The sequence below is a fragment of the Microbispora sp. CL1-1 genome, from assembly GCF_012034195.1.
In the GTDB taxonomy this organism is placed as follows: Bacteria; Actinomycetota; Actinomycetes; order Streptosporangiales; family Streptosporangiaceae; genus Microbispora.
Genome location: NZ_JAATEK010000006.1, coordinates 162444 through 220114 on the forward strand (window position 1 = coordinate 162444; position 57671 = coordinate 220114).

General features: G+C 72.0%; 43 protein-coding genes (2 of these 43 cut by a window edge). 25 read left to right on the forward strand and 18 right to left on the reverse strand.

Annotated elements, in window-relative coordinates:
* Together hutU and HCK04_RS10235 are read left to right on the forward strand one after the other, a co-directional pair.
* Positions 1-68, forward strand: the 3' portion of a protein-coding gene (hutU, locus tag HCK04_RS10230; protein WP_221889896.1) for a urocanate hydratase. Its footprint begins 1606 nt before the window's first position; the window shows 68 of its 1674 coding nt (coding positions 1607-1674); its start codon lies off the left edge, out of view; the stop codon is at positions 66-68.
* On the forward strand, positions 61-1308 hold the full coding sequence (locus HCK04_RS10235) for an allantoate amidohydrolase (RefSeq protein WP_142646928.1): 1248 nt from the start codon (positions 61-63) through the stop codon (positions 1306-1308). Before hutU ends, HCK04_RS10235 begins: the two co-directional genes overlap by 8 nt.
* Positions 1309-1672: 364 nt before the next feature.
* On the opposite strand, the gene HCK04_RS10240 is transcribed toward HCK04_RS10235, so the two are convergent.
* The 4 genes from HCK04_RS10240 to HCK04_RS10255 all read right to left on the reverse strand — a co-directional run bounded on the left by HCK04_RS10240 (position 1673) and on the right by HCK04_RS10255 (position 7965).
* Entirely contained in the window at positions 1673-2221 is a 549-nt protein-coding gene (locus tag HCK04_RS10240) for a hypothetical protein (protein WP_168065796.1), read from the reverse strand.
* A 463-nt stretch (positions 2222-2684) separates the two neighbouring features.
* Complete coding sequence (locus HCK04_RS10245) at positions 2685-5084, reverse strand: Tex family protein (RefSeq protein WP_142646930.1); 2400 nt, start codon at positions 5082-5084, stop codon at positions 2685-2687.
* Positions 5085-5707: 623 nt separating this feature from the next.
* Positions 5708-6112 carry a hypothetical protein gene (locus HCK04_RS10250; RefSeq protein ID WP_142646931.1) on the reverse strand — a complete coding sequence of 135 codons (405 nt, stop codon included), beginning with the start codon at positions 6110-6112 and terminating at the stop codon, positions 5708-5710.
* Positions 6113-6216: 104 nt separating this feature from the next.
* Positions 6217-7965, reverse strand: a complete 1749-nt coding sequence (locus HCK04_RS10255; RefSeq protein ID WP_142646932.1) for an ATP-dependent DNA helicase RecQ — start codon at positions 7963-7965, stop codon at positions 6217-6219.
* A 94-nt stretch (positions 7966-8059) separates the two neighbouring features.
* Between HCK04_RS10255 and HCK04_RS10260 the strand changes: the two genes are divergently transcribed.
* The 3 genes from HCK04_RS10260 (at position 8060) to HCK04_RS10270 (ending at position 10741) form a co-directional block, all read left to right on the forward strand.
* Complete coding sequence (locus tag HCK04_RS10260; RefSeq protein ID WP_142646933.1) at positions 8060-9073, forward strand: NADPH:quinone reductase; 1014 nt, start codon at positions 8060-8062, stop codon at positions 9071-9073.
* Between the two features lie 87 nt (positions 9074-9160).
* Positions 9161-10114, forward strand: a complete 954-nt coding sequence (locus HCK04_RS10265) for a Ppx/GppA phosphatase family protein (protein WP_142646934.1) — start codon at positions 9161-9163, stop codon at positions 10112-10114.
* A gap of 126 nt (positions 10115-10240) precedes the next feature.
* Positions 10241-10741 (forward strand): hypothetical protein, encoded by a 501-nt coding sequence (locus HCK04_RS10270; RefSeq protein WP_142646935.1) that lies wholly within the window; start codon positions 10241-10243, stop codon positions 10739-10741.
* Between the two features lie 136 nt (positions 10742-10877).
* On the opposite strand, the gene HCK04_RS10275 is transcribed toward HCK04_RS10270, so the two are convergent.
* Entirely contained in the window at positions 10878-11018 is a 141-nt protein-coding gene (locus HCK04_RS10275; protein WP_168065798.1) for a hypothetical protein, read from the reverse strand.
* A gap of 130 nt (positions 11019-11148) precedes the next feature.
* Here HCK04_RS10275 and HCK04_RS10280 point away from each other — a divergent pair, with 130 nt between their 5' ends.
* The gene (locus HCK04_RS10280; RefSeq protein WP_142646936.1) at positions 11149-11640 is read left to right on the forward strand and encodes a metallophosphoesterase family protein; all 492 of its coding nucleotides are present in this window, start codon (positions 11149-11151) and stop codon (positions 11638-11640) included.
* A gap of 37 nt (positions 11641-11677) precedes the next feature.
* Positions 11678-12109 carry a DUF5709 domain-containing protein gene (locus HCK04_RS10285; protein WP_142646937.1) on the forward strand — a complete coding sequence of 144 codons (432 nt, stop codon included), beginning with the start codon at positions 11678-11680 and terminating at the stop codon, positions 12107-12109.
* 105 nt (positions 12110-12214) lie between these two features.
* Here HCK04_RS10285 and HCK04_RS10290 read toward each other — a convergent pair whose 3' ends face one another.
* Complete coding sequence (locus tag HCK04_RS10290) at positions 12215-12874, reverse strand: dihydrofolate reductase family protein (protein ID WP_142646938.1); 660 nt, start codon at positions 12872-12874, stop codon at positions 12215-12217.
* A 416-nt stretch (positions 12875-13290) separates the two neighbouring features.
* Here HCK04_RS10290 and HCK04_RS10295 point away from each other — a divergent pair, with 416 nt between their 5' ends.
* Entirely contained in the window at positions 13291-13704 is a 414-nt protein-coding gene (locus HCK04_RS10295; RefSeq protein ID WP_142646939.1) for a PH domain-containing protein, read from the forward strand.
* Between the two features lie 73 nt (positions 13705-13777).
* Positions 13778-14194 carry a DUF3592 domain-containing protein gene (locus HCK04_RS10300; protein WP_168065800.1) on the forward strand — a complete coding sequence of 139 codons (417 nt, stop codon included), beginning with the start codon at positions 13778-13780 and terminating at the stop codon, positions 14192-14194.
* A 111-nt stretch (positions 14195-14305) separates the two neighbouring features.
* Here HCK04_RS10300 and HCK04_RS10305 read toward each other — a convergent pair whose 3' ends face one another.
* Positions 14306-16633 (reverse strand): glycoside hydrolase family 3 N-terminal domain-containing protein, encoded by a 2328-nt coding sequence (locus tag HCK04_RS10305; RefSeq protein WP_142646941.1) that lies wholly within the window; start codon positions 16631-16633, stop codon positions 14306-14308.
* 192 nt (positions 16634-16825) lie between these two features.
* Here HCK04_RS10305 and HCK04_RS10310 point away from each other — a divergent pair, with 192 nt between their 5' ends.
* The 4 genes from HCK04_RS10310 to HCK04_RS10325 all read left to right on the forward strand — a co-directional run bounded on the left by HCK04_RS10310 (position 16826) and on the right by HCK04_RS10325 (position 25070).
* Positions 16826-17533, forward strand: a complete 708-nt coding sequence (locus HCK04_RS10310; protein ID WP_142646942.1) for an MBL fold metallo-hydrolase — start codon at positions 16826-16828, stop codon at positions 17531-17533.
* Between the two features lie 123 nt (positions 17534-17656).
* Complete coding sequence (locus HCK04_RS10315; RefSeq protein WP_142646943.1) at positions 17657-22033, forward strand: NEW3 domain-containing protein; 4377 nt, start codon at positions 17657-17659, stop codon at positions 22031-22033.
* A gap of 122 nt (positions 22034-22155) precedes the next feature.
* Entirely contained in the window at positions 22156-23121 is a 966-nt protein-coding gene (locus HCK04_RS10320) for a peptidylprolyl isomerase (RefSeq protein WP_142646944.1), read from the forward strand.
* Between the two features lie 101 nt (positions 23122-23222).
* Positions 23223-25070, forward strand: a complete 1848-nt coding sequence (locus HCK04_RS10325; protein ID WP_205830061.1) for a wax ester/triacylglycerol synthase family O-acyltransferase — start codon at positions 23223-23225, stop codon at positions 25068-25070.
* Positions 25071-25241: 171 nt separating this feature from the next.
* Here the strand turns inward: HCK04_RS10325 and HCK04_RS40985 are convergent, their stop codons facing one another.
* The gene (locus tag HCK04_RS40985) at positions 25242-26735 is read right to left on the reverse strand and encodes a serine/threonine protein kinase (RefSeq protein WP_205830062.1); all 1494 of its coding nucleotides are present in this window, start codon (positions 26733-26735) and stop codon (positions 25242-25244) included.
* Positions 26736-26891: 156 nt separating this feature from the next.
* Here HCK04_RS40985 and HCK04_RS10335 point away from each other — a divergent pair, with 156 nt between their 5' ends.
* Both HCK04_RS10335 and HCK04_RS10340 read left to right on the forward strand, forming a co-directional pair.
* The gene (locus HCK04_RS10335) at positions 26892-27566 is read left to right on the forward strand and encodes a TetR family transcriptional regulator (RefSeq protein ID WP_142646945.1); all 675 of its coding nucleotides are present in this window, start codon (positions 26892-26894) and stop codon (positions 27564-27566) included.
* Positions 27567-27777: 211 nt separating this feature from the next.
* A complete protein-coding gene (locus HCK04_RS10340) occupies positions 27778-29598 on the forward strand; it encodes an MFS transporter (protein ID WP_260617185.1) in 1821 nt (606 codons plus the stop codon).
* A gap of 249 nt (positions 29599-29847) precedes the next feature.
* On the opposite strand, the gene HCK04_RS10345 is transcribed toward HCK04_RS10340, so the two are convergent.
* Entirely contained in the window at positions 29848-30459 is a 612-nt protein-coding gene (locus HCK04_RS10345) for a TetR/AcrR family transcriptional regulator (RefSeq protein WP_142646946.1), read from the reverse strand.
* Between the two features lie 69 nt (positions 30460-30528).
* On the opposite strand from HCK04_RS10345, the gene HCK04_RS10350 reads away from it, so the two are divergent.
* A complete protein-coding gene (locus HCK04_RS10350; RefSeq protein WP_142646947.1) occupies positions 30529-30969 on the forward strand; it encodes a DoxX family protein in 441 nt (146 codons plus the stop codon).
* 155 nt (positions 30970-31124) lie between these two features.
* On the opposite strand, the gene HCK04_RS10355 is transcribed toward HCK04_RS10350, so the two are convergent.
* Positions 31125-31772: a hemerythrin domain-containing protein gene (locus HCK04_RS10355; RefSeq protein WP_142646948.1), complete on the reverse strand. Its 648-nt coding sequence runs from the start codon at positions 31770-31772 to the stop codon at positions 31125-31127.
* Positions 31773-32293: 521 nt separating this feature from the next.
* Between HCK04_RS10355 and HCK04_RS10360 the strand changes: the two genes are divergently transcribed.
* Positions 32294-36121 (forward strand): CHAT domain-containing protein, encoded by a 3828-nt coding sequence (locus HCK04_RS10360; protein WP_168065803.1) that lies wholly within the window; start codon positions 32294-32296, stop codon positions 36119-36121.
* Here the strand turns inward: HCK04_RS10360 and HCK04_RS10365 are convergent.
* The 6 genes from HCK04_RS10365 to HCK04_RS10390 all read right to left on the reverse strand — a co-directional run bounded on the left by HCK04_RS10365 (position 36059) and on the right by HCK04_RS10390 (position 44535).
* Positions 36059-36724: a hypothetical protein gene (locus tag HCK04_RS10365; protein ID WP_142646950.1), complete on the reverse strand. Its 666-nt coding sequence runs from the start codon at positions 36722-36724 to the stop codon at positions 36059-36061. The two genes, HCK04_RS10360 and HCK04_RS10365, sit on opposite strands and share 63 nt — an antisense overlap.
* Positions 36721-36888 carry a hypothetical protein gene (locus tag HCK04_RS10370; RefSeq protein ID WP_168065806.1) on the reverse strand — a complete coding sequence of 56 codons (168 nt, stop codon included), beginning with the start codon at positions 36886-36888 and terminating at the stop codon, positions 36721-36723. Before HCK04_RS10370 ends, HCK04_RS10365 begins: the two co-directional genes overlap by 4 nt.
* A 745-nt stretch (positions 36889-37633) precedes the next feature.
* Positions 37634-40966, reverse strand: coding sequence for a BTAD domain-containing putative transcriptional regulator (locus HCK04_RS10375; protein ID WP_142646951.1), 3333 nt, complete (start codon positions 40964-40966; stop codon positions 37634-37636).
* 274 nt (positions 40967-41240) lie between these two features.
* Positions 41241-42560 carry an amidohydrolase family protein gene (locus HCK04_RS10380; RefSeq protein ID WP_168065817.1) on the reverse strand — a complete coding sequence of 440 codons (1320 nt, stop codon included), beginning with the start codon at positions 42558-42560 and terminating at the stop codon, positions 41241-41243.
* A gap of 170 nt (positions 42561-42730) precedes the next feature.
* Positions 42731-44317, reverse strand: coding sequence for a sodium:solute symporter family protein (locus tag HCK04_RS10385; RefSeq protein WP_312845725.1), 1587 nt, complete (start codon positions 44315-44317; stop codon positions 42731-42733).
* Complete coding sequence (locus tag HCK04_RS10390; protein WP_221889894.1) at positions 44314-44535, reverse strand: DUF3311 domain-containing protein; 222 nt, start codon at positions 44533-44535, stop codon at positions 44314-44316. Before HCK04_RS10390 ends, HCK04_RS10385 begins: the two co-directional genes overlap by 4 nt.
* A gap of 231 nt (positions 44536-44766) precedes the next feature.
* Here HCK04_RS10390 and HCK04_RS10395 point away from each other — a divergent pair, with 231 nt between their 5' ends.
* The 3 genes from HCK04_RS10395 (at position 44767) to HCK04_RS10405 (ending at position 49281) form a co-directional block, all read left to right on the forward strand.
* Positions 44767-45345 carry a hypothetical protein gene (locus HCK04_RS10395; protein ID WP_142646954.1) on the forward strand — a complete coding sequence of 193 codons (579 nt, stop codon included), beginning with the start codon at positions 44767-44769 and terminating at the stop codon, positions 45343-45345.
* Positions 45346-45358: 13 nt separating this feature from the next.
* Positions 45359-46987: an ABC-F family ATP-binding cassette domain-containing protein gene (locus tag HCK04_RS10400; RefSeq protein WP_142646955.1), complete on the forward strand. Its 1629-nt coding sequence runs from the start codon at positions 45359-45361 to the stop codon at positions 46985-46987.
* 83 nt (positions 46988-47070) lie between these two features.
* The gene (locus HCK04_RS10405; protein ID WP_142646956.1) at positions 47071-49281 is read left to right on the forward strand and encodes an NACHT domain-containing protein; all 2211 of its coding nucleotides are present in this window, start codon (positions 47071-47073) and stop codon (positions 49279-49281) included.
* On the opposite strand, the gene HCK04_RS10410 is transcribed toward HCK04_RS10405, so the two are convergent.
* Positions 49254-49751 carry an NUDIX domain-containing protein gene (locus HCK04_RS10410; RefSeq protein WP_142646957.1) on the reverse strand — a complete coding sequence of 166 codons (498 nt, stop codon included), beginning with the start codon at positions 49749-49751 and terminating at the stop codon, positions 49254-49256. The genes HCK04_RS10405 and HCK04_RS10410 overlap by 28 nt on opposite strands.
* A gap of 144 nt (positions 49752-49895) precedes the next feature.
* Positions 49896-51527 (reverse strand): CocE/NonD family hydrolase, encoded by a 1632-nt coding sequence (locus HCK04_RS10415; RefSeq protein WP_168065819.1) that lies wholly within the window; start codon positions 51525-51527, stop codon positions 49896-49898.
* Positions 51528-51809: 282 nt separating this feature from the next.
* Here HCK04_RS10415 and HCK04_RS10420 point away from each other — a divergent pair, with 282 nt between their 5' ends.
* The 5 genes from HCK04_RS10420 to thyX form a co-directional block, all read left to right on the forward strand.
* Positions 51810-53945, forward strand: a complete 2136-nt coding sequence (locus tag HCK04_RS10420; protein WP_142646958.1) for an anthranilate synthase component I — start codon at positions 51810-51812, stop codon at positions 53943-53945.
* A 58-nt stretch (positions 53946-54003) separates the two neighbouring features.
* Positions 54004-55230 (forward strand): amidohydrolase family protein, encoded by a 1227-nt coding sequence (locus HCK04_RS10425; RefSeq protein WP_260617186.1) that lies wholly within the window; start codon positions 54004-54006, stop codon positions 55228-55230.
* Positions 55231-55311: 81 nt separating this feature from the next.
* Entirely contained in the window at positions 55312-56202 is an 891-nt protein-coding gene (locus tag HCK04_RS10430; protein WP_142646959.1) for an ATP-binding cassette domain-containing protein, read from the forward strand.
* Positions 56199-56978, forward strand: coding sequence for an ABC transporter permease (locus HCK04_RS10435; protein WP_142646960.1), 780 nt, complete (start codon positions 56199-56201; stop codon positions 56976-56978). Before HCK04_RS10430 ends, HCK04_RS10435 begins: the two co-directional genes overlap by 4 nt.
* Before the next feature lie 133 nt (positions 56979-57111).
* Positions 57112-57671, forward strand: the 5' portion of a protein-coding gene (gene thyX / locus HCK04_RS10440) for an FAD-dependent thymidylate synthase (RefSeq protein WP_142646961.1). It continues 223 nt past the right edge of the window; 560 of the gene's 783 nt are visible here — the first part of the coding sequence; it begins with the start codon at positions 57112-57114; the stop codon falls past the right edge of the window.

Genomic DNA, 57671 nt, shown 5'->3' on the forward strand with positions numbered 1-57671 from the left:
GCGGCGTACGCGTCCCGATGGCCGAGGCGGGGGCGGGGGCGGGGGCGGGGGCGGACCACGATGCGTGAGGGCGCGGCCCTGGTCCTGCCGGAGGAGGTCGAGTACGGCTTCCGCCGGCTGTGGCGCGACCTGCTCCCCGTGGGCCGGTGCGACGCGACGGGCGGATATCGGCGGCACGCCTGGACGGCGGCCGACGCGGAGTGCCGGGCCTGGTTCGAGGAGCAGGCACTCAGCCGAGGCCTCGCGTACGAGACAGACCGCAACGGCAACCAGTGGGCCTGGCTGGGCGATTCCACGGCGGGCGACGCCGTGGTGACCGGTTCCCACCTTGACTCCGTGCCCGATGGCGGGGCGTACGACGGCCCGCTGGGGGTCGTGGGGGCGTTCGCCGCGCTCGACGCCCTGCGGGCGCGCGGGTTCCGGCCGGAGCGGCCGCTGGCGGTGGTGAACTTCACCGAGGAGGAGGGCGCAAGATTCGGCCTGGCCTGCCTGGGATCGCGGCTGATGACCGGCGCCGTCCGTCCCGAGACGGCAGGGGCGCTGCGCGACGCGGACGGCGTCACGCTGGCAGCGGCGATGGAGCGGGCGGGACGCGACCCGGCGGCCGCCGGCCGTGACGACGCGCGCCTGACCCGCGTCGGGGCCTTCGTGGAGCTGCACGTCGAGCAGGGCCGCCACCTTGCCGCCACACCGCATCCGGTCGGCGTCGCCTCCGCGATCTGGCCGCACGGCCGGTGGCGTTTCGACTTCCGGGGGGAGGCCAACCACGCCGGGACCACCCGCCTGGAGGACCGGCGCGATCCCATGCCGGCGTACGCGGCGGCGGTGCTGGCCGCCCGGGCGAACGCCGAACGCCTGGGGGCCCTGGCCACCTTCGGCAGGATCAAAGTCGAGCCCAACGGCACCAACGCCATCGCGTCGCTGGTCAGCGCCTGGCTCGACTGCCGGGCGCCGGACGCCGCCCTGCTCGACAGGCTCGTCGAGGAGACGACCCGAGCTGCCGAGGGGGCCGAGGTGACCCGGGAGTCCTACACGCCGGTCGTGAACTTCGACGTGGGGCTGCGCGACCGTGTCGCGGGCGTCCTCGGCGGCGCGCCGGTGCTGCCCACGGGGGCAGGGCACGACGCCGGCATCCTCGCCGGTGAGGTCCCGGCGGCCATGCTGTTCGTGCGCAATCCCACGGGTGTCTCGCACTCGCCGTACGAGCACGCCGACGAGGCCGACTGCCTCGCCGGGGTCGCCGCACTCGCCGCCGTTCTGGAGGATCTGCTCACACCGGCCGCCGCCAGCCCCGGCGGGGCTCTCTGAGGGCGCGGATGGGCCGCGGCGGCGCGGCCTGTTCAGTGCCCGGATGGGCTGTGACGGCGGGGTTCTGACGGCGGGGTGTGCTGAGCGGGCGGATGGGCCGCGGCGGCGCGGCCTGTTCAGTGCCCGGATGGGCTGTGACGGCGGGGCTTTGACGACGGGGCTCGCTGCGCACGTGAGCGGCCCCGCCGCCGGGGAGGCCGGGGAGGGGCGTGAAGACGTCCATTACCCAGGAAGCGGCAAGTGAAATTCCACATCAAGGGGAATCGGCTCCAGGTCTTCGCAAAGTAGTGATCGCCGACCTGTTCGAATCAGGGCCGGATAGCCCCGTATTTCCAGGCTGCATGCGTTTTGTTGCTAAAAATGCTTATTTGCCCCACGATGGGTGACTGCGGCGTTTGCTGCCTTTAGCGTGAGAATCAGGGTCCGGATCCAGGTTCGATGGATCGATTCGAGCTCCGTGAATTCGGATGTTCATCCGCCTTCTCGTCACGGAGCCGACGGAGGGATACCCATGTTCAAAGAAGCACTGGCTGCTGCCGTCATGACGGCTTCGGCTCTCGTGGTCCCTGTCGCGATTCAGACGCAGTCGGCCAACGCCGCCGGCACGACCGAGCAGGTCGTCCGGCCGTCGGTCACGGGGGACTGCCCGGGAGGCAGATGCCGTGACAGGCACCGCTATCGCCACCACTTCCGCCACCATCACGACCGTTGGGACCGTTGGGACGGTCGCGATCGCCCCCGCCGCCACCATCGCGAGCGACTGCAGCAGCAGCAACAGCAGCAGCAACAGCAGGGGGCGGGCGGTCAGCAACAGCAGCAGCAACAGCAACAGCAGCGCGGCCGCGCTCAGCAACAGCAACAGCAGCAGCAACAGCAGGGGGCGGGCGGTCAGCAACAGCAGCAGCAACAGCAACAGCAGTGACCGGATGACCGTTCATCGCACCTGATCGACCCTGTGGTCATCAGGTCCGATCGACTTCACGCTCGTCGGGCCTGATCGACACCGTGCCCCGCGTCCACCGTTCGCGGGGCATTCTCCTGTGGCCGCTGACAGCGGTCCCGGCGCTCGGAAGGCGAGCGCCGGGTGCGCGAGACCGATGGGTCGGGCGAATGCGTCAGCGTGAACAGCGGTGCCGCCGCACCGAAGCCGGGCGTGAGTGGTCGTCTGGTGGGGGCCTTGGCCAACCCGGGGTGCCTTCAGCGGTGGCGGCGGTCCCGTCACCCCGGAGGCAGGGTGCCGGGTGCGGGCGGCTGTCGGGCCGGACCTTGGCCGGCCCCCGGGGTGCCGTCGGCGGGAACGGTGGTCCCGGCGCTCAGAAGGCGAGCGCCGGGCACGACAGCCGTCGAATCGGGGGCGTGGCCGGACCGGGGGTGCGTCAGCGGGAACGGCGGTCGCTGGAGCCGGGGTCGGTCAGACCGGCCCGGCGCAGCGCCTCGGCCATGGCTCCGCCGAGCGGCGCGCCGCCCGAGCCCCGGCCGTTGCCGCGGCCGGACCCGCCCCTGCCGTTCTGGCCCTGGCGGGCGGGGTTCTGGCGGGACTGGTTCTGCCGCGGCTGGCCGCGCCGGCCGTCCTGCCGGTCGTCGCGGGCCTCGCCGTTCGGCCCGCCCCGGCGGCCACCGCCGGCCGTCTCGTCGTCCAGGCGCAGCGTGAGCGAGATGCGCTTGCGCTGGAGGTCCACGTCGAGCACCTTGACCCGCACGATGTCGCCGGGCTTGACCACGTCGCGGGGGTCCTTCACGAAGGAGTTGGACATCGCGGACACGTGGACCAGGCCGTCCTGGTGCACGCCGATGTCGACGAACGCCCCGAACGCGGCGACGTTGGTGACGACGCCCTCCAGGATCATGCCGGGCGACAGGTCGGACGGCTTCTCGACGCCGTCCTTGAACGTGGCGGTCTTGAACGCCGGACGGGGGTCGCGGCCCGGCTTCTCCAGTTCCTTGAGGATGTCGGTCACGGTCGGCAGGCCGAAGGTGTCGTCGACGAACTGCGACGGCTTGAGCGAGCGCAGCGCCGAGGTGTTGCCGATCAGCGTGCGCAGGTCGCTCTTGGTGAAGTCGAGGATGCGGCGCACCACCGGGTAGGCCTCCGGGTGCACGCTGGAGGCGTCGAGGGGGTCGTCGCCGCCCGGGATGCGCAGGAAGCCCGCGCACTGCTCGAACGCCTTCGGGCCGAGCCGCGGCACCTCCTTCAGCCCGGTCCGGGAGCGGAACGGCCCGTTGGCGTCGCGGTGCGCGACGATGTTCTCCGCCAGCCCGGCGCTGATGCCGGAGACGCGGGTCAGCAGCGGGGCGGACGCGGTGTTGACGTCCACGCCCACCGCGTTCACGCAGTCTTCCACCACCGCGTCGAGCGAGCGCGACAGCTTCACCTCGGACACGTCGTGCTGGTATTGGCCGACGCCGATGGACTTGGGGTCGATCTTGACCAGCTCGGCCAGGGGGTCCTGCAGCCGCCTGGCGATCGAGACCGCGCCGCGCAGCGAGACGTCGAGACCGGGCAGCTCCTGGGAGGCGTACGCCGACGCGGAGTAGACGGAGGCTCCGGCCTCCGACACCACGATCTTGGTGAGGTGCGGCATGTGCTTGACCAGCTCACCGGCGAGCTTGTCGGTCTCCCGCGACGCGGTGCCGTTGCCGATGGCGATCAGCTCCACCTTGTGCTCTGTCGCGAGCCGGGCCAGCACCGCGAGCGACTGGTCCCACTGCCGCTTGGGCTCGTGCGGATAGATCGTCTCGGTGGCGACGACCTTGCCGGTGCCGTCCACGACCGCGACCTTCACGCCGGTGCGCAGGCCCGGGTCGAGGCCCATGGTCGGCCGTGCCCCCGCGGGAGCGGCGAGCAGCAGGTCGCGCAGGTTGGCCGCGAACACGCGCACGGCCTCCTCCTCGGCCGCCTGCCACAACCGGGTCCGCAGGTCGATGCCCAGGTGCACGAGGACGCGGGTCCGCCAGGCCCAGCGCACGGTGTCGAGCAGCCACTTGTCGGCCGTGCGGCCGAGGTCGGCGATGCCGAAGTGCCGGGCGATCCGCGCCTCGTAGTCGTTCGGCTCCTCGGCCTCCGGGTCGAGGGTGAGCGTGAGCACTTCTTCCTTCTCACCCCGGAACATCGCGAGGATGCGGTGCGAGGGCAGGCGGGTGAAGGGCTCGGAGAAGTCGAAGTAGTCGGAGAACTTGGCCCCGGACTCCTGCTTGTCCTCCCGCACCTGGGAGATCAGACGCCCGCGGGACCACATGCGCTCCCGCAGGTCGCCGATGAGGTCGGCGTCTTCGGCGAAGCGCTCGACCAGGATGGCCCGGGCGCCCTCCAGCGCGGCGGCGGCGTCGGCCACGCCCTCGCGCACGTACGCCTCCGCGGTCGCCTGGGGGTCCAGCGACGGGTCGCCGAGCAGCGCGTCCGCCAGCGGCTCCAGCCCCAGCTCCCTGGCGATCTGCGCCTTGGTGCGGCGCTTGGGCTTGTAGGGCAGGTAGATGTCCTCCAGGCGGGCCTTCGAGTCGGCCTCCATGATGCGCGCTTCGAGGGCCTCGTCGAGCTTGCCCTGCGACCGGATCGAGTCGAGGATGGCGGCCCGCCGCTCCTCCAGCTCGCGCAGGTAGCGCAGCCGCTCCTCCAGCGTGCGCAACTGGGCGTCGTCGAGCGCGCCCGTGGCCTCCTTGCGATAGCGGGCGATGAACGGCACCGTCGCCCCGCCGTCGAGCAGGTCGACGGCCGCGGTGACCTGACTCTCGCGCACGCCGAGCTCTTCGGCGATCCGCTGCTGAATGGACGTCGTCACGATCCTGATCCGCCTTCTTCCGGGTCCGCCCTCTCCGAGGGGCTCTCATTCTGCCGGATTCGCCGGGCCCCCTCAGTCAACCTGTGGACAACCCGAGCACCCCGATGCAGGCCGGGCACACGCGACCCGAGATGTCAGGTGATCGGCTCTGCCGGTGTCTCCTGCTTCTCCGCGCTCGTTTATCGGCCGGGCGTCCCCCGCAAAATCAATTTCCGCGCGGGAAATCCTCCGTCCGGCCGATCAGTGAGAAAGGACGCCGGGCTTGTCGTCGTACATACAGGTCTCGGTACGCCGCCCGGCGTGGACGTGCGGCGATCACGGCCCACGACGCGGCGGGAACCGCGCGACGTCGACCCGGTGGGCGGCTCGACGCATTTCCCGGTCCCACGCATTTTCACGGTGAGATCCTGCGGCGGTCGAGCCGTGCTGCTATATCTGCTAATATCCGGCCATATTTGGGAGCGGAGCGCCGGGCCATAGGGAATTCGCGCCGGAGGCCCCCCGTGGCTTCGAAGCGTGCCCGGTGAACGCGTACGGACCGGCGCGTGCTCAGCCGGTGTTGAGCCGCTCGTATGGACCGGCGTGCTCAGCGGACGTGGAGCCGCCCGTACGGACCGGCGTGCTCAGCCCGCGTTGAGCCGCTCGTACAGACCGGCACCCGCCAGCAGCAGGAGCGCGAGGGTGAGCAGCGCCTGCGACGCCAGCGGCACGCCCCTGGCGGGCGTCCCGCCGGCCGGGGCCTGCGCCGCGGGCTCGCGGCCCGGTGCGCTCTCCGGATGGTGAGCCAGGTAGCCCGTGGGGAACGAGGTCACGATCTCACGGCCGCATCCGGGGCAGGTCGTCCCGGACCAGGGTGGCGGGACGACGACCTCGTCCCGGGTCCATATCACGACGTCGACGCCCTGCTCGTCGCGCGTGCGGTGGACGACGTACTCCTCCTCCCAGACACGCAGGCAGCGCAGGCACTCGAACGGCCACGTCTCCCTGGCGCTGATCGCCTCGCGCACCGGTACCACCCCCGATCTCACGACCTCCGCCTTTGAGTCTCAACACAGGGTGAAACCACTGCAAGTGGTGATATGGACACGATGGGTAATGATTGCCCAGGCCGTTCGTGGCTTCTCCCGCTCCGTCAGACCACTTCGAGCAGCTCGCCGACCAGGCCGAGGGCCAGCGTCTTGTAGCCCACGGAGTCGAACAGCACCGTGATCCGGTCCTGCTCGCGGCTCATCACGATCCCGTGCCCCCACTCGGCGTGCCGGACGTCCGCGTGCATGGGGAACCGCCCGTCGCCGGTCTCCGGCGGGGTCGCCGTACCGGAGCGGCAGGTGTCGCAGTCGCCGCAGGACCGTTCGTACGGCTCGCCGAAATACTCCAGCAGGAAGCGGCGCCGGCAGCCGGTCGTCTCCGCGTAGCCGCGCATCATCTCCAGCCGGGAGTCCCCCATCCGGTGCCGGAGATCGTCGATCTCCACCGCGTGGGCGGCGGCCTCGTCCGGAGGCGGGCCGTCCGGGGTGTAGCGCAGGGCGCCACCGTGGGTCACCTCGACCGCGCCCGCCCGTTCGAGCAGGTTGACGTGCGAGGCCAGCCTGGCCGCCCCGACGCCGAGGAGCTCGCGCAGGTCGGCGGCGGCGACCTCCCCGCCGTGCTCGTGGACCAGCGTCGCGACGCGCCGCATCATGGCCTCGTCCGCGTGGCCCCCGGCGAAGAACCTGCGCAGCCCCAGGTCCTCGGGCCGGTAGAACAGCACGGCATCGGCCGGGTTGCCGTCCCGGCCCGCCCGGCCGATCTCCTGGTAGTACGCGTCGAGCGACTCCGGAGGCGCGGCGTGCAGCACGTAGCGCACGTCGGGCTTGTCGATGCCCATCCCGAAGGCCGAGGTCGCCACGACGGTGTCGAGGTCGTCGTCCTGGAACCGCTCGTGGATGCGGCGGCGTTCCTTCGCCTTCATCCCCGCGTGGTACGCCTCGGCCCGGCGGCCGCGCTCCCTCAGCAGGCCGGCGTACTCCTCGGCCTGGCGCCGCGTCGCCACGTAGAGCAGTCCCACGCCTTCGAGCCCGGCGGTGTGGTCGGCGAGGGCCCTGCGCTTGTCGTCGTCGCTCGTGAACCGGTGGACGTCGAGACGGAGGTTGGGCCGGTCGAACCCCCGCACGATCTGCTGCGCGCCGGTCAGGCCGAGGGACTCGACGATCTCCTCGCGCACGGTCGGCGCGGCCGTGGCGGTCATCGCGATCACCGGGGGATGGCCCAGACGCTCGATCACCTTGCCGAGCCGCAGATACTCGGGCCGGAAGTCGTGGCCCCAGGCGGACACGCAGTGCGCCTCGTCCACCGCGATCAGGGAGGGCCGGGCCTCGGCCAGCCGCTCGACCACCTCGGGCTTGGCGAGCTGCTCCGGGGACAGGAACACATATTCGGCGTCGCCCGCCGTGACCTGGTCGAGGCCCGCCTCGACCGAGCCGGCCGAGTTGACCGCCACCGCGCCCGCTGCGCCCGCCTTGAGCAGGCCCATGACCTGGTCGCGCTGCAGAGCGATGAGCGGCGAGACGATGACCGTCGGGCCGTCCAGGAGCAGGCCGGGCACCTGATAGACGGCCGACTTGCCGCCGCCGGTCGGCATCACCAGCAGCACGTCGCGCCCCGCGAGCAGGTGCTCCATCGCCTCCTGCTGGCCGGGGCGCAGCTGCTGCCAGCCGAACGCGTCCCTCGCGGTGGCCCGCAGCCGCCTGCCCCTGCGTCCGAAACGCCGGCCGAAGCGGCCTCCCGCCCAGCCGCCGGCCCAGCTTCCCGACCAGTCCCTCGACCAGCCGCCCGCCGTGCCGCCGAGCCGGTCACCGGCCCTTCCGCCGGACAGGCCGCCGTACCTCTGCCTGACGCTCATGCCGCCGCACCCCCTCGCCCGATCGGGCTGCAACTACCCGAGCGGAAAGGGCCGAACCGGAATAGCCGTACGGACCCGGCCGCTGAGAGCGGTTATGAGAGCGATCGTGTATTCCGAGACCGGGGACAGCGACGTCCTGCGCCTGACCGAACGGCCGGTGCCCGAGCCGGGGCCCGGAGAGGTACGCGTACGGGTGGTGCGTTCGGGCGTCAACCCGACCGACTGGAAGTCGCGGCGCGGCACGCTGAGCCATCCGGAGGCCGTGCCCAACCAGGACGGCGCCGGGATCGTGGACGTCACCGGGCCGGGAGTGACGGGGGTGGCCCCGGGAGATCGCGTGTGGGTGTGGGAGGCCGCCTGGGGGCGTCCGGACGGCACCGCACAGGAGTATGTCGTGCTGCCCGAGCGGCAGGTCGTGCCGCTGCCGGACGGAGCCTCCCTCGACCTCGGTGCGAGCCTCGGCATCCCCGCGCTGACCGCGCATCGCTGCCTGACCGTGGCGGACGGCGGACCGGACCGCCTCGCCCCCGGAGCGCTCGACGGCAGGACCGTCCTCGTCGCGGGCGGGGCCGGGGCCGTGGGCAACGCCGCGATCCAGCTCGCCCGCTGGGCCGGGGCGACCGTGGTGACCACTGTCAGCGGGCCGGAGAAGGCGGCGCTGGCCCGGGCCGCGGGGGCGCATCACGTGGTCGACTACCGCGTCGGCGATCCGGCGGCGGAGATCCGCCGCGTCGCCCCGGGCGGCGCCGACATCGTGGTGGAGGTCGCGCCCGCGCCCAACGCCGCCCTCGACGCGGCGGTCACCGCTCCCGGTGGGGTCGTCGCGGTGTACGCGAACAACGGCGGAGACGCGGTCACGTTGTCGGTGCGCGACCTGTTCACCCGCAACATCCGCTATCAGTTCGTGCTGGTCTACACGGTCCCCGAGGCGGTCAAGGACGCGGCCGTTGCCGACGTGCGCGCGGCGGTCGAGGCGGGCGCGCTACGGGTGGGCGAGGAGGCCGGGCTGCCCCTGCACCACTTCCCGCTGGAGCGTACGGCCGACGCCCACGACGCGGTCGAGTCGGGCGCGGTCGGCAAGGTGCTGGTCGACGTCGCCCCGGAGTGAGCCTCGTGGTGAAACCCGGGCGAGCTCGGCGAATCCGGATGCCGGGAGGGGCGATGGATCTTCCCGTACGGGCGGTAGCGTCGGGGCATGCGACTAGGAGTGCTGGACGTGGGTTCCAACACGGTGCACCTGCTGGTGATGGACGCGCATCAGGGGGCCCGTCCGCTGCCCGCGTTCTCCCACAAGGACGAGCTGCGGCTCGCCGAGCATCTCGTCGGCGGCGACCGGCTCAGCGACGAGGGCGCGGCGCGGCTCGGGGCCTTCGTACGCGAAGCGGTCCGCATCGCCGAGGACAAGGGAGTGGAGGACCTGGTCGCCTTCGCCACCTCGGCGGTCCGCGACGCGGTCAACGGCGAGGACGTGCTGGCCCAGATCAAGGCGGACACCCGGGTGGACATCCAGGTCCTGTCGGGGGACGACGAGGCCAGGCTCACGTTCCTGGCCGTCCGCCGCTGGTTCGGGTGGTCCTCCGGGCGGCTGCTGGTGACCGACATCGGGGGCGGGTCGCTGGAGATCGCGTCCGGCATCGACGAGGAGCCCGACGTCGCGGTCTCCCTTCCGCTCGGCGCGGGGCGGCTCACCCGCGACTGGTTCACCGCCGACCCGCCCGATCCGGAGGAGCTCCGCGCGCTGCGGCGGCACGTACGCGCCGAGATCGCGCGGACGGTCGGGGCGGTCGCCAAGTACGGCAGGCCCGACCACGCGGTCGCCACGTCCAAGACCTTCCGCCAGCTCGCGCGTATCGCGGGGGCCGCGTCGTCCGGCGAGGGCACGTACGTCAAGCGGACGCTGACGCACGACGACCTGGTCGAGTGGACGGGCAGGCTGGCCACGATGCCGGCCGCCCGCCGGGCGGAGCTTCCCGGGGTGTCCGCCGGGCGGGCCGCGCAGCTTCTCGCCGGCGCGGTCGTCGCGGACGCCGCGATGGACCTGTTCGAACTGCCGGTGCTGGAGATCTGCCCGTGGGCGCTGCGGGAGGGTGTGATCCTGCGCAGGCTCGACGGCCTTCCCATGGGTCGGCCCTCGGTGGCCGATCAGTAAGGTATGAGGGTCATCCAAACAGGGCAAGGCACCAACAACCGGCAATTTTCGTTCCTCTACGTGGCGGGTGATCTTCCGCCGGCCACCGGAGTGCCGTAATCGGGGTCGACCTCTGGAGGAATCTCAATGGTGGAGCTGCTGGGAGCCGTGGTCTCCCTGGCGGCGGTGGCGGTGCTGGTGCTCGGAGCCGTGCTGGTGATCGCGATCGCGACCCTCATATGGCTGGGTGCGATGGCGATGACCACCGGGCGCGAGTCCTACGGGCGGGCGATCCCCGGCCTGGAGGGCACGGGCCCGGGCGAGCGCGCGTGGAACCCCCGGCCCGAGGCCGGGGCGACCGGCGCGTCCGCCGACGGATCCGGCAAAGCACCCGCGCTCGGATCCGGCAGAGCGCCTGTGCTCGGGTCGGGCGGAGCGCCTGCGGTCGGGTCGGGCGGAGCGCCTGTGCTCGAGTCCGGCCAGGCATCCGCGGCCGGGCCCGGCCAAGGAGCTGTGGCCGGATCCGGTCAAGCGCCTGTGGCCGGATCCGGAAAGGCGCCCGTCGGCGCGTCCGGCAACGGACACGTGAACGGGCGGGCCACGGGCCGGAAGGTCCATACCGTCGCCGCCTCCGTGCGTCGCGCATAGCGAGGCCCACGCCGGCGTCCGCGTCCCCGTCAGGTCCTCCCTGGCGGGGACGCCGTCGTGTCCAAGGCTTCTCCGCGGGACTCTCCGGCGGGGACGCCGTCGTCCGGGGTGCCTCGCGGCCGGGCCGGGGCGGCCGTCAGCGGCCCTCCCTGCCCTGCCCGGACAGCGTCTTGACCAGCTCGGTGAGGTGGGCGACCTGAGCCTCCAGCCCGCGTACGCGCGCCTCGAGCTCGAACAGGGTGGGGGCCTGGTAGCCGTCGGCGATCTGCCTGCTCATCGTTCCTCCCGAGCGGGACCGGCCGGGGAGACCGGTGTAGGGGTGCAGGGCATGGGGGTCGTGCTGATCCTGAATCCCTATTCCCCGAATATGCGATTTGGCACCTCTTCTTCACGGGCAAGATGGAACGGTGAAGGTCGTCGTGCTCGCGGACACCCACGCTCCCCGGCGCTGGAAGTCCTGCCCGCCCGCGGTCGCCGCGCACCTGCGGGGAGCCGACCTGATCCTGCACGCCGGTGACGTCTGTACCGCGGACGTCCTGGTGGAGCTGTCCGCGTACGCTCCGGTCCACGCGGTGCTCGGCAACAACGACGGCCCGGACGTCGCGGCCTGGGGCGCCCCCGAGACGCTCGGCCTCGACCTCGGCGGGCTCCGGGTGGCGATGATCCACGACAGCGGGCAGGCCGCCGGGCGGACCGCGCGGATGCGGCGCCGCTTCCCCGAGGCCGACCTGGTCGTCTTCGGCCACTCGCACATCCCCATGGACCTCACCGGCGACGGGGTGCGGGTGTTCAACCCCGGCTCGCCCACCGACCGCCGCCGCCAGCCGTACGGCACCATCGGAATCCTCGACGTCGATGGCGGCGTGCTGCGGCGGGCCGAGATCGTGCCCGTCACCTGACCTGCCTAAGGGCCGTACGGCGGGGCAGGGGACCGGTATGAGAGAGAACAGACCACAGCCCGACCCGCGTTCGCGGTTCGAGGATGAAGGCATTCCGGACCTGCAGGAGGGCACGCCCGGGCAGCAGTGGGCCGAGGACCCGCAGGAGATGCCGCTGCCCGGCGACAGGCCCCTGGGCCTCGACGAGTACGGCACCACGCCCAGCGAGATGCGCGAGGGCGAGCCCCTGGACTTGCGCCTGTCCCGCGAGGTGCCCGATGTGGACGTCCCGTCCGGCACGGAGCCGGGCACGGGCGATCCGGACGGCTACGCGACCGCCGACCCCGCCCAGCCCGTCCGCCTCGTCGATCCGGACGGCGGCATGGGCGTGGACACGGAGAAGGACATGATCGCCGAGGATGTGGGGCCGGACCTCGGCGGCTACTCGCCGGAGGAGCAGGCGGTGCGCGTGGAGGACGAGACCCCCTAGGACGACCCTCTTTGATCACACCTGACCCGCCGGGGCCCCGCTGTACGGCGGAGCCCCTTCGCTCCGGCCGGCCGTCAACGTCCCGAAGGCGGTCGGACGCCGGTGTCAGCCGAGGACCGTCGCCGAGCGGCCCTCGTCCACGGTGTACGCACCCGCGGAGATCGCGCCGAGACTCGCAGGGGTGAGCGTCAGCGAGACGACGCCGCCGGGCAGTACGCGAGAGTTCTCGTCCACGGTCGTGAACGTCGCGGGCGTCGATCCGTCCGGGAACAGGCGCTTCCCCGCCCCGACGACGACTGGGTACTGGAGCAGCCGGTAGAGGTCGACGAGTCCCGCCTGATGCAGCGTCTGCACCAGCTTCCAGCTTCCGTGAACCTGGAGTTCCCTTCCGGGAAGCTCCTTGAGCCGGCGTACCTCGTCGACCAGTTCACCGCGCAGGACGGTCGCCGGGCTCCAGTCGGCTTCCTCGTCGGTCAGCGTCGAGCTGACGACATACTTCGGCAGCGTGTTGAGCTTGATGGCGATCAGATTGTTCGGTTCGGTGACCTTCGGCCAATACCCACCGAGCAGATTGAAGCTCGTGCGGCCGAAGAGGAAGGCGTCGGCCTCACGGAACCAGCTCTCGACAACCTCGTTGGTGTGCGCCGAGGCGTGCGGAACGAGCCACCCGCCGCGGTCGAAGCCGTCGGAGCGGTCCTCGTCCGGGGCTCCCGGCCCTTGCATGACGCCGTCGAGGCTGATGAAGGTGTTGACGCTGAGCAGCACGATTCTTCCCCCGGAAATCGGGTGGCGGACAGCCGGCCAGGGCTGACCGGCACGCAGACGCTAGCTTCCCGGCCCGGGGCGGGTCTTGTACGGAAACGACATCGAGGCTTGGCCGCCCTCCCGCAGTTCGCGCGCGGTGCGCCCTATGCAGCGACGTAGCGAACGTGCGAGGTGGGCCTGGCGAAACAGCCGAGCCCCCCGAAGAAAGCGCCGATCGTGGCCGTCGCGCAGCATCGTGGCCGCGGCGTTCGCGCGGTCGATCCGCATCACGGCGGTCTGCGAGAGTCCGGTGGATCGAGGGCCTTTCGGGGATCGACCGGGCCCACGGCGCGTGCGGCCGGCGGCCGGGCCGCCGCGCGGCGCAGGCGGCCGGGAAAGGAGCCGCGAGAGGTCCTCGCATTCGTTACGCTGCCCCGATGGCGGGAGTTGAGGAGCCGCGGCACGAATGGCGGGTGCCGCGCGGGATCGTTGCGCTGAAGGGCACCGGCATGGTGCTGTGCGGTGTGCTGGCGCTCGTCGGCGACGGCGCGCAGCTCTTCCTCGCGGGCGTCGCGACCCTGGGTTTCGGCCTGCTGACCGGCCGGGACCTGGTCGCGCCGGTACGGCTCGCGGCGGGGGAGGACGGGCTGGTCGTCACCGGGCTGTCCGGGCGGGAACGCATCTCCTGGAACGACGTGGACCGCATCCGGGTGGACTCCCACCGCCGTTACGGCCTGACGTTCGAGCTGCTGGAGATCGACGCCGGCGAGCAGATCCACCTGTTCAGCCGGTTCGACCTCGGAGAGCCGGTCGTCGACGTGGCCGAGACGCTCATGCGGATGCGCCCCTGACCCGTCCCGTACGATCATCGCGGTTCGGGAACGATGCAAGCGGATCGCAAGCGCCGGGCCCTAAGGTCCGATCGTGTCACAAACCGCTCTCACCACATTGATCCTCGCGGGCCTCGGGCTCGTCTTCGGCCTCATCGGCGGCGCCATCACCAGGAACGCGCGGGAGTTCCGCCGCCGGGCGCAGCGCGCCAGCGGCCTGGTCGTCGGGCTGCGGGCGAGCAGGGCCACCGACGGCACCGTCTACTACCCGGCCATCCGGTTCACGACGATCTACGGCCAGCAGGTCGAGGCCGAGACCTCCTTCGGGAGCAACCCGCCGCCCGCGCGGCCGGGCCAGGAGGTCACGGTGCTGTACGACCCGGCCAGGCCGACGCGGATCCGCATCGACAGCGCGGCGGGGAACGGCATGCTCCTCGGCGGCATCTTCCTCGCGGTGGGCATCGTGTTGTTCACCGCGGGGGCGGGGGTTGCGCTGACCCAGACGATCTGAGCCAGACGATCTGAGCCAGCGCTTCGAGCACGGACGCTTTCGAGCACGGACGCTCTGAACCGGCGCGCTACGAGCCCGCAGGCTCGGTCCCCGCCCCCCGCGGCGCGTGGATCATCCGGTCGCGCAGGCCGTCCCGTTCAGGGTGAAGGCGGCGGGGGCGGGGTTGGAGCCGCTGTAGGTCCCCTGGAAGCCGAAGTTCGCCGTGCCGCCGTTCGCGCCGATGGTTCCGTTCCAGTCGGCGTTCGTCGCGGTGACCTGCTGGCCCGACTGCGTGATCGTCGAGTTCCAGGAGTTGGTGATCCTCTGGTTGCCGGCGTACGTCCACTGGAGCCGCCAGCCGTTGACCGGGCTCGACGACCTGTTGGTGATCGTCACGTCCGCGGTGAACCCGCTGCCCCAGTCGTTCGGCTTGTACGTCACCACGCAGCCGCCCGCCGATGCCGACGGGCTGGCGCTGGGCGACGGGCTGGGCGACCGTGACGGCGACGGAGACGGGGACGGGGACGGGGACGGCGAGGCCGACGGCGACGGAGACGGCGACGGAGACGGCGAAGGTGAGGGGGAAGGCGACGGGGAGGGAGACGGCGACGGGCTGGCGCCCGTGTAGGTCAGCCCGAAGCCATACTCGAACAGCCCCTGCTTGCCGTCACCGACGTTGATCGGCTCCTGGTCGGCGCTGCGCGGCCACGTCATCGGCAGCTTCCCGGTCGGGGCGTAGTCGCCGAACAGCACGTCGGTCACGCCACGTCCCTCGGTGCCCGGCAGCCAGGCCGCGACCAGGGCGTTCCACTGGTCGAGCTGGCCTGCGATGTCCATCGGCCGCCCGGAGACGAGCACCACGACCAGCGGCACGCCGGACGCCTTGAGCCGCTGCAGCGTGGCCAGATCGGTCGAGTCCAGGCCCATCGAGCCCGTGCGGTCGCCCTGGCCCTCGGCGTACGGCGTCTCGCCGACGACGGCGATCGCCGCGCGGTAGGAGGAGTCGATGCCGCTGCCGTCGCGGTTGTAGGTGATCTGGGTGCCGGAGCCGACGGCGTCGCGGATGCCCTGCAGGATCGTGGTGCCGGTGGTGATGTTGCCTGACGAGCCCTGCCAGCTGATCGTCCAGCCGCCGCTCTGGTTGCCGATGTCGTCGGCGCTCTTGCCCGCCACGAAGATCTTGCCGCCGCTCTTGCTCAGCGGCAGCACGTTGCCCGCGTTCTTGAGCAGCACCAGCGACTCGCGTACGGCCTCGCGGGCCAGGGCGCGGTGCGCCGAGCTGCCGATCGTGGAGGTGTAGGAGCGGTCGGTCAGCGGCTTCTCGAACAGCCCGAGCTCGAACTTCTTGGTCAGGATGCGGCGGTTGGCGTCGTCGATCCGCGACATCGGGATCCGGCCCGCCTGCACCTCCTGCCTCAGCAGGGAGATGAACCTCTTGTAGTCGGTCGGCACCATCACCATGTCGATGCCCGCGTTGACCGCCGTGGTGATCTCGTTCGCGGTGAAGCCGGACTGCCCGTCGAGCTGGTCGATGCCCGCCCAGTCGGAGACCACGAAGCCCGTGAAGCCCAGCTCGCCCTTCAGCACGTCGGTGATCAGGTATCTGTTGCCGTGCATCCGCACGCCGTTCCAGGAGCTGTAGGACACCATCACCGAGCCCACCCCGCGCTCCACGGCGGCCTTGAACGGCGGCAGGTGGATGGCCCGCAGGTCGGCCTCGCTCAGCTCGGTGTTGCCCTGGTCCCGGCCGCCCGTGGTGCCGCCGTCGCCCACGTAGTGCTTGGCGGTGGCGAGGATGGAGGCGTTCCCGGCGTTCTGGAAGCCGTCCACGATCGTCGTCATCTGCGTGACGAGCTGCGGGTCCTCGCTGAAGGACTCGTACGTACGGCCCCAGCGGTCGTTGCGGGCCACGCACAGGCAGGGCGCGAAGGTCCAGTCGATGCCGGTGCCGGACACCTCCTCGGCCGTCGCCCGCCCGATCCGCTCCACCAGGCCGGGGTCGCGGGTCGCGCCGAGCCCGATGTTGTGCGGGAAGATCGTCGCGCCGGCCACGTTGTTGTGCCCGTGCACGGCGTCGATGCCGTAGATCATCGGAATGCCGAGCGGGGTCGACAGCGCCTGCCGCTGGAAGTTGTCGTACATGTCGGCCCACGACGACGGGGTGTTCGAGGAGGGAGCCGAGCCGCCGCCGGACAGGATCGAGCCCAGCCGGTACGCCGCCACGTCGGAGATCGTCGTCAGGGCCGACCGGTCGGCCTGGGTCATCTGCCCGACCTTGTCGTCGAGCGACATCCGCGACAGCAGGTCGTCCACCCGCGTCGCCACCGGAAGGCTCGGATCCTGGTAGGGGGCGTTCGCCGCCCGCGCGGCCTCGCGACCGCCGACGAAGACGGCGCCGAGCGCCACGGCGAGCAGCGCCACGAGCGCGGGAATCCAGACGGGTGTCAGCCGGGATGTCATCACGTCCTCCTTGTGGTCCCGCTGACGGTAGGAATCGCCGGGAATTCGGGTCAATCGACGTGACTTCCGGACACTCGCCACCAGCCGCGGGCGAGGAAAGTTTCACGTTCCACGCCGGGCTTGCGCCTTCAGCGGATCCGCTGCCGGCGAAGATCGCGCCGGTGGTCCGCGGGGCGGCCGTAGCGTCGTCCCATGGATCTGGTCGAACTGCTCCCCAGCCTGTACTTCCTGCGGTTTCCCGTGGGGCACGTCTACCTGTGGCGCGACCCCGACGGGCTGACCCTGATCGACTCCGGGGTTCCCGGCTCCGCGCCGCTCATCGCGGACGCCGTCCGTACGCTCGGGCACGCGCCGTCCGACGTACGGCGCCTGGTGCTGACGCACTTCCACGAGGACCACACCGGCTCGGCGGCCGACATCGCCGCCTGGGGCGACGTCACCGTGTGCGCCCACCGCGACGACGCGCCGTTCGTCCGGGGCGAGGCGGCCGGACCCGCGCCGATCCTGTCCGGCTGGGAGCAGGAGTTGTGGGACCACGTGCACGCGGACATGCCGCACGTGCCCGCACCGCCCGTGCGCGTCGACCGCGAACTGGACGACGGCGACACGCTCGGCTTCGGCGGTGGCGCGCGCGTGCTCGCCGTGCCCGGTCACACTCCGGGCAGCCTCGCGCTGCACCTGCCGGAGCAGGGAGTGCTGTTCACCGGCGACACCATCGCCCGCGCCCCCGACGGCCAGGTCATCCTCGGTGTGTTCAACGCCGACCCGCCCGCCGCCGTCGCCTCGCTCGTACGGCAGGCGGCCCTCGACGTCGAGATCGCCTGCTTCGGCCACGGCGAGCCCGTCACCAAGGGCGCGTCCCGGCTCATCGCGGACACCGCGGCCCGCCTCACCGGCTGACGCCGTACGGCCGCCCCTCCGCGCGGAAGATCACAGGCGTGAGGGCGGCGCGGGCGGGGGATGTCTCGACCGTCACCTGTCCCCCCACGCGGCCGCCGCGGTCGGCCGCAGTTAGGGGTGCGCATGCGCGTCACCGCCGTCGAGTCCACCGAACTGTTCGTCCACCCGGCCACCGGAGATGACGTCCCGTGCCAGGTGGTCCGGGTCGTCCTCGGCGAGGTGCCGGACGGCGTGCCCCTGGTGGTGGAGGTCACCGGCCCCGGGGTGCGCGGCGAGCGCACAGTCGACGGACGCGCCCCGGACGGACGCGCCCCGGACGGGCGTCCCCCGGACACGGTCGTGGAGGTGCCGGTGCGGGTCACCGCGCCCGCAGCGGTTCCGGGCGCGCGCGTCCCGATCACCGTACGGGCCGGCGCGGGGCGGGAAAGGTGCACGGCCGAGGGAGAGCTGCTCGTCGCCGAGCCCGGGTGGACGGTCTGGATGATCCCCCACTTCCACTACGACCCGGTCTGGTGGAACACCCAGGCCGCCTACACCGCCACCTGGGACCACGCGGGCGGCGCGGCGCAGGCGAACCGGCAGGAGTTCCAGCACGCGGGGTTCGATCTCGTACGGCTCCACCTGGACACCGCCAGGAGGGAGCCCGGCTACACGTTCGTGCTCGCGGAGGTCGACTACCTCAAGCCCTACTGGAACGCCCACCCCGAAGACCGGGCCTATCTGCGCCGCCTGCTCGCGGAGGGCCGGGTGGAGATCATGGGCGGCACGTACAACGAGCCGAACACCAACCTGACCGGGCCCGAGGCGACGATCCGCAACCTCGTCCATGGCATCGGCTTCCAGCGCGACGTGCTCGGCGGCGACCCGGCGACGGCCTGGCAGCTCGACGCGTTCGGGCACGACCCGCAGTTTCCCGGGCTGGCCGCCGAGGCGGGCCTGACCTCCAGCTCGTGGGCGCGCGGGCCCTACCACCAGTGGGGCCCGATGCTCGTCGGCGGCGGCTGGGGCGACCCCTCGGTGATGCAGTTCCCCTCGGAGTTCGAGTGGGTGTCGCCGTCGGGACGCGGGGTCACCACGCACTACATGCCGGCCCACTACAGCGCCGGATGGTGGATGGACTCCGCGCCGGCCCTGGAGCAGGCCGAGGCCGCGGTCTACGAGCTGTTCACGCTGCTCAAGAAGGTCGCCGCCACCCGCAACGTGCTGCTGCCCGTCGGCACCGACTACACCCCGCCCAACAAGTGGGTCATGGAGATCCAGCGTGACTGGAACCGGCGCCACGTCTCGCCCCGGTTCGTCTGCGGCCTGCCCAGGGAGTTCTTCGCCGCCGTACGGGCCGAGGGCGTCCGCCTGACGCCGCAGACGCGGGACATGAACCCGATCTACACCGGCAAGGACGTGTCGTACATCGACACCAAGCAGGCGCAGCGGCACGCCGAGACGCGGCTCGCCGACGCCGAGAAGTTCGCCGCGATCGCCACCGCGACCCTCGGCGCGCCCTACCCGCATGCCGCGCTCGACAAGGCCTGGCGGCAGATCGCGTACGGCGCGCACCACGACGGCATCACCGGCTCGGAGTCCGACCAGGTCTATCTGGATCTGATGACGGGCTGGCGGGAGGCGTACGACCTGGGCGGGAAGGTGCTCGACGCGTCGCTGCGCCGCCTCGGCGAGGGGCTGACCGGCGTCGCCGTCTGGAACCCCTCCTCCTGGCCCAGGACCGACCTCGTCCGCGTGCGGCTGACGCTGCCCGAGCCCGGCTCGTACGGCGTCGCGCTCGACCCGCCCACGCGGGGAGTGCTGCTGGAGCACCCCGAGCGGCACCTCGACGGCAGCCTCGCGGCCGTGGACGCGGTCTTCGTCGCCGACGACGTGCCCGCGCTCGGATATCGCACGTTCCGGCTGGTGCCCACCCGCGAGCCCGCGCGGATCGGCTGGGCCGTACGCGAGGGGACCCGGATCGCGAACGCCACCCACGCGGTGGAGGCCGACCCCGAGCGCGGCGGGACGGTGACGAGCCTGATGGTCGAGGGCCGCGAGCTGCTGCAGCAGGACCGGGTGGGCAACGAACTGCTCGTCTACGACGAGCACCCGGCGCACCCCCGCTTCGGCGAGGGCCCCTGGCACCTGGTGCCGAGCGGCGGGGTGACGGGCTCGGCCGCCGCCCCTGCGGAGGTCCACGTCGCCGAGTGCCCGGCGGGCCGTCGGATCGTCGTCACCGGCAAGGTCGGCCCGGTGGCCTACACGCAGGAGATCACGCTCTGGGACGGGCTGCCGCGGGTGGACCTCACCACCCACGTGGACGAGTTCCACGGCTCCGACGTGCTGCTGCGGCTGCGCTGGCCGGTGCGGGCGCCGGGGGCGCTGCCGGTCAGCGAGGTCGCGGGCGCCGTCGTCGGCCGCGGCTTCGGCCTCATCGACGTGGACTCCGCGGAGCACCCGTGGACGCTGGACAACCCCGCGCACAACTGGTTCGCGCTGTCGTCCACCGCCCGCGTCGTCCTGCGCTCGCCCGCCGGGCGGCCCCTCGGCGCGCGGGCCGTCGGCGTCGCCGAGATCATCGCGCCGCGCGACGCCGACGCCGCCGACCTGAGAGACCTCGCCGTCGCCCTCGTACGGCAGGGCGTGACCTCGACGTGCTCCACCGGGCCCGGCACCCGGTACGGCAACCTGGCCGTGGACTCCAACCTGCCCGACGTGCGCATCGCGGTCGGCACGCCCGACGAGAACCCGTTCGTCGCGGCGCTGCTGGACGACACGGACGCGGCGGAGCTGCGCGCCCGTCTCGCCGCCGAGGGACGGGCCCGCCTGTGGGTGCCCGCCGACGAGCCGCTGGAGAAGGTCTGGGTGCCGGGCGCGGACCTCACCGGCCTCCGTGACCTTCCGGTGCTCGTGGTCTGCGGCGAGGGCGCGGTGGGGGAGCTGATCGAGGACCTCGCCGACGCGGCCGTGGAGGTGGTGACGGACGCCGAGCCGGCCGACGCCTCACTCGACGACTTCACGATCGGGCTGATCAACCGGGGCCTCCCGGGTTTCGCCATCGATCCCTCGGGGGCGATGCACGTGTCACTTATGCGGTCGTGCACCGGCTGGCCGTCCGGCGTGTGGATCGACCCGCCGCGCCGCACCGCTCCCGACGGCTCCGGCTTCCAGCTCCAGCACTGGACCCACGCGTTCGAGTGCTCCCTGGTGGCCGGGCCGGGCGACTGGCGCGCGGCCGATCTCGTACGGCTCGGCCACGACGTCAACCACCCGCTGGCGGCGACCGTGGGCCGGGACGGGCCGGCGGGCGAGTCGCGGTCGTTCCTGGAGACCGGGCCCGGCCTGGTCCTCACCGCGCTCAAGGCGGCGGGCAACCCGATCGCGTCCGGCCGTACGCCCGGCCCGGTGACCGCGCTGACCGCCCGCGTGTGCGAGGCCGGTGGCCGCACCGTCCCGCTGTCGATCGCCACGACGCTGCCCCTGGACACGGGTTCCGGGGGAACGGCGCCGTGGCGGCGGGCAGATCTCCTGGAGAACGTCACCGGTGACGCCCCCGGCACGCTCGACGGCATGGAGATCGTCACGCTCGTCGCTCCGCTCCGTCCCGTGCCGTCCGGGGACGTGGCAGGGGATCGGGCGACCGGTCCCAGGGTGAACGGTCCTAAGGCGGGCGTCGCGACGGCGGATGTGGCGGGGCTGCGGGCCGGTGGCTCTGAGGCGAGCGGTCCTGGCAGGAGTGCCGGTGGCCGGTTGGCGGCCTGGGGGAACGCGCCCGTGGTGCCGGAGATCGAGCCGCACCAGCCGGTCCACACGCGTTACTGGCTGAACAACACCGGGCCCGCGCCGATGGGCGACCTGCCGGTCGCCGTGCATCTGTCCCCGTCCGACCTGGACGTCTCGGGGTCGGTGGACCTGACCCTGACCATCGCCTCCGGCCTCACGGAGGACCGGGCGGAGGGCGTGGTCACGCTCACCGCCCCCGACGGCTGGTCGGTGACGCCCGCCGTCCGGCCGTACGTGCTGCCTCCCGGAGGGCACGCCACCGTGCCGGTCCGGCTCACGCCGCCCGCCGACGCCGAGATCGGTCTCCACGTGCTCGCCGCGCGCATCGAGTTCGGAGGCCAGGCGTACGAGGACGTGACCCGGCTGCACGTGGTCAGGCCGGGGGAGGGCGGGCGGCGGTCACCGGGGCTGGAGGTGTCCCTGGAGGGCCTCGGCCACCCGCCGCATCTGCGGCTGCGGCCCGGAGACCGGGCCGAGGTCGTGGTGCGGCTGCGGTCGGAAGCACGGTCGCCGGTGGCCGCACAGGCACAGCTCGTCAGCCCGTGGCAGACGTTCGAGATGTTCCCCGAGTGGAACGGCGGGGCCGTCGTGCCGCCCGAGGGCGAGGCGGAGGTGTGCTTCCCGGTACGCGTGCCGCCCGGCGCTCGCCCGGGCCGCTGGTGGGCGCTGGTGAAGGTCGCCTGCGCCGGGTGGCTGCACTACACCGACACCATCGAGGTCGAGGTCGAGCCGTGACTGGCCCGGACGCTCCTTTGACCGGCGGCGCGGCGATCGGTTCCACCCGACGTTCGCCGGTGAACAACCTGGACGCTTCCCCGACCGGTGGCGTGGCGATCGGGTCCGTCCGACGTTCGCCGGTGAACAACCTGGACGCTTCCCTGGCCGGCGGCGTGGTGGCCGGTTCCGCCCGGGGCCGGCCGGTGGACGGCCACGTCGCGGAGACGCCGGGAGCGGCGCGCGTGACCGTGGGCGTCCTCCCACCGGACGGCGTTCTCGCGATGGACGGCGCGGTCGCGGCGACGGCGGGGGACCGGGTGATCACGGTCGCCGAGGTGGACCGGCGGCTGCGCCTGGTGCGCGGCGGCCCGCTCGCGTCCCGGCTGCCGCGCCCGGAGACCGCCGAGGGCCGCAACCTGCGCCGCTGGTTGGTGCAGGTCATGGTGGCCGAGGCGCTGTGCGAGCAGGAGGCGGCCCGCCTTGGCCTGGTGCCAGACCACGTCGGCCCGGAGAACCCCCTCCCAACGCCGAGGCCTCTCCCGGCGCCGGGGCTCTGCCCACCGGGCCCGTCGTCGGGCGGGACCGCCGTCGCGCCCGAGGCCGTGCTGACGCTCGCGGGCGCGCTGCGCACCGGAGGAGTCGCGGCGGCGGTGCTGGCCGTGTCACCGGCGGCGCGCGCGGTGTGCCGGGTGCTCGCCGAGGGCCACGAACCGGCCGAGGACGAGGTGCGCGACTACTACCGGCGCAACCTCGACCGTTTCACGACTCCCGAGACGCGCTGGGTCCGTCCGTTCGGGCCGGTCCGGCGCGGGGAGATCACCGGGCCGATCGAGGACGCGGTCTTCGCCGCCCGCCACGGTGAGACGGTCGGGCCCGTGGAGGGCCCCGGCGGCCCCTGGACTCTGGTGGTCGAGCGGATCGAGGCGGCGCGGCGGGAGCCGTACGCGGCCGTGCGGGAGCGGATCCGCGCGGAGCTGGCGCAGGAGAGCGGGGAGCGGGCCTTCGCCCGGTGGCTCGACGCACGCCACGCCGACTCGGTCGTGCTCACACCGGGGCACGAGCATCCGGCCGACCCCGCCCAGCCCGACGCCGACCACCGGCACTGACCACCGGCACTGACCACCGGAACTGACCACCGGAACTGACCATGGGAGACACCCGCTTTCCCGGCGGTCCGACCCCGGCGTTTCGGGGCAGGTGAGTAGGCATGGCACAGCAAGTCAGCGCCTTCGACGCGCAGTTCCTCAACTTCGAGACGGGCACCAACCTCGCGCACATCGCGGCGCTCACGATTCTCGACCCCTCAGGCAGGGCCGGCGGCGCGCTGACCCGCGAGGACCTGGTGGGGCTGCTCAAGCGCCGGCTCCATCTCGCGCCGCCGCTGCGCAGACGGCTGGTCGAGGTGCCCTTCGGGCTCGACCACCCCTACTGGGCGGAGGACAGCGAGGTCGACTTCGACTACCACGTGCGGGAGCTCGCCCTGCCTCCTCCGGGCGACGACCACAAGCTCGCCGAGCAGGTCGCCCGGCTGCACGGGTCGCGGCTCGACCGGGGACGGCCGTTGTGGGAGATCTACCTGATCCACGGCCTGGCCGGGGGCCGGGTGGCGATCTACACGAAGGTCCACCACGCCGCCGTCGACGGGGTCACCGGGGCCGAGGTGCTGGCCGCCGTGATGGACTTCGAGCCCGAGCCGTCCGCCGTACCCGGCCCGGAGACCGTGGCCGAGCCGGAGCCGGCCCCCGACGCGATGGAAATGGTGATCAGGGGCATCGGGCGGGTGATCGACAACCCGTTCGCCCTGCTGCGTTTCGTCGCCGAGGCGATGCCGAGGCTTGACGAGGTGCCGTTCGTGGCGCAGCTTCCGGGGGTGGGGCTGCTCTCGCGGTTCGTCCGGCGCATCGGCGGCGGGGACGCCGAGCCCCTGCCCGAGCTGCCCCGCATGGTGGTGCCGCGCACGCCGTTCTCCGGGCCGATCTCGCGGCATCGCCGGTTCGCCTTCGGGCAGTTGCCCCTCGACGAGGTCAAGCGGATCAAGAACGCCTTCGGCGTCACGGTGAACGACGTCGTCATGGCGATGTGCGCCACGGCGATGCGGCGCTGGCTGGCCAAGCGCGACGAGCTGCCCCGTCAGCCGCTCGTCGCCGGGATCCCGGTCTCCACCCGGGGACAGGCAGGCAACGGCACGATCGCCAACGAGGTCATGCTGACCATGACCACCCTGCCGACCGACGTGGCCGATCCGGGCGAACGCCTGCTGTCGGTGAACAGGTCGATGCGTCTGCTGAAGGAACGTCTCGCTGCGGCTCCGGCGGCCTGGCTCCTGGAGTTCAGCCAGGCGATGCCGGCCGCGCTCAACGCGCTGGCGGCCAGGTCCGCCTTCCGGATCGCCTCGCGTACGGCTCCCGCCATGAACCTGCTGATCTCCAACGTGCCTGGGCCCCAGACGCCGCTCTACGTGTGCGGGGCGCGGGTCACCGCGCTCTACCCGATGTCGGTGATCACGGACGTCAGCGGGGGGATCAACATCACGGTCTTCTCCTACGACGGCAAGCTCGGCTTCGGGATCGTCACCGACCGCGACATGGTGCCCGACGTGTGGGACCTCATCGACTACCTGCGCGACTCGCTCGCCGAGTACGGCACGCTGGCGGCCCAGCGCGAGCCGGGTACGGCGGAGCCGAGCAAGCCCGCGAAGCAGGTAAGGCCCGCGAAGCCGGCCAAGCCTGCCAAGGCCGGCAAGCCCGCCGAGCAGGGAAAGACCGCAGCACCGAGCAAGCCGGCGGAGCAGGGAAAACCCGCGAAGCGGAGCAAGCTCATGGAGCCGAGCAAGGCCGTGAAGCCGGGGAAGGCCGCCGAGCAGGCGAAGGCCGCTGAGCAGGTGAAGGCCGCGATGCCGCGAAGGACGGCGAAAGCGGGCGCGGAAGCGAAGGGCGCGGCGACGAGTGGCGCGGGAGCGCGCGGTGCGGAGGTGACCGGCGGGCCGCGCCAGGAGCAGGGCGCCGCGCCGAGGCCGAGGCGGACGCGCAAGCCTCCGGAGCCGCCGTCAGCCTGACACGCCACCATCCGCCTGATGCGGCGGCCTTTGTCTGATGGGGTCGTGCACTTGGTGCCGTCGCGCGCTGCCCGCCGCTTGAGGACGGTTTCGGCCTGACGCTGCCGCCCGCCTGCCGCCGGGTCGGCCTGATGCCCTCTCACACATGGCCGGGCTTCTGGAGGGTGGCGGTCAGGAGAGGGCGCCCGTACGGCCTGGTCCCGTGTGGGCGGCGCCGAGGCCGGACGTGTAACCGGGGAAGGACGGGGTCTGCACCTCCGGGCCGCCGTCTCCCAGCGTCAGCGCCGCGATCCCCGCCGTGAGCAGCAGGGCGAAGACGGCGGCGATCACGGCGAACACGATCGACTGCCGGGACATGCCGGTGCGCGGCGGAGGCGGGGGAGCGGACCCTTGCCGGGGCCCCGGCGGCCGGTGGCCGGGTGGCCGTTGCTCAAGAGGCCGGTGCTCGGGCGGCCTCTGACCGAGTGGACCGTGACCGACCGGGCTGTGACCGACCGGACCGTGGCCGACCGGACTTTGACCGAGCGGCGGGTGATGCGGCGGGTGGTCGAGCGGCCTCAGCTCGGACGGCCGGTGCCCTCCCGTCCGCGGGCCTGGGGCCGCGTTCGGCGAGGTCGCCGCGCGGCGCAGGTCCTGACCGGGCGCGGGAACGCCTCGGGCAGGGCCGGTGATCGAGCGCCCCGGCGCGGAGGGGGCATGGGTATCGCCGGGTCGCCGCTCCCCGGGGTGTGGTCCGGGAGACGAGGCGGACCCGGTCGGAGCGCTCCAGCCCGGGCCGCCGCCCGGGTTCCCGGACGCGGCGAGGTGCGGGTGATCCCCCGAGGCGGAGCCGTCCGGAGCCAGGGCGGCGAGCGCGTCCCGCAGCGCGGCGGCCGTCGGGATGCGCCGGGCCGGATCGGTCTCCATGCCGTGGCGCAGGACGGCGGTGAGCGCGGCGGGCACGCCGGGAATGTCGGGAACGGGCAACCGGTGCAGCGCGATGATGGCCGCGATGTTCACCACGCCGCTGTCCGGGAAGCGGGGCGGCCTGCCCTGGAGCAGGGCGTACAGCGTGGCCGAGAGCGCGTACACGTCCCCGGAGGCCGTGGGCTCGGTGAGGTCGAACGCCTCCGGCGGGGCGTAGGCGGGCGTGAGCGACTCGCGGGTGACCGACACCTCGCCGCCCTCCGCGCCGCCCTGCCCCGGCATCGTGGCCAGCCCGAAGTCCGACAGGGCGACCATGCCGTACGAGTTGACCAGGATGTTCGCGGGCTTGACGTCGCGGTGGAGAACGCCCACGGCGTGGGCCGCGGCCAGCGCGTCGGCGATCTTGATGCCGATGTCGCGCACCTCGCGGGGGCCGAGCGGGCCCGCGTCGCGCAGCCGGTCGGCAAGCGACCCGTTCGGGCACAGCTCCAGCACCATGTACGGCCGTCCGTCCGGCAGCACGCCCGCGTCGTAGACGTCGGCGACGTGCGGATGACCCGACAGGGCGCCGGCGGACGTCACCTCGCGCATGAACCTGCGCCGGTCGCGGTCGGAGACGAGCACACGGTTGTCGACCTTGAGGGCGACCTCGCGGCCCACCGCGAGCTGCCTGGCCCGGTAGACGACTCCGAAGCCGCCCTGGCCCAGGATTCCGAGCATCTCGTAGCCCGGCACCAGCGGCCCGCCCGCCTCGCCCACCCCGCACCTCCAGAGGACCCGGCGGAACCGTTCAGCGGCGGATCCCGGACCGGAGAATCCGGCTCCTAAACCCGCGTCCGGCACATTACCGGAGTGATCGCCTATAGGGCCCTGACTTGATCCAGGCGACGCGGAATCGGCACCTATGCTGTGCTCATGACGGGGCTCACGACGGGAGGCACCACACCGGGAGGCGCCACGACGGGAGGCGCCACGACGGGAGGAACCACGCCGAGCGGCACCGCGACAGGCAGCACCGCGACAGGCGGCCGGAGCCCGGAGCGGCGCAGGGACCTGCTCGACGCGGCCGACCGGGTGATCCGCAGAGAGGGCCCGCAGGCGTCGATGGCCGCGATCGCGGCCGAGGCGGGGATCACCAAGCCGATTCTCTACCGTCACTTCGGCGACAAGAGCGGCCTCTACCAGGCGCTCGCGGAACGCCACACCCGCGTCGTGATCGACCTGCTGCGCCCGGAGTTCGCCAGGGCGATGTCCGACCCCCGGGCCCGTGCCCGGAGCGCCATCGAGGCATACCTGGAGACGATCTCGGCCAACCCCAACCTCTACCGCTTCCTGTTCCACCGTGCCAGCGCCGAGGACTGCCGCACCCGCACGCAGATGGCCGCCATCGTGCGCAGCGTCGGCGAGGAGCTGGGCGCGGCGCTGGCGGAGGAGGGCGTCGCCGACCCGGTACGCGCCCGGGTGCTCGGCCACGCGTTCGTCGGCATGGTGCAGGCGATCGGCGACTGGTGGCTGGAGAACCCCGGGCTCGACCGCGAGACGGTGGTGGACAGCCTCGCCGACGTGATCGCCGGGGCGCTCCGGTCCTGACGACGCCTCTTCCCGAAGGCCCGTAACCAGGTCATATAAGGGTCAAATCCGATTAAAGGCCCCCTCTGAGCCTTCGTTACGCATGCCCGCGAAACATCGATGTCACCCGGTCGGGGTAATTTAGTTGCGCTAACTAACTGTCTGTCCCGTACGGCGCGCTGCGCGGAAACCGGCCGCGTGCCGTGCGGGCCAAGAGGAGGGGAACCACTCCGTGGCCGTAGCGAACCAGTCCCGGGCGGGGGCATCGCCGCAGTCGGCGCCGTCCTCGCGGTACAAATGGATCGCGCTGTCCAACACCACTCTCGGCGTCCTGATGGTGACGATCAACCAGTCCATCGTGCTGATCGCCCTTCCCGACGTCTTCCGCGGCATCCACCTGAACCCGCTCGACCCCGGCAACACGGGCTACCTGCTGTGGATGATGATGGGCTTCATGGTCGTCACGGCCGTGCTCGTGGTGATGTTCGGCCGCCTGGGCGACATGTTCGGCCGGGTCCGCATGTACAACCTCGGGTTCGCGGTCTTCAGCCTGTGCTCGATCATGCTGTCGCTGACCTGGGTGGACGGCGACGCCGGGGCGATGTGGCTGATCGGCTGGCGGATCGTGCAGGGCATCGGCGGCGCACTGCTGTTCGCCAACTCCACCGCGATCCTGACCGACGCCTTCCCCGTACGCCAGCGCGGCACCGCGCTCGGCATCAACTCCATCGCCGGCATCGCGGGCTCCTTCCTCGGCCTGGTCATCGGCGGCGTCCTCGCCCCGGTCGACTGGAAGGCGATCTTCCTGGTGTCCGTGCCGTTCGGCGTCTTCGGCACGATCTGGGCGTACGTCAAGCTCAAGGACAACGGCGTACGGCGCCGGGCGCGGATGGACTGGTGGGGCAACGCGACCTTCGCCGTCGGCCTCATCGCCATCCTGGTCGGCATCACCTACGGCATCCAGCCGTACGGGACCGGCGTGATGGGCTGGGGCAACCCCTGGGTGATCGCCGCGCTCGGCGGAGGCGTCCTGCTGCTCGCGCTGTTCGCCTGGATCGAGACCAGGGTGGACGATCCGCTGTTCCGCCTCTCGCTGTTCCGCAGCCGCGCCTTCCTGGCGGGCAACGTCGCGAGCCTGCTGACCGCCCTCGGCCGAGGCGGCCTGCAGTTCATGCTGATCATCTGGCTGCAGGGCATCTGGCTGCCGCTGCACGGCTACAGCTTCGAGGAGACGCCTCTGTGGGCGGGCATCTACATGATCCCCCTGACCGTGGGCTTCCTGCTGTCGGCGCCGATCTCCGGCTGGCTGTCCGACCGGTTCGGGCCCCGGATGTTCACGGTCGGCGGCGCGCTGGTCACCGCGGCGAGCTTCTACGCCCTGATGACCCTGCCCACGGACTTCGGCTACGGCGTCTTCGCGCTGCTCATCCTGATCAACGGCGTCGGGTCCGGCCTGTTCTCCTCGCCCAACCGGGCGGAGATCATGAACGCGGTCCCGGCGGAGTCCCGCGGCGTCGGCGCGGGCATGACCGCCACCTTCCAGAACTCCTCGATGGTGCTGTCCATCGGCGTGTTCTTCAGCCTGATGATCGCGGGCCTGTCGCAGTCGCTGCCGCACACCATGCACGACGAGCTGGTGGCCCAGGGCGTCCCCGCGGCGCAGGCCGAGGGCATCGCCCAGCTGCCGCCGATCGCCGTGCTGTTCGCGGCGTTCCTCGGCTACAACCCGTTCCGGCAGCTCCTGGGCGGCATCCTCGACCGGCTGCCCGACGGCGGCGCCCACCTGACGAGCAAGGAGTTCTTCCCCCACCTCATCGCGGGCCCCTTCCACCAGGGCCTGGTCATCGCCTTCTGGTTCGCCGTGGCCGCGTGCCTGGTGGCCGCCCTGTCGTCGCTGCTGACCGGCCACGTCGGCCGCAGGCACCGCGCCGCGGCCCACGAGTCGCTCGGCTCCGAGCTCGCCGCGGTCTCCGGCGAGGCCGGCCTGGCCGGCAACGAGCTCGTCGTCCCGGACGAGGATTTCGACGCCCGGCGCTCCGCCCGGGAAAGATGACCGCACCTCACCGAGCGGTAAAAGCCGAGCGCACGTCGCCGAGCGGCCCGCCATCGCGCGCCCGTCACGAGCGCCGGGGAGACGAAACGCCCCGGGCGGCGGACGCGGGGCCGTACGCGTTCGGATGCGGTCCGCGGACGCCCGGCCGCATCCCTGTGAACGAGATGGACCCGGCCCGCAGGGGATCTCTGTGAGTACGCACGCGGCCGGGGCGGGGGACCGGACACAGCCCCGCCCCGGCCGTCTCGCCTACTGCGAGGTGCTCGTCGCCAGGGGGCCGAAGACGAACTCGAGGAGCGCGCGGGCGATGGTCTCCGGGTCGCCCTGGGCGCTTTCCGGCAGGGAGCCGTTGAGCCACAAGCCGGCGAAACCGTGGGCGAGGGACCACGCGGCGATCGTGGTCAGCCGGTTCTGCTCCGGGCTCGGTGACAGCTTGCCGGCCGTGGTGTGGAGCACATGGGCGGCACGCTCCCGCGCCGAGCGCATCGCCGGGTCGTCCGCACGGTACAGATCGGGGCGGAACATCACCTCGAAGTAGGGCCTGTGGTCGATGGCGAAGCGTACGTAGGCCACTCCCACCGCGTAGACGTCCCCGGACGCGCGTTCCAGCGCGTCGGCGAACAACTCGAAGCCCTCGGCGGCCACGGCCGTCAACAGCCCCGCCTTGTCGCCGAAGTGGTGCGCGGGCGCGGCGTGCGAGACGCCCGCACGCCGGGCCAGCTCGCGCAGGCTCCATCCGGCCGGACCCGACTCGCCGATGGCCTGGAGAGCGGCGTCCATGACGGCCCGCCGCAGATTGCCGTGGTGGTAGGCCGGCTGGTCGATCTCCCTCACCTCCGTGCTGACCGCCTTTTCCGGCATCACCCTATCTTGACATTGACAAGACCGGGCCTCTCCTTCAATCTAGCCACTGACAAGATTGGAGGGGAGATGGCTCCGTTCACCGCCCTGATCGGGGGCTTCGTCGTCTTACGGCTGCTGGGCTGGGCCGGCGTCGGCATGCCGGACGACTGGCAGCCCGCGCTGCGGGGCGCCCTGGCGTTGATGTTCGTCGTCACCGGCGTGCCGCATTTCCTGCCCTCATGGCGGCGCGACCTCGCCGCCATGATCCCCGCGGTGTTCCCCCGGCCCGCCCTGCTGGTCACCGTCACCGGGGTGCTGGAGCTGGCCGGTGCCGCCGGGTTGCTGCTGCCGCCGCTCGCGCCGTACGCCGCGATCGGGCTCGCGCTGCTCATGATCGCCATGTTTCCGGCCAACGTCTCCGCGGCGCGCCGCGGCCTCACCCTGGCGGGAAAGCCGGTGACCCCGCTGCCCGCCCGCACCGCGCTGCAGGTGCTCTTCGTCGCCGCCGCCGTCGCCGCGGCCGTGTGAACCGCCCGGCGCCTGACGCCAACCGCACCCCCTCGGGCACGCCACGCGGTATCTCACGGACCTGACGCTGCCCCTGCCCGGCACCGTCTGCCTCCCCGGCGACTGAACCGGGGTCTCCGGGCGCGGCCCCCGCCGCCGCGGGGGCCGCCACCCTCTCATCCGTAGACCTGCGACACCCGGCGCTCGTACGCCCGGCGCCAGGAGAGCCGGTAGAGGACCCGCATGATGGCCGGAGCGGAGCCGTAGATGTGGTCGCGGTCGGCCGGGGTGGCCACGTCGAGCAGCCAGGCGGCGAGCATGGGCAGATCGCGGCCCTGGCTCTTGGAGACCTTCTTGCCCGACTCCTCCCACCAGGCCGCGCTGACGTGCTCCCTGATGAGCGGGACGACCTCCGACTCCTCCAGGTCGAGGTGGGTGTTCAGCAGCCGGTCGAGCGAGCGCAGGTCGGACGCGACCTCGCGGGCGGGCCGGCCCCCGCCGGACAGCCTGCCGATCACGGCGTCCATCTCCTGGTGGTCGGCCTCCAGCCGGTCCAGCACGGCGCGGGCCTCGGGGACGAGGCCGCGCAGCAGCGGCCAGATCGCCTCGTCCTCCTCGGTGTGGTGGTGATGCAGCGCGCGCAGCAGCAGCGCGAGGTGCTCGTCGACGACCGCGCGCCGCCGCTCGTCGCGAGGGTCGCATCGGTCGAGGACGTCGGCCAGTCTGCCGAACTCGCGCCGCAGGCCGGCATGGAAGACCAGGAACGTGACGAGGTCGGGAGCGGGTTCACCCGGTCGGCGCCGGGTCTGCGTCGGTGTTGTCATGGCCCCACGATGGCCCCGCCCCCTTCACCGCCACTCAACGCCGACTTGCGGCCCGCTCCCCGCCCGGGCCGCCGGGGTGTCCTCGGCCATCGGCGAGCGCCGCGTTCCCGCGCAGATGAGGATTCCGGCGACGTCCAGAACCAGACAGGACCACTTGCCCCAGCTGAGCAGGCGGTCAATCTTCGGCTGCAGACCCGGCGGCACCTGCGGCGGCGGATTGTTCAATAGGTCGTACGGCAGGGCCGTACCGACCGCTCAGTACATGCGACCACATCGCGCCTTTCCTCAAATCCTCCGGCTCACTTGGATCGTCACCCAGGAAGCCCTGCCGGCGTTGCACGCACCGGGACGCGTTTACAAATGCCATACCGCGGAGCGGAGCACAGAGACCCAGATATCGCATGCCCGAGAGCTGGAGGAAGACCGAGGCGACAGCAGCATGCCCCCGGCCAAAGAATCGGCCCATTACGGGTTTATAGCTTATGCGTGCTTGGTCCTTCGTATGGAGACATACTGCGGTTGTGAACCGAGTGGCGGGGTTGTTTCGGCTAGAGGTCCGGGACTTCGAGAGCCCGATGCGTTGGCGCTGGGTGCTCATTGACGAATCCGACGGTGCTGATCAGGCCGTCGGGACAGAAGTAGTCAGTCACTACGTCCGGTTGGACGCCGCCAACTGGCAGTTCGAGGCGTTTGCGGATCTGCTGGAGTATCTGTCGTGGCATGTCGCGCCGGACCGGCGGCCAAAGGACGAGGCACGGATTGTCAGGGAACTCGGCGCATGGATCGAGGGGGAAGTTTTTGGCCCGGTCGCCGCCGTGCTGGCCGAGGCAGCCCCGGCCACGGTTCGCGTCGTCGTTCCCCCTGAGGCCCGAGCACTGGCGTTCCGACCTTTCGCGCTCGCGTACGCAGGAAACAAACCGCTCGCCGCACAGGACGTCACCCTGGTCGTGGAGCTGGGTACCAACGCGGCGCAGAAGACCTCCGTGGGCGCCCGCCTCCGCGTCCTTGGTTTGTTCAGCCTTCCTGAAGGCGGCCAGCCTCTCAATCTGCGCCGCGAACGGCACAATTTGGTCGGCCTTATCGAGCGAATCGCCGCCAACGGCAAGGATGTAGATGTACGTGTGCTCCAGTACGGAGTGACCCGTAGTCGACTGCGTGGCGTTCTGAAGGAGGCCGAGGGATGGGACATCATCCACATCTCCGGCCATGGCGCCCCCGGCGAGCTCCTCCTGGAGACCGCTGCGGGCCAGCCGGATCGTGTCACGGCTGACGAACTCGCCGAGCTGCTGGACCTGGCCAGGGAACGCGTCAGGCTCGTAACGGTTTCAGCCTGCTGGTCGGCCGCACTCACTACCGCCGAGCAGCGTCGCATGCTCGGTCTCCCCGTGCCCGATCAAAATGCAAGGGCCGAACGACTCCGAGAGTCTCGTCCCGTCGGAGCGGACTCCAGCGGTGCGTTGGCCACTGCCCTCGCCGACCGCCTGGACTGCGCCGTCCTCGCGATGCGCTACCCGGTGAACGATGACTTCGCCACCACACTGTCCAGTACGCTCTATGAGCTCCTGGTTGAGAAGGGCCAGTCGCTGCCCCGCGCCGTCGGCATCGCGCTTGGGCAACTGAGTACCTCCGGCGCGTCGGACCTGTCTGTCGCGACCCCGGCGCTGTTCGGTGCCCAGGCCGTCGGCCTCAGGCTCGCGGCACCGGATCGCACAGGGCGGCCCAGCCTTGCCAGGCCGAAGATGGCCGGCTTCCCGCCCCTGCCGGACCGCTTCGTCGGCCGTACCCGCGTTATGGCCCGAGCAAGTACGGCTCTGGCCGCCGAGAGCGGCATTCCCGGCGTCCTGCTGTATGGCATGCCCGGCGGCGGCAAAACCGCCTGCGCGCTAGAGCTGGCCTACGGTCACGAACACGCATTCGAGACACTGATCTGGTACAAGGCACCGGACGAGGGCATGGCCGTCGACGGCGCGCTGACCGACTTCGCGCTGACACTGGAGCGCTACATGGGCGGCTTCCAGATGGCGCATCTGCTTGCGACCGATAACGGTCTGGCCGAGTTTCTGCCCCGGCTTACTGAAATGATGAAGCAATCCCGTTTGCTCGTCGTCATCGACAACGCCGAGTCGCTGATGTCGGGAGACGGGGGCTGGCAGGATGTTCGCTGGGGCCAGTTGATCGCTGCCCTCACCACTCACACCGGACTCGGTCGGGTCATCATCACGAGCCGCCGCGTGCTGCCACGCCTGATCCCGTCGGAAGCGAAGGGCATCCGGACCGTGTCGGCCCCCGAGCCATCGTCGGATGCGATCCGGCTCCAGATCGAGGCGGTCGACGCGCTCTCGGCCGACGAGGCATTGCTGCTCGCCCGGGAACTCCCGCGTGTGAAGGCACTCCTCGGCGGCAAGCTGCCCGGGATCGGCCGTTCGAGGTCACAGCGGCTGGCCCGCGGTGTGTTGAGCGCCGCAGGTGGTCACCCGAAGCTACTGGAGCTCGCCGACGGTCAGGCCGCGGACCCGGACCGACTCGCCGCACTGCTAGCGGATGGTGACCGTGCGTGGCGTGAGCGGCGCGGTCTTCCGCACGGGTTCTTCGCCACGGGCGAGGTAGCCCTCTCCGAGGGCAGGGCGGCAGCGGCCGCGGACTACTGGCATGTCCTCGCCGCGTGGACCAGGTCGATCACTAACACGCTGGCGCCGGGTGAGCAGGACTTGTTCTGGTTCCTGTGCTGCTTGGAGGACCGCGACCGCCAGCGATGGGTCCTCGGCGATACCTGGGCCGACTTGTGGCAGCGGCTAGGCCGGGAGGGTGAGCCGCCCGACCTGGACGAGGCACTGGCCGTCATATCGGCCACCAGCCTCATCACGACACAGTCCGCAAACGAGACCTACGCGGTGCATCCGGGGGTCGCCGAGGCTGGCCGCGCCCATGCCGGCCAGATGTTCAGGGACGCAGTGGACGCCCTGGCCGGAGGATTCTGGGACTCGGTTCACCAGCGCGCGTCCGGGAAGGTGGGCGGCGAGAGCGTGGATACCGAGCTGTTGGTCCGGGCCGGGCTAGCCGCGGTTCCCTACTTGCTCCGCCAGCACCGTTGGGACGACGCCGCCAGCCTGCTGGAGGCTGCCTTCGTCAGGGACCCCACGCGGGCCAACGCGGCGGCGGTTCTGCCCGCAATTAAGCAGATTACCGGCCAGAAGCCACAGTGGTCGGGCGTGTTGGCCAAGGTGCTTGCTGTGACCGACCCGCCAATCGCCGTCGCGCTCTTACGCACTGCCATGGCCGAGGCCGCAGCCCGCGGCGACTACCGAACCGCGTCGGCGAACGCCGGGCGGCTGCTGGAGCTGTGCCGGTCCACCGGGCAGCTACCCGAGGCCCTTGAGGCGGCGGAGCAGAAGGCCGTCTACACCCGCCAGGCCGGCCTGGGCCCCTGGAACCAACTGGCCGACGAGGTCTGGCGACTGCAGGTGCTGGCCGCGATGGGACACTCCGATCAGGTCCTGGACGAGGTCACCCGGCTCCGCGCCCGCATGGCCACACTGCCCTCCGCCCCCGACCCCGAAGGTGGGGAAGCGCCCTGGCACGTCCGCGAGGCGCTGCTAGACACCGGCCGCTATGCGGCCATGCTGCTCGGCCGACATGCCGATGCTCTCACCCTGATCGACGAGGTGACCGCCAGCCAGCGCGACCGTCACGCCCCTGCCAGCTTCATCGCCCGCAGCCGGTACAACAACTACTTCCCGCTTCTGCGCCTCGGCCGTATCGAGGAGGCGCTGGCCGTGCTGCGGGAGTGCCGGCAGGTCTTTCAAGACTCCCGCGACACTCTCATGCTCGGCAGAACCCTCGGCGCCCTCGCCGACGTTGAGGACGCGCGCGGGCACGGCGACGCCGCCATACGCCTGGAACGCGACTCCCTCCGCTATAAGTACATGGTCGAGGACGTGGAAGGCATCCTGATCAGCTACCACAACCTCGGTGACCGCCTGGCCAGTCATACCCGCCAGCCCGTTTTGGCCTTCGCTGCCCATCTCGCTTCCGCCTTTGTCTGCATTCTGATTGGCAATGACGACATCGCGGAATCGGTCGAGGCCGCCGCCAACGACCTGGGTAGGTTCGGCGCCGACGACATCATGCCCGCCGATGTGGCCGAGCTGTGCGGTCTGGTCGGCGATATCCCTGGAACAGACCTGCCCGGTCTCATCGAACGCTTCTGCCCCGATCCGGAGATCGCCGAGCAGGCTCTCCGGGACCTTATTGCTCAGGTTCGCGAACTCGCGAGCGAGCGCCCCTCCTTATTCAGCGACCGCAGGGGTAGCGGTGGCGACGAAGAACAGTACCGCCCCGGCGACCACTAGCAGGCCGCCCACCAGGGCGGACCACCGCGACCGGCGTAGGTCCGCCTCAATCTGCCAGACATGGGCCAACGACAACAGCCACCGGACGTACGGGGCCGCCCGCTCCGCGTTCGCCTCCGCCCGGCGCAACTGGCGATGGATCAGCCGCCGTCGTGCGGGGTCTTTCTCCGTCGCTGCCTTTCGTGCCAGGTCGACGGCGACCTCCTGGTGCAACAGCAGGTCGTCCACCTTTGTCGCCACCGCGCCGAGGAACTGTGCGGGCTCGGCCTCGATCCTTCGCCGCAGCCCAGCCAGGCCGGGGGACCTCAGCGTTTGGGGAGTCGTCAGCCGTGGTGAGAGCACCTTGCCGGTGAACCATATCGCCAGCCCCACCCCACTCAGCGCCACAGTCAAGCCCGCTCCAGCGAGGAGTGCGTGCGAGGTGCCGTGCACCTGGCCGACCGCGACCAGCGGCCCGCCGCTGATGAGCGCCGCACCCACCGCCCCTTCCGTCGCCAGCGTCCACTTCGCCGCAGACCGGAGGTCATCGACGGCGTCCAGAGGCGAGGGCAGCCCCTCGAATGCTTTCGCCTTCCCGGCAGCGCTGCCTGCGTGAGTTGTCATCCGGCGTCCCTGTACAGTGCCTTCGAGTCTGGGTCATCACCATCCGGCCAGTCCGGCAGGTCCTCATACCGCAGCCAGCGGCTCCCGTCGGAAACGAACAACTCGCCGGCGTCGTCGACCCAGGTCTTCTCCACTCGGGGATCGGGCGGCTGGGAATCCGTCATGCCCGAAGTATGACATCGCCGCAAGATCGGACAACCCGGCTCTTGCTCCGACTACAGTCGTAGTCGCTGCGCGCTTCGGGACTGTGCAAAAACCGCCTGGACAGGCCCGCGCTTCGCTTGCCGAGTGCGGTGAGCTCCGCTGTGGGCGGCGCCGGCGATCAGGTCGGTGAAGGTCTCCTCCTACCGTTTACCGCAGTGCTCCGCCGTTCGGAGAAGAGGCATATTCTGCCTTTTGCTCGGGCGCCCTCGGCAGACATTCCGTGAAACAAGAGCCGGGTTCGCTGGAGTGCTACCAGCACTGTATCGATCGGCTCACCGGCCGGCTGGCAGCGCTGGTCACAGAGCTTGCCAGCAGGCGCTCGTCTGTCACAGGCACCGGGACGTTGTGATCTCGAGGTCCACGGCCCTGCGGCTGCTTATACGCGTGCCGCTGCCGCCATCATGTACGGCCTGCTGATCACGAGTGCAGCGGTGTGGCTCTCTGAACCGCCCCGAGCGCTGACCACATGGTCGGCTCGCCTGCAGCACGCGGATAAGGCGCAGGCGCAGACCGAGTCTAGGAGCTCGCAGCTCTGATCAGCGATCGTCCAGGCAAGTTCTCCAGGCTGGGGGACGGCACTGGCCTTCGTCTTCGTCGGTTTGAGCGGCCCGTGCGTGCGGGCCTCTTCGACGCCGCCGCTGGGTGCTGGGCCGGCGGTGAGCGCGTGCACGCCGAAAACGCGCTCAGGCCACCGGCTTCCGGTGGTCAGCCGCGTACGGCTTCGCGTTCGGCGGTGATTCGGGCGGCCCACCAGGACAGCCCGGCCGCCGCGCAGCGCTTGGCGGCCGTGTCCAGGTGCGCCCGCGCCGCCTCCGGCCCGGCCGCCCCACCCAGATGGGCCATCCGCCCCAGGTAGTAGCCGACCGGCCCGGCGCAGAACGTCCCCGCCCCGAAGGCGATCCTGTCCTCGTACGGCAGGAGCCTGCGATAGGTCACGGCGCACGCCTCCCGGTCGCCCGCGACGATCTGGGCCTCGCCCAGCAGGCACAACCCCGGCAGCTCGCCGAAGTCGCGCGGCAGCGCGTGCCAGCCCTGCTCGCGCGCCGTCTCGGCCGCCGTGCGGTCGCCCCGCGAATCGGCGATGAGCAGGCCCATCACCTGCTGATGGGCGGGGAAGGGCGAGTAGTGCGTCATCAGCTCGTCGGCGCCCTCGAAGTCGCGCATGGTGAAGTGGCGGGCGAGCAGCGCCGAGGAGAGCGTCGCGCTCGTGTGCCACAGGTTGAGCCGCTCACCGGCCTCGGCCGCCGCGGCGTACGCGTTGCCCGCGCCGTCGAAGTCCCCGTCGAGGAGGCGCCGGGTGCCGGTCCAGATGAGGTGCTGGAACCGGGGCCAGGGCAGGTCGAGCCGCTCGACCAGCACCCCCGCCCGCTCGGCGGCGCGGTCGGCGGCCGCCACGTCGAACAGATCGATCCGGGTCCGCTCTCTGATCATGTGGCCGAGCAGTTCGAACCCGGGCAGCCCGAGCCGGGTGAGCTCCTCGCCGATGGCGTCGAGCTCCGTCATGTGCTCGGGAAGCTGCACGCCCAGATAGCGCGCGTTCAGGGTGATCGCCAGCAGCTCCGGGCCGGCCTCCCCGGAGGCCACGAGACGGCGGGCCATCGCCAGGGCCTCGGCCGTGGCGGTGTCACAGCGGGGGTCGGCCGAGCCGTCGTAACGTTCCATCCCGAGGCAGCCGAGCAGCCGGCAGCGCAGCTCGGAGTCCCCCTCGGGCAGCGCGGCGAGGGCGTCCTCGATCCGCCGCACGGTGTGCAGCTCGACGTCGCCGTAGGTGTAGAACTTCCACAGTCCCGGGGCGTCCAGGCTGGTCAGCGCCCGTGCGGCGAGCAGCGGGTCACCCGACCTGTCGGCGGCGAGCACCGCCTCCGCGCGGGTCTGCCGGGCCTCGAAGCCGTGACCGGCGGCGAGCTGCGCGCGGACCAGCCGCAGCAGGAGCTCGACGTGCTCGCGGGGGTCCGCGCCGGGCAGCGTCCCGTGCGCCTCCACCGCCCGGCGCCACCACTGCGCGGCGTCCTCGTACGCGTGCCGTCCCGCCGCCTGCCCCGCCGTGGCCGACGCCCAGCGCACCGCGTCGGCCACGGCGGCGGGTCCGGCGGCCATCGCGTGCCTGGCGAGGAGCGCGAGGTCGGCCCCCGGCCGCAGTTCGAGCGCCCGGAGCGCGGCCAGGTGCAGCCCGGCCCGGCGGCGCGGCGGGATGTCGGCGTAGACGGTCTCCCGGACCAGGTCGTGGGTGAAGCGCAGGTCCTCGCCGAGAACGCGGAGGGCGGTCGCGGCGTCGAGCGCCTCGTCCACATCCATGTCCGCGTCCGGGGTGTCCGAGGCGTGCGCGACGACCTCGGCCAGCAGCCACCGGTCCGCGCCGGTGCCGAGCACGGCCGCCGCGTCGATGGCGGGGCGGTGCCGGGCGGGCAGGTCGAGCAGACGGCGGCGCAGCACGTCGGCCAGGCCCTCGGGCACCCCGGTGAGCGCCTTGTCGATGCCCTGGTCTTGGGCCAGCCGGAGGGTCTCGCGGATGAACAGCGGATTGCCCCGGGTGCGCTCGGCGAGCGCCGCCACGCTCGCCGCGTCGCGCAGCCCCGACAGCTCGGCCACCGCCGCGGGGTCGAGCCCGGCGAGCGGCAGGCGGAGGGCGTCGTGCCGCCCGAGCAGGCCAAGGGTGTCGTGCACCGCAGCAGGACCGTCGCCGGACCGTACGGTGATCACGACGGCGACCGCGCCGCGCAGCAGCAGCGCGAGGTCGGACAGCAGGCCGAGGGAAGCCGTGTCGGCCCACTGGAGGTCATCGATCACCACGAGCAGCGGCCGGTCGGCCGCGACCGCCCGCAGGTAGTTCGCGGTCGCCTGGTGCAGCCGGAACCTGGCCTCGCTCGCCTCGGCGGGCCGTCCGGCGCCCGTGGCGGGGTCGTCTTCGGGGGCGGCGTCGCCGAGCAGCACGCGCAGGGCGGCGGCCTGCGCGCCGGAAGGGGGGACCCGGCCGGCGAGATCCCGCACCACCTGCTGCCACGGCCACAGCGCGGGCGCACCGGAGGTCTCATGACACCGGCCCCAGGCGACCAGCCAGCCCTCGGCGGCCCGCCGTTCCGCGAACGCCTCCGCCAGCCACGTCTTGCCGATGCCCGGCTCGCCGGAGATCACCGCGATCCCCGGACCGCGCTGTGCCACGCCCCGGGCCGCCTGGACCACGTCGCGCGCCAGCTCGTCGAGCCGGTCGACCTGCGTCCCCCGGCCGACGGCGCGCCGTTCCGGCCGCGCTGTTCCTCCGCTCCCTGGCCGTGCCGCCTCGACATCGGCCGGTGCCGCATGGACCGGCGCCGCCTGCCGTACGGGGGCGTCGAGGGCGGGGTCCTGGGCGAGGATCGCCTCCTCCAGGCGGCGCAGCGCCGGTCCAGGGTCGAGCCCGAGCTCCTCCGCCAGGTGGCCCCGGGCCGTACGCAGCGCCTCCAGCGCGTCCGCCTGCCGCCCGAGGGCGTAGAGCGTGCGGGCGAGCAGCTCCCACAGCCCCTCGCGCAGGGGATGCGCGGCCACCAGGGCCTCCAGCTCGCCCACCACGTGGGGGTCGCCCACCCGCCCGGCGAGGAGACGTTCCCGCGTCACCAGATGCGCCTCGGCGAGCCGCTCGATCTCCGGCCGGAGCCAGGGCACGTCGCCGAACTCCTCGTACGGCGTGCCGCGCCACAGGGCCAGGGCGCGTTCCGGCTCGCCGGCCTGGGACAGGCGGACGAACTCGTCGGCGTCCACCTCGTGCGGCCCGAGCGCGTACCCCGGTGGGCGGCTCAGCAGCACGGACGAGGGCGTGCGCGGAGCGCGGCCGGGTTCGAGCACCCGGCGCAGGTTGGAGATGTAGCTGTGCAGCGTGCTCTGGGCGCGCGGCGGCGGCGCGCCGTCGTACAGGTCGTCGAGGATCGCGTCCACCGACACGGTCGCGCCCCTGGAGATCAGCAGGCGGGCCACCAGCAGCCGGGGCCGCGGCCCGCCGAGGTCGACGGGAACGCCGTCGACGTACGCCTCGACCGGGCCGAGCACCCGGAACATGACCGCCATGCCGGGATTGTGCCACGATCATCGGCCGACGCTGAGCCCGCGGACGATGCGCGCCGCTGCGCCTGAACGCATGGCAGGCGTCTCACAGGCGCCCGGCGGCCAGCACCCGGCGGTCAGGCGCCCGCTTACAGCACCCGGCGGCGAGGCGCCGGCACTCTGCCTTGAGCACAGAGCACCGCGCTTTCAAGCACCCAGCACCCCGCTTTCCGGGCGCAAAGCACCCCGCTTTCCGGGCACACGGCGCCCCGCATATGGGGTGCAAAGCACCACGCGTTCAGGCGCCCAGCACCCCGGGCACGGCCTCGCGGAGGTGGGCGAGGCTCGCGGCGGCGGCCTCCATGGCCCGCCCGACCGGACCGGTGAGGACGCCGTCCCGCTTCACGACCACGCCGTCGCAGACGACCGTACGGACCAGCCCCGGGTGGCCGGCGAGGACGACGGCGGCGTACGGGTCGAGCATCGGGGCCATGGCGGGAGTGCCGGCCTCGACCACGATGAGGTCGGCGCGCTTGCCGGGCGTGAGGCTGCCGGTGACGGCCGACAGCCCGGCCACCGCGGCGCCGTCGGCGGTGACCATCCGCAGCAGGCCGGCGGCCGTCAGCGGCGCCGGGTCCTGCGTGAACCTGTGGTGCGCCAGGACCGCGCGCATCTGCGTGAACATGTCTCCCGAGGTGGCGACCTCGGTGTCGGTGCTGAGACCGGTGACGAGGCCCGCCCGCAGGAGACGGCCGGTCGCGGGCGTGCCGAGCCCGGGCATGGTCATCTCGATGAACGGCGACACGCTCGCGGTCGCGCCCGCGTCCGCGGCGGCCTTCAGCTCGTCGTCGCCGGTGGCGCTCGCGTGCACCAGCGTGATCGTCTCGTCGAGCAGGCCCTCGTCGTGCAGCCACCCGACGCTGCCGGCCTTCTCGGAGGAGCCGACGTGCATGGTGGCCCGCAGGCCGAGCTCCCGCGCGAGCAGCAGGTCGCGCCGGGCGGCGGAGGGGGCCGACATCTCGGGGCCGCGCGCCGCCAGGGCCATCGTCACGCGGGCGGTGTCGTCGCCGAGCACGTCCCTGATCCGGCGGACGTCCGCGGGAAGCTCCGCGTCGCTATGGTCGCCCACCCACGTGAGCGGGTCGATCTGCGGCCAGCCGTAGGCGAAGACGCCCCGGATGCCGCTGTCGCGCAGCGCGGCCACGGCGGCGTCGCCGTGCTCGGGGGTGTTCTGGATGTGGGACCAGTCGACGAGCGTGGTGATCCCGGCCTCCAGCGCGCCGAGCGCGCCGAGCAGGGTGCCCGCGTAGACGTCCTCGGGCCGGAAGTTCGGCCCGAACTGCAGGAACGCGGCCCCCAGGTAGTCCATCAGGCTCCAGTCCAGCCCGATGTGGCGCAGCGAGGACTGCCAGGTGTGGCGGTGGGTGTCGACCAGGCCCGGCATCACCACGCAGCCGGAGGCGTCCACGACCTCCGCCTCGGGGGACGCTTCGGCGGCGGGGCCGACCGACACGATCACGCCGTCGCGGACGACGACGTCGGCGGGGCCGTCCGGCACCGCCGGGTCCATGCCGATCACGTGACCGCCGGTGACGATGAGGTCGTTGCTGAGAGGCATCCTTGGCTCCTTGGTCGTTCGAGGTGATGCCTCTTTGTCCCACCGCATGCTTGTGGCCGGCTCCACGCGGCGCGCGCCGCCGCGTCAAGCCGGCCACAAGTCCGTACGGAGCCCGATCAGGCGGGGCCCCGATCAGGCGCCGGATCAGGAGGTCACGGTCATGCGGGACCTCAGGATGCGGGCGCCGTCGTCTCCAGTTCGTGGACGCGCGGGTCGCCCTGGTCGGCGAAGTAGTCCTCCGGCTTGGTGCCGTCCGGGCCGTCGGCGCTCTTGAGCGCGCGGGCCACGAAGGTCCCGAGCACGGCGACGACCAGGTTGACGATCAGCGCGAGGAACCCGGCGAACACGGTGATCTTGGTGTCGAACCCGAGCTGTGACAGCGGGAAGGCCGAGCTGCCGAAGTGCTCGTGCCCGGTGGCGGGGTTGGAGATGTTGTACAGCATCAGCATCCCGGCCGCCATGCCGGCCGCCCAGCCCGCGATCAGCCCGCCCCGGTGGAACCACCGGGTGTAGAGCCCGAGGGCCACCGACGGCAGCGTCTGCAGGATGATCACGCCGCCGATGAGCTGGAGGTCGATCGAGAACTGCGGTTCGAGGAGCAGGATGCACAGCACCGCGCCGATCTTCACGACCAGCGACGCGATCTTGCTGACCCTGGCCTCCTGGGCCGCGTCGGCGTTCCGGTTGATGTACTCCTTGTAGACGTTACGCGCGAACAGGTTGGCCGCGGCGATCGACATGATCGCGGCGGGCACGAGCGCGCCGATGCCGACGGCGGCGAAGGCGACCCCCGCGAACCAGTCGGGGAAGACCTTGTCGAACAGCTGCGGGACGATCGTGTTCTTGTCCTTGCCGATGGGCGTGACCCCGGCCGCGATCGCCATGTAGCCGAGCAGCGCGATCAGGCCGAGCAGCAGGCTGTAGGCCGGCAGCGCCGACATGTTCCGCTTGATGACGTTGCGGTTCCGCGACGCGAGGATGCCGGTGACGCTGTGCGGATAAAGGAACAGCGCCAGCGCCGAGCCGAACGCGAGCGTGATGTACTGGAGCTGGTTGTTGGCGTTCAGCAGGATGCCGCCGGTGCCGGTGGAGTCGAACTTGGCCTTCGCGGCGTCGAAGACCGACCCCCAGCCGCCGAGCTTGGCCGGGATGTAGATGATCGCGACCAGGATGACCAGGTAGATCAGCGAGTCCTTGACGAACGCGATCAGCGCGGGGGCGCGCAGCCCCGACTGATAGGTGTAGGCCGCCAGGACCGCGAACGCGATGATCAGCGGCCAGTCGCCGCTCAGCCCCATCGTCTTCAGCACGGCCTCGATGCCGACGAGCTGCAGCGCGATGTACGGCATGGTCGCGACGATGCCGGTGATCGCCACGAGCAGCGCCAGCGTGGGGGAGCCGAAGCGCACGCGGACGAAGTCGGCCGGGGTGACGAGGTTGTGCACGTGCGACACCGACCACAGCCGGACCAGCACGAGCATCACCATGGGATAGACGACCACCGTGTACGGCACGGCGTAGAAGCCCATGGCGCCCGCGCCGAAGACCAGGGCGGGGACGGCCACGAACGTATAGGCGGTGTAGAGGTCACCGCCCACCAGGAACCAGGTGATCCAGGAGCCGAAGCTGCGGCCGCCGAGGCCCCATTCGTCCAGCGTGGCGAGGTCGTCGGGACGGCGCCACCGGGCGGCGACGAATCCCATGCCGCTGACGATGAGGAACAGGAGCGTGAAGATGACGATCTCGGTGGTCTTCACCGGCTCCTCCTCGTGACGCGGTAGACGAGGGTGGTGGAGGCCACGCCGAGGATGATGAAGGCGAGCTGCAGCCAGTAGAACAGCGGGATGCCGAACAGCCGCGGTTCGTCGGAGTTGAACAGGGCCGGGATGAGCGGGATCACGATCGGCAACAGGAGCAGCCAGTTCAGCGGGCTCTTGTCGGGGTTTCGGCCGTGGTCGGCACGGGGGGTCGTCACACGTACTCCAATCGGACACGGACCAGGCGTGACCGGCAGATCCGCGTGACTGGCCGTCGCGCGGATCAGCGGGACGGTTTTCGGCGGAAGCGTAAGGACGCACAGGTAACAGGGACATCACCGATCGCCGAACGGTCGTGTTGGCGCGCCCAGCGACGACAGAAGCTCCTGACAATCCGATGTCCGACGCTGTCCGACAGGAACGCGCGGCTTCGCGCCAACCTCGACGCGATGGGCGTCAGCCCGCACGCGCCGGCCCGCCGCAGGCGGCCGGTCGTGTTCGCCGACCTCGTCCATCGCGGGTACACCTTCACCCACCTGTACGGGTTCCTGCGCGACTGGATCGACGACGAGCACGAGGCGTGGGACGTGATCCGGCTGAAGCTGTGCTTTCTCGGCATCACCGAACGCGGGAAGACCAGCCCGAAGACATGGCGCTGGTGGCAGGGCTGCGCCTGGACGGCGGACCTGCCGCGCAGCGCGGTCACCAACGTCTCCGCCGACCGCTTCTTCTGGTTCTATCCGGGTGACCACCAGAAGAAGCTGACGCCGTCCTTCCGCCCCACCCGCTGGGCCGACGAGACGGTCGCCCGGCCGCGGCACGACGAGAAGACCCTGAACGCCCTGGCCGAGGCCGTCGCCGTCGCCGGACGCGGGGGGACCCCGGAGGTCCGTGCCGCGCTCGCCCGCGTCATGGCGCGGAAGCCGTCCTTCGCGGAACCGTGGCTGCGCTCGCTCATCCTCGAACTCCGGCACGGCTCCCGGTCGCGACGCCACGCCGTACGGCGGGGCTCACGCGGGACCCAGTAAGGTCGGTGTCCTGATGAGCGCCACTCTTGTCGCGAAGGAGCTCGCCGCCGGGCACGGCGACCGCGTCCTGTTCGCGGATCTCGATCTGGTCGTCGCACCCGGGGACGTCGTGGGGCTGGTGGGGGTGAACGGCGCGGGCAAGTCGACGCTGCTGCGCCTGCTGGCCGGCCTCGCCGCCCCCGAGCACGGCAGCGTACGGCTCAGCCCGCCCACCGCCAACGTCGGGCATCTCCCGCAGGAGCCCGAACGGCGGCCCGGTGAGACCGTCGCCGCCTTCCTCGCCCGCCGCACCGGGGTCGCCGCCGCGCAGCGGGATCTCGACGCGGCCACCGAGGCGCTCGTGAGCGGCGACCCCGGCGACGCGTACGCCGAGGCCCTCGACCGCTGGCTCGCCCTCGGCGGCGCCGACCTGGAGGAGCGGGCCGCGGAGGTGGCCGCAGACCTCGGTCTCGCGGTCGGCCTGGATCAGGAGATGACGTCGCTGTCCGGCGGCCAGGCCGCCCGGGTCGGGCTGGCCTCGCTGCTGCTCAGCCGTTATGACGTGTTCCTGCTCGACGAGCCGACCAACGACCTCGACCTCGACGGCCTGGACCGGCTCGAACGCTTCGTGACGGGGCTGCGCGCCGGCACCGTGGTCGTCAGCCACGACCGCGAGTTCCTCGCCCGTACGGTCAACAGGGTGGTCGAGCTCGACCTGGTCCAGCAGCAGGTCCGCGCGTACGGCGGCGGTTACGACGCCTATCTGGAGGAGCGCGAGGTCGCCCGCAGGCACGCCCGCGAGCAGTACGAGGAGTACGCCGAGACGCGGGCGTCCCTGGAGGCCCGCGCCCGGGCCCAGCGCGCCTGGATGGAGAAGGGCGTCAAGAACGCGCGCCGCAAGGCCACCGACGGCGACAAGCTCGGCCGGAAGTTCCGCACCGAGGCGACCGAGAAGCAGGCGGCCAAGGCCCGGCAGACCGAGCGGCTCATCGAGCGGATGGAGGTCGTCGAGGAGCCGCGCAAGGAGTGGGAGCTGCGGATGGAGATCGCCACCGCGCCCCGCTCGGGAGCGGTGGTCGCGACGCTGCGCGGCGCGGTCGCGCGACGTGGCGGCTTCACGCTCGGGCCCGTCGACCTGCAGATCGACTGGGCGGACCGGGTCGCGATCACCGGTGCGAACGGCTCGGGCAAGAGCACCCTGCTGGGCGTCCTGCTCGGCCGGATCCGCCTCGCCGAGGGGACGGCGGCGCTCGGCCCCAGCGTGGTCGTCGGCGAGGTCGACCAGGCGCGCGCCCTCTTCGAAGGCGGGGAGCCGCTGCTCGACGCGTTCGGGGCGCTCGTCGACCTGCCGCCCGCCGAGGTCCGCACGCTGCTGGCCAAGTTCGGCCTGCGCGCCGGCCACGTGCTCCGTCCGGCGGCCACGTTGTCGCCTGGTGAGCGGACGAGGGCGGCCCTGGCGCTTCTGCAGGCCCGCGGGGTGAACCTGCTCGTCCTGGACGAGCCCACCAACCACCTCGACCTTCCGGCGATCGAACAGCTGGAGTCGGCGCTCGCCTCCTACACCGGCACCCTGCTGCTCGTCACCCACGACCGGCGCATGCTCAAGGCGGTCCACACGACACGGCGCATCGTCGTCGAGGCCGGCCGGATCCACGAAGGCTGAGCGCCCGTCCGGCACGGGTCACGGCTGGACCGGCCGGGCATATTGCTCTCGCCGGATAGATCGCGCGATGTCACCATGTGGGGATGAGGAGCTGGCGCCGCGTCGTGCTGCCCGCCGCAGGGGTGGTCGTGGTCGCCGGGATCGGCTACGGGCTCACCGCGCTCTCCGAGTCGGACGCGGCGGTCAACTGGGCACAACTCGCCAGCGTGGCCCTCGGTGTTTTCACGCTGATCCCTCCCCTGGTCAGCACCTGGCGACGGCGGCAGCCAGGCGGCACGAGCACGATCGAGCAGATCGAGCGTGCCGAGCGGACGCTGCGGGTGCTCGTGCACGAGCAATGGCACGAGGAGATCGCGATGCGCGAACTCGACGAGCCGGCCCGGCTGCCGGTCCGCTGGAGGATCTCCGGTCTCGACGTGATGGACCAGGACGAGCGCGTCGACGGGCTGCGCCTGCTGCGCTCGTGGTTCGGCTTCGGACGGGTGCGCTTCGAGGGGCGCACCGACCGGATGCCGGAGATCGCCGTTCGGTTCCGCAAGCTCGCCCGGCGCCGGCTGGTGATCCTCGGCGAGGCCGGCATGGGGAAGACGACGCTGGCCGTGCTCCTGCTCAGGGAACTGCTGATGGACCCCAAGCCCGGTGATCCGGTTCCCGTGCTGCTGTCGATGTCCGGGTGGGATCCGGCGGCCGAGCCCGTGCACCGGTGGCTGGGCAGGCGGCTGCGGGAGAACTACCCCGCCCTGCGCGCCCCCGAGTTCGGCCCGGACGTTGCTCGCGGACTGGTCTCTCATCGGCGGATCCTCCCGGTCCTGGACGGCCTGGACGAGTTGCCCGACGCGGTGCGCCCGAAGGTGGTCAACGCGCTGAACGCCGCCTCGGCCGTCGAGTCGCTCATCCTCACCTGCCGCACGGGCGAGTACGTGACGGCCGTGAACCTCCGCGACGGCGCCGTGCTCGCCGGCGCTGCCGTCATCGAGCCGAGGCCCGTGAAGAGCTCGGACGTGATTTCGTACCTCCGCGACCGGCTCGCTCCGGGACAACGGGCCGACTGGACCGGGCTGCTGTCGGCGTTGAAGGCCGACCCGGACGGCCCGCTGTCCGAGGCACTCTCCACGCCGCTCGTCGTGTGGCTGCTGCACAAGGTGTACGTCGAGACCCGCGCGGACCCCGCCCCGCTGTACGACACCGAACGCTTCCCGACGGCGGCCGCCGTCACCGACCACCTGCTCGACACCCTCGTCCAGGCGAGCTTCGCGGCCGCGCCGCCCGACGACGATCCCGGTGAACGGCACGAGCACGACCACCCGTTCCGCCCCCGGCGGACGTGGGAGCCGGGCGAGGCCCGCCGGTGGCTGTCGTTCGTCGCCCATCACATGTCGGCGATCGGCACCCGGGACTTCCGCTGGTGGCACCTCCACCGGGCGATCTCACGACGCTGGAGCGTTCTCGTGGGAGGCGTCACCGTCGGACTGTCCGTCGGCGTCACAGTGGGCCTGACCAGCGACGCAGTGGTGGCGCTGCGCAGCCCGCACGAAGGCAGCCTCCGCGACGCGCTCCTGTTCGGTCTCGCGGGGGGACCGGTGGGCGGGCTCGTCGGCGGCCTCACCGGCGGGCTCATCCTGGAGCGCCTGAAGGGCTACACGCTGGAGCCGGCGTACGCCAACCTGCGCTGGCGCGGCAACGCCGGCAGGCTCGCCGGGCAGCTCGCGCTCGGCCTGGTCACGGTGCTCCCGGTCGGCCTGATCGCGGCGCTGGCGCTGTGGCGGGTCGCGGGGATGTCCGCGCGGGTCGACGGACTGATTCCCTATGCGCTCGTCATCGGCGCCATCGGCGGGCTCACTCTCGGTCTCAACAACTGGGTGACGACCCCCCTCACGAACGACCGGCCGCAGGGCCCGCTGATCACGCTGCGGCGGGACCTCCAGCTCGTGTACGGGCGTTCCCTCACCTTCGGGCTGGCGCTCGGCCTCGCGTTCGGCTTCGCCGGGACGCTCGTGAACGGTTTCTCCGGGCTGCTGCGCGGCGCCGAGGCGGGCGTCGCCTTCGGGCTCGCGGGCGGTGTCGTGTTCACGCTCACGTTCGGGTTCACGGGAGCCAGCTCCACCTACCTCGTCGCCGTCACCATGCTCCGCGTCCGCGGACGGATCCCGCTACGGCTGATGAGCCTCCTGGAGGACGCCCGTCGCATCGGGTTGCTCCGCCAGGTGGGGCCCGTCTACCGGTTCCGGCACGAGAAGCTGCAGGACCGGCTCGCCCACCTTCACGTTCACAGCGATCGGCCGGAGCCGAAGTAGCGGGCCACGACCTGCGTGTGCAGCGGGAACGCCAGCTCCTGCGGGCCGTCGATCACCAGCCACTCGCTGGTCTCCGCGGTGGGAACGACCGGCGGCAGGGCGCCGGCGGTCGTGCGCGGCCCGAGGCCGAAGACCAGCAGGGTGCCGTCGGGCGCGCTGACCGTGTCGAACAGCCGCACTCCGGCCGCGTCGACGGCGACGCCCGTCTCCTCGCGGAGCTCCCGGGCGGCGGCCTGCTGCCAGGACTCGCCGACGTCGATGAAGCCGCCGGGGAGGGCGAGCAGGCCGCGGTGCGGCTCGACGTCCCGGCGCACCACGAGCAGGCCGTCGTCCACCGGAAGCACCATGACCGCGACCGGCAGGGGATTGAGATATGCGGTGTCGCCGCACTCCCGGCAGGTCCGCGGCCAGGGCAGGCCGGGCGCGTAGGCCGCTCCGCAGAAGGAGCAGTGGGAGTTCCTGATCGCCATGATCGCGAGGGTAGCAACGGCGGTGGCGGGCCGGCGCCGCGACTTCCCGCCGCGACTTCCCGCCGTGACCTCCCGCCGTGACCTCCCGCCGTGACCTCCCGCAGTGCCGCCCTGCCGCGACGACCGGACGAGACAAGCCGGAGGTCAGGACAGTGCGGGGAGGATCACGGCCGAGGGGTGGCGGGAATCGTGGAGGATCTCCTGGTCGGAGGCGACCATCGGGGTGCCCGCCGTCAGCGGCGCGCCGGTGCCCGGGTTGCGTGCGATGCGCGGATAGGCCCCGCTGGCCACATGCACCCGGATCCGGTGGCCGCGGCGGAACCGGTGGCCCATCGGCCACAGGTCGATCTCCACCCGGCGCACACCGTCCTCGTCGCAGCGGTCGGCCGGGGTCAGGCGGCGCACGCCCTCGCAGACGTTCATCGACGTGCCGTCGGGATGCACGTCGCACACCCGTACGACGAAGTCGGTGTGCTCCCTGCTCGTACGCGCGAACAGTTCGGCGCTCACCGGGCCGATCATGTCGGTGTCGCGGTCGAGCACCTCGGAGGTGTAGACGAGCACGTCGCGCCGGGCCTCAAGCCGCCGGTTGTCCCTCGGCTCGGAGTTGCCGATCAGCACCGGGCCGCCGATCACGGGCGTGGGGTGCGCGGGGTCGTAGCGGTAGCGGTCCGGCTCGCCGCCCGCCGGGTTGTCCCGCGACAGGGCGAAGCCCGGCTGAAGGTGCCAGCGCTCGCGCCGCATGCCGGGCGGCGGCCAGTCGGACTCGTCCCGCCACTCGCCCGCGCCGGTCACGTACAGCCGGACGGGAGAGGGGCGCAGCCCCGACGGGTCGCCGAGCAGGTGGGCGCGGAACCAGGCCAGGGCGTCGGCGTTGGCGGCCCACCCGTGGCGGATGTCGGCGTGATACCAGGGCCCGATGGTCAGGTACGGCTGCCGCCCGGCCCTCCGCAGCGCCGCGTAGTCCTTGAGCTGCCAGGGCAGGAACACGTCATACCAGCCGCCGGTCATCGTGATCTCCGCGCCGACCTGCCCCACCGACGCGGAGAAGTCCACCCTGTCCCAGTAAGAGCAGTAGGTCTCGCCGTGGTGGGCCAGCAGCTCGCGGAAGAACGGCAGTGGCCTGCCGGCCGACAGCAGGTCGAGCTCGTGCAGCGGACGGCCCGACAGCACGGCCCGCCGCGTGCGCCGGGGCGCGATGAAGGCGGCCACGCCGCCCAGCCGGCCTTCCAGGTGGGCGGTGAGCGTCGTCCAGATCAGCGTCGACTCCAGCGCGAACGACCCCCCGACGTACGCCGCGTCGCGGAAACAGGAGGCGGTCACCTGGACGGCCATCGCCCGCAGGTCGGGGGTCTCGGCCGCGATGGCCCACTGGGTGTAGCCGAGGTAGGAGGGCCCGTGCATGGCGAAGCCGCCGCCGTACCACGGCTGGGCTCGCATCCACTCGACCGTGGCCAGGCCGTCCTCCTGCTCGTGGACGAGGGGATCGAGCCGCCCGCCGGAGCCGAAGCCGCCCCGGCAGCTCTGCAGCAGCACCTGGAACCCGTGCCGCGCGAAGGTCCAGCCGTACATCCAGCCGACCACCCCGCCCCTGCCGTACGGCGTGCGAATCAGGATCGTCGGCGGTCGTTCGGCGCCCACCGGCATGTAGTGATCGGCCAGGAGCGTCACGCCGTCCGGCATCGGCACGGGCATGTCGCGGCGGACCCGGACGCGGTGGCCCTGGAGGCCGACCGGCCCGGCTGGACCGCGGCGGTGCACCGGCACGCGGACCATGCCCCCTCCTTCCCCGGCGTCGGGCCGATCGACCCACGCCGAGAGTGAGGTTTCCCCACCAGTAACAGAATATCTATCCGCCATTCGCCGTTCCAGTCGCGCCGCGTTGCATGATCGCGCTTCCCGCCGCTACCCTTGGCCCATGCGAACTCAAGCACCCTCGCAGTGGTGGCGCCGCTGACAGGCGGCGTTTTCGCATTCGCGTCGAATTGACCGGCCGCCCCGTGAGTGGCGGCCTTCTGTATGTCCGCCCCGGGGCATACGAAAAAAGGGGCGTGGACAGTGGAGATCAGCGGATATACCACGGCCGGCGGCATCGCGGTCGAGCGCCGGGTGCGCGATGTGCCCGAGGAGGCGCTGGAGGAGATCGTCACGTCGCTGGGGGAGCGGCGCGGCGGGGCCTTCTCGTCCGGCATGGACTACCCGGGCCGCTATAGCAGGTGGGCGTTCGGCTACGTCGATCCCTGCCTTGAGATCGTGGCGCGGGGGCGGCGCATCTCCGCCCGAGCACTCAACGAGCGCGGGCAGGTCGTGCTGCCGGTGGTCGCCTCCTGCCTGCTGGCGGCGGGCAAGCCGGTGTCCGAGCCGGCCCACGGCTTCATCGAGGTGCACGTCCCCGAGTCGGAGGACCTGCTGCCCGAGGAGATGCGCAGCCGCAGGCCCACCGTGTTCACCGCCATCCGCGAGATCATCGCGGCCTTCCGGTCCGACGACCCCCACCTCGGCCTGTACGGCGCCTTCGGCTACGACCTGGCCTTCCAGTTCGAGCCCATCCGCTATCGGCTGACCCGCCCCGGCGACCAGCGCGACCTGGTGCTGCACCTGCCCGACCGGCTCGTCGTGATCGACCGCGTCCGCGAGACCAGCGTGGAGCACTGCTACGAGTTCACCGTCGACGGCGTCTCCACCAGCGGCCTGGAGCGCACCGGTGAGGCCGTCCCGCTGGTCGCGCCCCGCGAGATCCCGCCGAACCCGGTGCGGGGGACCTACGCCGAGGTCGTCGCCAAGGCCAAGGAGAAGTTCCAGCGCGGCGACCTGTTCGAGGTCGTCCCCGGCCAGGTCTTCCACGGCGCCTGCGCCGACCCGTCCGCGTTCTACCGCTCGCTGCGCACCGAGAACCCCGCGCCGTACGAGTTCCTGCTCAACCTCGGCGACGGCGAGCACCTGGTCGGCGCCTCGCCCGAGATGTACGTGCGGGTGACCGGCGACCGCGTCGAGACCTGCCCGATCTCCGGCACCATCGCCCGCGGGGCCAACCCCGTGGAGGACGCCGAGGCGATCCGCACCCTCCTGTCCAGCGTGAAGGAGGAGTCGGAGCTGACCATGTGCACCGACGTGGACCGCAACGACAAGTCGCGGATCTGCGTGCCGGGCAGCGTCCGGGTGATCGGCCGCCGCCAGATCGAGATGTACTCCCGGCTGATCCACACCGTCGACCACATCGAGGGCCGCCTGCGTCCCGAGTTCGACGCCCTCGACGCGTTCCTCACCCACATGTGGGCCGTCACCGTCACCGGCGCCCCCAAGACGTGGGCCATGCAGTTCATCGAGGACCACGAGGAGACCACCCGGCGCTGGTATGGCGGCGCGGTCGGCTTCATCGGCTTCGACGGCTCGATGAACACCGGCCTGACCCTGCGCACCGCGCAGATCCGCGACGGCGTCGCCACCGTGCGCGCCGGGGCCACGCTGCTGTACGACTCCGACCCCGAGGCCGAGGAGCGGGAGACCGAGCTCAAGGCCAGCGCCCTGCTCGGCGCGCTCGCCGCGGCCGCCCGGCCCAAGGAGGCGGCGAAGGCGGAGCCCCGGGCCGACCTGCCGGGCGAGGGCCACCGCGTGCTGCTGGTGGACCACGAGGACTCCTTCGTCAACACGCTCGCCGACTACTTCCGCCAGCAGGGCGCGTCGGTGGTCACCCTGCGGCACGGGTTCCCGCTGGACAAGCTCGACGAGATCGCGCCCACGCTCGTCGTGCTGTCGCCCGGCCCGGGCTGGCCGTCCGACTTCGGCTGCTCGGCGCTCATCGAGGCGCTGTACGCCCGGAACCTGCCGGTGTTCGGGGTGTGCCTGGGCCTGCAGGCCATGGTCGAGCAGGCGGGCGGCACACTCGAACTGCTGCCCTACCCGGAGCACGGCAAGCGCGGCCGGGTCCGCCGCGAGGGCGACAGCGCGCTGCTCGACGGGCTGCCCGACGAGTTCGTCGCGGCCCGCTACCACTCCGTGCACGCCAAGGAGCCGGGGGTCAAGGGCTTCCGGGTCACCGCGTTCACGCCGGACGGCGCGGCCATGGCGATCGAGGACACCGACAACCTGCGCTTCGGCGTGCAGTTCCACCCCGAGTCGATCCTGACCACGCAGGGCGGCGCCGGGGCGCGGATCATCGCCAACGTCCTGCGGCTTTGCGCGCGTCATGGCTGAGTAAAGGGGCCGTTTAGGGCGGCGCCGGCGCGGCGGGGGAGCCGTAGAGTCCACTGCCGTGCCGGAGCCGAGATCACACGACATGCTGCCCATGCCCCTTCCCGACGCGGTGCGCGCCGCCCTGCTCGCGCCCATGGTCGACCAGCACTGCTGCGGCGTGCGCCGCGACGACACCACCAGGTCGGGATTCGAGCAGCTCATCGGCGAGGGCGGCACGCCCGCACCCCCGGGCACCACCCACTTCGACACCCCGGCAGGCGCCGCCATCCGCCGCTGGTGCGCGCCGGTCCTCGGCCTGGAACCGCACGCATCGGCCACCGTCTACCTGTCGCGCCGCGCCGAGCTCGGCGCGGCCGAGGTCAACCGGCGGCTGCTGCGCGGCGCCGGGGCGTCGGCCTTCCTGGTCGACACCGGGCTCGACGTCCCCGGGCTGCTCTCACCCGCCGAGATGGGGCGTCTCGGCTCGGCCGCCGCCGACGAGATCGTGCGGCTCGAACAGGTCGAGCAGGACGTCGCCGAGGCCGGGCTTCCGGCGGCCGACTACGCCGGGCTGCTGCGGGACGAGCTCGCCGCCCGCGCGGCCCGCGCCACCGCGCTCAAGTCGGTCGCGGCGCACCACTGCGGCCTCGGCTTCGATCCCTCCCGGCCCTCGCGCGGCAGCGTGATCGCGGCGGCCGGCCGCAGGCTCGCCGACCCCAAGTCGCGCCTGGACGACCCCGTCCTCGTACGGCACCTGCTCTGGGCGGCGGTCGACGTGGCAAGGGAGCGGGGCCTGCCGGTGCAGTTCCACTGCGGCCTGTCCGGCTGGGGCCTGTCGGGCCTGAGCATGTCGGGCTGGGGGCTGTCCGGCGGCGGCCCGTCCGGCGTCGGGATCGGCCACCGGGCCGACCCCGCGCTGCTGACCGGCTTCGTCCGCGCCCTCGCCCCGCTCGGGGTGCCCGTCGTCCTGCTGCACTGCTACCCCTATCACCGCCAGGCGGCGTACCTGGCGGGCGCCTTCCCGCACGTGTACGTGGACGCCGGGCCCGCCGTCGCCCACACCGCCGCCGGCTCCGCCCACGTGCTGCGCGAGCTGCTCGAACTCGCGCCGTTCCACAAGCAGATGTACGGCTCCGGCTGCCACGGCGCCGCCGAGCTGTGTTTCCTGGCCGCGCTCTGCCATCGCCGCGGCCTGGCCCGCGTGCTCGCCGACCGCATCGCCGAGGGCGAGTGGAGCGTGGCCGACGCCGCCCGGATCGCCCACATGATCGGCTCTGGAAACGCGCGCCGGGTTTATCGCCTCTGAAATTGATGATTTCATCCCAGCCGAAACGATCCTCCTTTGTGAGGATGATTTCCGATCTGTTGCGCGGAATAATCGCGCCCGATGGCTGCCATTGAGATCAGAAATCTGGTGAAGTCGTTCGGGCCGGTCAAGGCCGTGGACGGCGTTTCGTTCAGCGTGGAGGCCGGATCCGTTACCGGATATCTCGGCCCGAACGGAGCCGGCAAGACGACCACGCTCCGTTGCCTGCTCGGCCTCGTCACGCCCGATTCCGGCGAGGCGCTCGTGAACGGCGAGCGTTATGTCACGCTCGCCAATCCGGTGGCCGAAATCGGCGCCGTACTGGAGGCCACGAGCTTCCATCCCGGCCGCACCGCCCGTAACCACCTGCGCGTCCTGTGCACGGCCGCCGGGCTGCCCGACGCCCGTGCGGACGAGGCGCTGGAACAGGTCGGTCTCGCGGACGCCGCCGGAAAGCGCGTCAGCGGCTTCTCGCTGGGCATGCGGCAGCGGCTCGCGCTCGCCTCCGCCCTGCTCGGCCGGCCCCGGGTGTACATCCTCGACGAACCCGCCAACGGCCTCGACCCGGCGGGCATCGAGTGGCTGCGCGGGTTCCTGCGCCACCTCGCCCACGACCAGGGAGCGGCGGTGCTCCTCTCCAGCCACGTCCTGGCCGAGGTCGAGCAGACGGTCGACAACGTGGTGATCATCGCCAGGGGCCGCCTGGTGCGCCAGGGCAGCCTCGCCGAGCTCACCAGCGACGGCGCGGACGCCGTACGGGTGCGTGCCGCCCAGGCCGCCGAGCTCGCCCCCGCGCTCGAAGCGGCGGGCGGCGTGGTCGAACACGTCGAGGACGGCCTGCTGCGCGTGCGCGGGCTGGACCCGGAGGCCGTCGGCCGGGTCGCTCTGGATCGGCGCGTCGTGCTCACCGAGGTGGCACAGGAGCGGTCCGGTCTGCACAAGGTCTTCCTCGATCTGACGGAGGGGCGATGAGCGGGCTCGTCAAGGCGGAGCTGCGCAAGCTGTTCACCACGAGACTGTGGTGGATCATGCTGCTCGTCATGCTGGTGCTGGTCGGGGTGGGCATCGCCTTCCTCATCGCGTTCGCGGGGGTGGACCAGAACGGCAGCGCGCTGCCCGCGCGGGACACCGCGGAGTGGGCCGAGATCGCCTGGTCGAGCGCGTCCAGCGGCGGGATCTTCGTGATGATCCTCGGCGTCGTCATGATGACCTCCGAATATCGCTACCAGACGATCACCGGCACCTTCCTCACCACCCCGCGGCGGGGCCTGGTGATCGCCGCCAAGGTGGTGGCCGGGCTGGTCGTGGGCGCGTTGTTCGCGGTGGCCGTGCTGGTCTTCCAGGCGGTCACGGTGATCCCGGCCGTGACGCTGTCCGGGGGCGAGTTCTCCCTGTCCGCCTCGCGCATCCCGCAGATCAGTCTCGGCGTCCTCGTGACGCTCGCGCTGTACGCGGTGTTCGGCATCGGGCTGGGGGCGCTCGTCCGCAACCAGATCGCCGGCATCGTCGCCGCGGTCGTCTGGGCGTATGTGATCGAAGGCATTTTCACCGGCATCCCGGCCCTGCACTCGGTGGGCAAGTGGCTGCCGGGCGGGGCCGCGCAGGCGCTGATGAGCATCGACGTGGACACCGGCCTGGGCAGGCCGGAATGGCTGCCCGCCTGGGCGGGCGCCATCGTCCTGGTCGGTTATGGCCTGCTGTTCGCCGCCGTCGCCACAGCCACCACGGTCCGCCGCGACATCACCTGAGGCGCTGACACCCGGGGGCCGACCCCCGGACCTCTGCCGGGGGTCCGGGGGGAGGGGGCCGGGTCGCGATCGTGGGCCCGAGCTGGTTTGCTTGGACGGTCATCCATCGGCAACCACTTCACGGGGAATGTGAATGCGCAGCGTCGAGCCCGAGGTCTTCCTCGTCGCCAAACCCTCTGTCGACTACGACGAGCTGGCCCGCTATCTGCACGAGATCGGCGGAGAGAGCTGGCTTGAGCGGCTGGAGCGGGGCGAGTTCGACGCCCAGAACCTGGCGGAGTTCGCCGGGCGGCTGTGCTATCGCTCGTTCGAGCCGGGCCTGAACCCCAATGTGACCCGGATCCGGCAGGACCAGGACGCGTACCTGCGCAACATCCTGGCCAGCGCGCACGGCAGCGTGCTCGAACACCTCAGCTTCAGCTTCGTGCTGCACAACGTCTCGCGGGTGCTCACGCACGAGCTCGTACGGCACCGGCCCGGGGTGGCGATCTCGCAGGAGTCGCTGCGGTTCGTCCGGCTGAACGACATCCCGTTCTGGTTCCCCGAGTGGGCGCGCGAGGACGCCGAGCTGATGAAGCGGGCGACCGAGATGCTCGACCGCATGGAGGAGTTCCAGAAGTGGATGGCGGCCCACTTCGGGCTGGACGAGGACGGCGTGCCGTTCGCGGAGAAGAAGCACCGCACCTCGTTCAT

Coding starts and splice junctions, on each gene's coding strand:
- HCK04_RS10235 (WP_142646928.1), top strand. CDS start 61: ATGCGTGAGGGCGCGGCCCTGGTCCTGCCGGAGGAGGTCGAGTACGGC.
- HCK04_RS10255 (WP_142646932.1), bottom strand. CDS start 7,965: ATGAGCGTCAGGCAGAGGTACGGCGGCCTGTCCGGCGGAAGGGCCGGT.
- HCK04_RS10260 (WP_142646933.1), top strand. CDS start 8,060: ATGAGAGCGATCGTGTATTCCGAGACCGGGGACAGCGACGTCCTGCGC.
- HCK04_RS10265 (WP_142646934.1), top strand. CDS start 9,161: ATGCGACTAGGAGTGCTGGACGTGGGTTCCAACACGGTGCACCTGCTG.
- HCK04_RS10270 (WP_142646935.1), top strand. CDS start 10,241: ATGGTGGAGCTGCTGGGAGCCGTGGTCTCCCTGGCGGCGGTGGCGGTG.
- HCK04_RS10275 (WP_168065798.1), bottom strand. CDS start 11,018: ATGAGCAGGCAGATCGCCGACGGCTACCAGGCCCCCACCCTGTTCGAG.
- HCK04_RS10285 (WP_142646937.1), top strand. CDS start 11,678: ATGAGAGAGAACAGACCACAGCCCGACCCGCGTTCGCGGTTCGAGGAT.
- HCK04_RS10295 (WP_142646939.1), top strand. CDS start 13,291: ATGGCGGGAGTTGAGGAGCCGCGGCACGAATGGCGGGTGCCGCGCGGG.
- HCK04_RS10305 (WP_142646941.1), bottom strand. CDS start 16,633: ATGACATCCCGGCTGACACCCGTCTGGATTCCCGCGCTCGTGGCGCTG.
- HCK04_RS10310 (WP_142646942.1), top strand. CDS start 16,826: ATGGATCTGGTCGAACTGCTCCCCAGCCTGTACTTCCTGCGGTTTCCC.
- HCK04_RS10315 (WP_142646943.1), top strand. CDS start 17,657: ATGCGCGTCACCGCCGTCGAGTCCACCGAACTGTTCGTCCACCCGGCC.
- HCK04_RS10325 (WP_205830061.1), top strand. CDS start 23,223: ATGGCACAGCAAGTCAGCGCCTTCGACGCGCAGTTCCTCAACTTCGAG.
- HCK04_RS10335 (WP_142646945.1), top strand. CDS start 26,892: ATGACGGGGCTCACGACGGGAGGCACCACACCGGGAGGCGCCACGACG.
- HCK04_RS10345 (WP_142646946.1), bottom strand. CDS start 30,459: ATGCCGGAAAAGGCGGTCAGCACGGAGGTGAGGGAGATCGACCAGCCG.
- HCK04_RS10350 (WP_142646947.1), top strand. CDS start 30,529: ATGGCTCCGTTCACCGCCCTGATCGGGGGCTTCGTCGTCTTACGGCTG.
- HCK04_RS10355 (WP_142646948.1), bottom strand. CDS start 31,772: ATGACAACACCGACGCAGACCCGGCGCCGACCGGGTGAACCCGCTCCC.
- HCK04_RS10365 (WP_142646950.1), bottom strand. CDS start 36,724: ATGACAACTCACGCAGGCAGCGCTGCCGGGAAGGCGAAAGCATTCGAG.
- HCK04_RS10370 (WP_168065806.1), bottom strand. CDS start 36,888: ATGACGGATTCCCAGCCGCCCGATCCCCGAGTGGAGAAGACCTGGGTC.
- HCK04_RS10375 (WP_142646951.1), bottom strand. CDS start 40,966: ATGGCGGTCATGTTCCGGGTGCTCGGCCCGGTCGAGGCGTACGTCGAC.
- HCK04_RS10380 (WP_168065817.1), bottom strand. CDS start 42,560: ATGCCTCTCAGCAACGACCTCATCGTCACCGGCGGTCACGTGATCGGC.
- HCK04_RS10395 (WP_142646954.1), top strand. CDS start 44,767: ATGGGCGTCAGCCCGCACGCGCCGGCCCGCCGCAGGCGGCCGGTCGTG.
- HCK04_RS10400 (WP_142646955.1), top strand. CDS start 45,359: ATGAGCGCCACTCTTGTCGCGAAGGAGCTCGCCGCCGGGCACGGCGAC.
- HCK04_RS10405 (WP_142646956.1), top strand. CDS start 47,071: ATGAGGAGCTGGCGCCGCGTCGTGCTGCCCGCCGCAGGGGTGGTCGTG.
- HCK04_RS10410 (WP_142646957.1), bottom strand. CDS start 49,751: ATGGCGATCAGGAACTCCCACTGCTCCTTCTGCGGAGCGGCCTACGCG.
- HCK04_RS10415 (WP_168065819.1), bottom strand. CDS start 51,527: ATGGTCCGCGTGCCGGTGCACCGCCGCGGTCCAGCCGGGCCGGTCGGC.
- HCK04_RS10430 (WP_142646959.1), top strand. CDS start 55,312: ATGGCTGCCATTGAGATCAGAAATCTGGTGAAGTCGTTCGGGCCGGTC.
- HCK04_RS10435 (WP_142646960.1), top strand. CDS start 56,199: ATGAGCGGGCTCGTCAAGGCGGAGCTGCGCAAGCTGTTCACCACGAGA.